This is a genomic window from Helicobacter pylori (assembly GCF_003636935.1).
Lineage (GTDB): Bacteria > Campylobacterota > Campylobacteria > Campylobacterales > Helicobacteraceae > Helicobacter > Helicobacter pylori_CH.
Genome location: NZ_MVVH01000002.1, coordinates 57,672 through 115,342, shown reverse-complemented (window position 1 = coordinate 115,342; position 57,671 = coordinate 57,672). Strand labels below are relative to the sequence as shown.

Annotated in this window: 56 protein-coding genes, 1 tRNA gene and 2 pseudogenes (2 of these 59 cut by a window edge); 31 read left to right on the top strand and 28 right to left on the bottom strand. The window is 38.5% G+C overall.

The features are described 5' to 3' along the window. From EAL87_RS02115 to EAL87_RS02105, 3 genes are all read left to right on the top strand, one after another. A protein-coding gene (locus EAL87_RS02115; protein WP_120912779.1) for a protein NO VEIN domain-containing protein crosses the window boundary here: on the top strand, window positions 1-314 show its 3' end. It extends 445 nt beyond the left edge of the window; the window shows 314 of its 759 coding nt (coding positions 446-759); its start codon lies beyond the left edge, outside the window; it ends in the stop codon at window positions 312-314. A 363-nt stretch (window positions 315-677) separates the two neighbouring features. After that, window positions 678-2,876 carry an AAA family ATPase gene (locus tag EAL87_RS02110; protein WP_120912778.1) on the top strand — a complete coding sequence of 733 codons (2,199 nt, stop codon included), beginning with the start codon at window positions 678-680 and terminating at the stop codon, window positions 2,874-2,876. 36 nt (window positions 2,877-2,912) lie between these two features. Further along, entirely contained in the window at window positions 2,913-3,050 is a 138-nt protein-coding gene (locus EAL87_RS02105) for a hypothetical protein (protein WP_205584682.1), read from the top strand. Window positions 3,051-3,346: 296 nt separating this feature from the next. On the opposite strand, the gene EAL87_RS02095 is transcribed toward EAL87_RS02105, so the two are convergent. Beyond that, complete coding sequence (locus EAL87_RS02095) at window positions 3,347-4,156, bottom strand: flagellar hook-basal body protein (protein ID WP_120912777.1); 810 nt, start codon at window positions 4,154-4,156, stop codon at window positions 3,347-3,349. Window positions 4,157-4,209: 53 nt separating this feature from the next. After that, window positions 4,210-5,496 carry an MFS transporter gene (locus EAL87_RS02090; protein ID WP_120912776.1) on the bottom strand — a complete coding sequence of 429 codons (1,287 nt, stop codon included), beginning with the start codon at window positions 5,494-5,496 and terminating at the stop codon, window positions 4,210-4,212. Between the two features lie 102 nt (window positions 5,497-5,598). Here EAL87_RS02090 and EAL87_RS08200 point away from each other — a divergent pair, with 102 nt between their 5' ends. Then, window positions 5,599-5,790, top strand: a complete 192-nt coding sequence (locus EAL87_RS08200) for a hypothetical protein (RefSeq protein WP_120912775.1) — start codon at window positions 5,599-5,601, stop codon at window positions 5,788-5,790. Here EAL87_RS08200 and EAL87_RS02080 read toward each other — a convergent pair. Genes EAL87_RS02080 through EAL87_RS02055 form a run of 6 tightly spaced genes read right to left on the bottom strand, consistent with a single transcriptional unit; the run spans window position 5,756 to window position 14,658 of the window. Next, entirely contained in the window at window positions 5,756-8,326 is a 2,571-nt protein-coding gene (locus EAL87_RS02080) for a DNA translocase FtsK (RefSeq protein ID WP_162972532.1), read from the bottom strand. The genes EAL87_RS08200 and EAL87_RS02080 overlap by 35 nt on opposite strands. Then, entirely contained in the window at window positions 8,323-10,659 is a 2,337-nt protein-coding gene (gene addB, locus EAL87_RS02075) for an ATP-dependent deoxyribonuclease AddB (protein WP_120912774.1), read from the bottom strand. The genes EAL87_RS02080 and addB overlap by 4 nt, the downstream gene beginning before the upstream one ends. Beyond that, on the bottom strand, window positions 10,656-12,581 hold the full coding sequence (tkt, locus tag EAL87_RS02070; RefSeq protein WP_120912773.1) for a transketolase: 1,926 nt from the start codon (window positions 12,579-12,581) through the stop codon (window positions 10,656-10,658). The genes addB and tkt overlap by 4 nt, the downstream gene beginning before the upstream one ends. A gap of 46 nt (window positions 12,582-12,627) precedes the next feature. Beyond that, entirely contained in the window at window positions 12,628-13,470 is an 843-nt protein-coding gene (locus tag EAL87_RS02065) for a bifunctional riboflavin kinase/FAD synthetase (RefSeq protein WP_120912772.1), read from the bottom strand. Next, window positions 13,436-14,143: a 23S rRNA (cytidine-2'-O)-methyltransferase TlyA gene (gene tlyA, locus EAL87_RS02060; protein WP_120912771.1), complete on the bottom strand. Its 708-nt coding sequence runs from the start codon at window positions 14,141-14,143 to the stop codon at window positions 13,436-13,438. Before tlyA ends, EAL87_RS02065 begins: the two co-directional genes overlap by 35 nt. Next, on the bottom strand, window positions 14,143-14,658 hold the full coding sequence (locus tag EAL87_RS02055) for a hypothetical protein (protein WP_045005447.1): 516 nt from the start codon (window positions 14,656-14,658) through the stop codon (window positions 14,143-14,145). Before EAL87_RS02055 ends, tlyA begins: the two co-directional genes overlap by 1 nt. A 66-nt stretch (window positions 14,659-14,724) precedes the next feature. Between EAL87_RS02055 and pyrB the strand changes: the two genes are divergently transcribed. From pyrB to EAL87_RS02025, 6 genes are all read left to right on the top strand, one after another. Continuing rightward, window positions 14,725-15,648, top strand: coding sequence for an aspartate carbamoyltransferase (pyrB, locus tag EAL87_RS02050; RefSeq protein ID WP_120912770.1), 924 nt, complete (start codon window positions 14,725-14,727; stop codon window positions 15,646-15,648). A 293-nt stretch (window positions 15,649-15,941) separates the two neighbouring features. Next, the gene (gene hofB, locus EAL87_RS02045; RefSeq protein ID WP_120912769.1) at window positions 15,942-17,381 is read left to right on the top strand and encodes an outer membrane beta-barrel protein HofB; all 1,440 of its coding nucleotides are present in this window, start codon (window positions 15,942-15,944) and stop codon (window positions 17,379-17,381) included. Between the two features lie 90 nt (window positions 17,382-17,471). Continuing rightward, window positions 17,472-19,127 (top strand): ABC transporter ATP-binding protein, encoded by a 1,656-nt coding sequence (locus EAL87_RS02040; RefSeq protein WP_120912768.1) that lies wholly within the window; start codon window positions 17,472-17,474, stop codon window positions 19,125-19,127. Then, window positions 19,121-19,744 carry a neuraminyllactose-binding hemagglutinin family protein gene (locus EAL87_RS02035; RefSeq protein ID WP_120912767.1) on the top strand — a complete coding sequence of 208 codons (624 nt, stop codon included), beginning with the start codon at window positions 19,121-19,123 and terminating at the stop codon, window positions 19,742-19,744. Before EAL87_RS02040 ends, EAL87_RS02035 begins: the two co-directional genes overlap by 7 nt. Before the next feature lie 3 nt (window positions 19,745-19,747). Next, window positions 19,748-20,317: a restriction endonuclease gene (locus EAL87_RS02030; RefSeq protein ID WP_120912766.1), complete on the top strand. Its 570-nt coding sequence runs from the start codon at window positions 19,748-19,750 to the stop codon at window positions 20,315-20,317. 125 nt (window positions 20,318-20,442) lie between these two features. Then, the gene (locus tag EAL87_RS02025; protein ID WP_120912765.1) at window positions 20,443-21,438 is read left to right on the top strand and encodes a HoxN/HupN/NixA family nickel/cobalt transporter; all 996 of its coding nucleotides are present in this window, start codon (window positions 20,443-20,445) and stop codon (window positions 21,436-21,438) included. Window positions 21,439-21,441: 3 nt separating this feature from the next. Here EAL87_RS02025 and EAL87_RS02020 read toward each other — a convergent pair whose 3' ends face one another. Then, the gene (locus EAL87_RS02020; protein ID WP_120912764.1) at window positions 21,442-21,957 is read right to left on the bottom strand and encodes a flagellar FLiS export co-chaperone; all 516 of its coding nucleotides are present in this window, start codon (window positions 21,955-21,957) and stop codon (window positions 21,442-21,444) included. A gap of 148 nt (window positions 21,958-22,105) precedes the next feature. Between EAL87_RS02020 and csd4 the strand changes: the two genes are divergently transcribed. Next, complete coding sequence (gene csd4 / locus EAL87_RS02015) at window positions 22,106-23,422, top strand: DL-carboxypeptidase Csd4 (RefSeq protein ID WP_120912763.1); 1,317 nt, start codon at window positions 22,106-22,108, stop codon at window positions 23,420-23,422. A 22-nt stretch (window positions 23,423-23,444) separates the two neighbouring features. Here the strand turns inward: csd4 and EAL87_RS02010 are convergent. The 8 genes and pseudogenes from EAL87_RS02010 to EAL87_RS01975 form a co-directional block, all read right to left on the bottom strand. Next, window positions 23,445-24,262 (bottom strand): annotated as a pseudogene (locus EAL87_RS02010) (hypothetical protein). A gap of 175 nt (window positions 24,263-24,437) precedes the next feature. Further along, on the bottom strand, window positions 24,438-24,638 hold the full coding sequence (gene copP, locus EAL87_RS02005; RefSeq protein ID WP_120871704.1) for a copper-binding metallochaperone CopP: 201 nt from the start codon (window positions 24,636-24,638) through the stop codon (window positions 24,438-24,440). Next, window positions 24,639-26,864: a copper-translocating P-type ATPase CopA gene (copA, locus tag EAL87_RS02000; RefSeq protein WP_120912762.1), complete on the bottom strand. Its 2,226-nt coding sequence runs from the start codon at window positions 26,862-26,864 to the stop codon at window positions 24,639-24,641. It abuts the gene before it with no gap. Next, window positions 26,861-27,574, bottom strand: a complete 714-nt coding sequence (gene pssA / locus EAL87_RS01995; protein ID WP_001122192.1) for a CDP-diacylglycerol--serine O-phosphatidyltransferase — start codon at window positions 27,572-27,574, stop codon at window positions 26,861-26,863. The genes copA and pssA overlap by 4 nt, the downstream gene beginning before the upstream one ends. After that, on the bottom strand, window positions 27,564-27,818 hold the full coding sequence (locus tag EAL87_RS01990) for a hypothetical protein (RefSeq protein WP_120912761.1): 255 nt from the start codon (window positions 27,816-27,818) through the stop codon (window positions 27,564-27,566). The genes pssA and EAL87_RS01990 overlap by 11 nt, the downstream gene beginning before the upstream one ends. 14 nt (window positions 27,819-27,832) lie before the next feature. Continuing rightward, window positions 27,833-29,719 carry an ATP-dependent zinc metalloprotease FtsH gene (gene ftsH, locus EAL87_RS01985; protein WP_120912760.1) on the bottom strand — a complete coding sequence of 629 codons (1,887 nt, stop codon included), beginning with the start codon at window positions 29,717-29,719 and terminating at the stop codon, window positions 27,833-27,835. A gap of 8 nt (window positions 29,720-29,727) precedes the next feature. Then, a complete protein-coding gene (prmA, locus tag EAL87_RS01980) occupies window positions 29,728-30,729 on the bottom strand; it encodes a 50S ribosomal protein L11 methyltransferase (protein WP_120912759.1) in 1,002 nt (333 codons plus the stop codon). Next, window positions 30,730-31,104, bottom strand: a complete 375-nt coding sequence (locus EAL87_RS01975; RefSeq protein ID WP_000772151.1) for a chemotaxis response regulator CheY — start codon at window positions 31,102-31,104, stop codon at window positions 30,730-30,732. Window positions 31,105-31,394: 290 nt separating this feature from the next. Here EAL87_RS01975 and EAL87_RS01970 point away from each other — a divergent pair, with 290 nt between their 5' ends. Then, complete coding sequence (locus EAL87_RS01970; protein ID WP_120912758.1) at window positions 31,395-31,997, top strand: outer membrane protein; 603 nt, start codon at window positions 31,395-31,397, stop codon at window positions 31,995-31,997. 1 nt (window position 31,998) lies between these two features. Here the strand turns inward: EAL87_RS01970 and EAL87_RS01965 are convergent. The 9 genes from EAL87_RS01965 to panB all read right to left on the bottom strand — a co-directional run bounded on the left by EAL87_RS01965 (window position 31,999) and on the right by panB (window position 37,446). Beyond that, window positions 31,999-32,086 (bottom strand) — tRNA-Ser (locus EAL87_RS01965). Between the two features lie 42 nt (window positions 32,087-32,128). Beyond that, window positions 32,129-32,536, bottom strand: a complete 408-nt coding sequence (locus tag EAL87_RS01960) for a hypothetical protein (protein ID WP_120912757.1) — start codon at window positions 32,534-32,536, stop codon at window positions 32,129-32,131. A 2-nt stretch (window positions 32,537-32,538) separates the two neighbouring features. Then, complete coding sequence (locus tag EAL87_RS01955) at window positions 32,539-32,781, bottom strand: PP0621 family protein (protein WP_162972530.1); 243 nt, start codon at window positions 32,779-32,781, stop codon at window positions 32,539-32,541. Then, the gene (gene rsmG, locus EAL87_RS01950) at window positions 32,775-33,311 is read right to left on the bottom strand and encodes a 16S rRNA (guanine(527)-N(7))-methyltransferase RsmG (protein ID WP_120912755.1); all 537 of its coding nucleotides are present in this window, start codon (window positions 33,309-33,311) and stop codon (window positions 32,775-32,777) included. The genes EAL87_RS01955 and rsmG overlap by 7 nt, the downstream gene beginning before the upstream one ends. Then, window positions 33,308-34,345: a tRNA preQ1(34) S-adenosylmethionine ribosyltransferase-isomerase QueA gene (gene queA / locus EAL87_RS01945; RefSeq protein WP_120912754.1), complete on the bottom strand. Its 1,038-nt coding sequence runs from the start codon at window positions 34,343-34,345 to the stop codon at window positions 33,308-33,310. The genes rsmG and queA overlap by 4 nt, the downstream gene beginning before the upstream one ends. Further along, window positions 34,346-35,080 carry a twin-arginine translocase subunit TatC gene (gene tatC / locus EAL87_RS01940; RefSeq protein WP_120912753.1) on the bottom strand — a complete coding sequence of 245 codons (735 nt, stop codon included), beginning with the start codon at window positions 35,078-35,080 and terminating at the stop codon, window positions 34,346-34,348. Beyond that, window positions 35,073-35,555 (bottom strand): Sec-independent protein translocase protein TatB, encoded by a 483-nt coding sequence (gene tatB / locus EAL87_RS01935; protein WP_120912752.1) that lies wholly within the window; start codon window positions 35,553-35,555, stop codon window positions 35,073-35,075. Before tatB ends, tatC begins: the two co-directional genes overlap by 8 nt. Window positions 35,556-35,622: 67 nt before the next feature. Continuing rightward, a complete protein-coding gene (gene ruvB / locus EAL87_RS01930; RefSeq protein WP_000664487.1) occupies window positions 35,623-36,633 on the bottom strand; it encodes a Holliday junction branch migration DNA helicase RuvB in 1,011 nt (336 codons plus the stop codon). Continuing rightward, a complete protein-coding gene (panB, locus tag EAL87_RS01925) occupies window positions 36,634-37,446 on the bottom strand; it encodes a 3-methyl-2-oxobutanoate hydroxymethyltransferase (RefSeq protein ID WP_120912751.1) in 813 nt (270 codons plus the stop codon). It lies immediately after the preceding gene. 147 nt (window positions 37,447-37,593) lie between these two features. On the opposite strand from panB, the gene EAL87_RS01920 reads away from it, so the two are divergent. The 14 genes from EAL87_RS01920 (at window position 37,594) to hsrA (ending at window position 50,453) form a co-directional block, all read left to right on the top strand. After that, window positions 37,594-38,316 carry a hypothetical protein gene (locus EAL87_RS01920; protein ID WP_000523331.1) on the top strand — a complete coding sequence of 241 codons (723 nt, stop codon included), beginning with the start codon at window positions 37,594-37,596 and terminating at the stop codon, window positions 38,314-38,316. Continuing rightward, complete coding sequence (locus EAL87_RS01915) at window positions 38,306-39,166, top strand: outer membrane beta-barrel protein (RefSeq protein WP_120912750.1); 861 nt, start codon at window positions 38,306-38,308, stop codon at window positions 39,164-39,166. Before EAL87_RS01920 ends, EAL87_RS01915 begins: the two co-directional genes overlap by 11 nt. A gap of 8 nt (window positions 39,167-39,174) precedes the next feature. Next, window positions 39,175-40,116 carry an outer membrane beta-barrel protein gene (locus tag EAL87_RS01910; RefSeq protein ID WP_120912749.1) on the top strand — a complete coding sequence of 314 codons (942 nt, stop codon included), beginning with the start codon at window positions 39,175-39,177 and terminating at the stop codon, window positions 40,114-40,116. 9 nt (window positions 40,117-40,125) lie between these two features. After that, on the top strand, window positions 40,126-41,448 hold the full coding sequence (locus EAL87_RS01905; protein ID WP_162972529.1) for a M23 family metallopeptidase: 1,323 nt from the start codon (window positions 40,126-40,128) through the stop codon (window positions 41,446-41,448). Between the two features lie 2 nt (window positions 41,449-41,450). Beyond that, window positions 41,451-42,038, top strand: coding sequence for a septum site-determining protein MinC (minC, locus tag EAL87_RS01900; protein WP_162972528.1), 588 nt, complete (start codon window positions 41,451-41,453; stop codon window positions 42,036-42,038). Beyond that, entirely contained in the window at window positions 42,035-42,922 is an 888-nt protein-coding gene (lpxC, locus tag EAL87_RS01895; protein WP_120912747.1) for a UDP-3-O-acyl-N-acetylglucosamine deacetylase, read from the top strand. The genes minC and lpxC overlap by 4 nt, the downstream gene beginning before the upstream one ends. A 22-nt stretch (window positions 42,923-42,944) precedes the next feature. Further along, window positions 42,945-43,418: a tRNA (adenosine(37)-N6)-threonylcarbamoyltransferase complex dimerization subunit type 1 TsaB gene (locus EAL87_RS01890; RefSeq protein ID WP_162972547.1), complete on the top strand. Its 474-nt coding sequence runs from the start codon at window positions 42,945-42,947 to the stop codon at window positions 43,416-43,418. A gap of 53 nt (window positions 43,419-43,471) precedes the next feature. Then, complete coding sequence (thrB, locus tag EAL87_RS01885) at window positions 43,472-44,353, top strand: homoserine kinase (protein WP_120912746.1); 882 nt, start codon at window positions 43,472-43,474, stop codon at window positions 44,351-44,353. Continuing rightward, window positions 44,340-44,594: a DUF448 domain-containing protein gene (locus EAL87_RS01880; RefSeq protein ID WP_181370003.1), complete on the top strand. Its 255-nt coding sequence runs from the start codon at window positions 44,340-44,342 to the stop codon at window positions 44,592-44,594. The genes thrB and EAL87_RS01880 overlap by 14 nt, the downstream gene beginning before the upstream one ends. Next, window positions 44,591-47,422: a translation initiation factor IF-2 gene (gene infB / locus EAL87_RS01875; protein WP_120912745.1), complete on the top strand. Its 2,832-nt coding sequence runs from the start codon at window positions 44,591-44,593 to the stop codon at window positions 47,420-47,422. Before EAL87_RS01880 ends, infB begins: the two co-directional genes overlap by 4 nt. Next, entirely contained in the window at window positions 47,422-47,757 is a 336-nt protein-coding gene (gene rbfA / locus EAL87_RS01870) for a 30S ribosome-binding factor RbfA (RefSeq protein WP_120912744.1), read from the top strand. The genes infB and rbfA overlap by 1 nt, the downstream gene beginning before the upstream one ends. Further along, the gene (rimP, locus tag EAL87_RS01865) at window positions 47,750-48,190 is read left to right on the top strand and encodes a ribosome maturation factor RimP (protein WP_120912743.1); all 441 of its coding nucleotides are present in this window, start codon (window positions 47,750-47,752) and stop codon (window positions 48,188-48,190) included. Before rbfA ends, rimP begins: the two co-directional genes overlap by 8 nt. 154 nt (window positions 48,191-48,344) lie before the next feature. Beyond that, on the top strand, window positions 48,345-49,457 hold the full coding sequence (locus tag EAL87_RS01860; protein ID WP_120912742.1) for a metallophosphoesterase: 1,113 nt from the start codon (window positions 48,345-48,347) through the stop codon (window positions 49,455-49,457). 324 nt (window positions 49,458-49,781) lie between these two features. Beyond that, window positions 49,782-50,453, top strand: a complete 672-nt coding sequence (hsrA, locus tag EAL87_RS01855; RefSeq protein ID WP_001264984.1) for a response regulator-like transcription factor HsrA — start codon at window positions 49,782-49,784, stop codon at window positions 50,451-50,453. Window positions 50,454-50,930: 477 nt separating this feature from the next. Here hsrA and EAL87_RS01850 read toward each other — a convergent pair whose 3' ends face one another. Then, entirely contained in the window at window positions 50,931-51,974 is a 1,044-nt protein-coding gene (locus EAL87_RS01850) for a 3',5'-cyclic-nucleotide phosphodiesterase (protein ID WP_162972526.1), read from the bottom strand. 30 nt (window positions 51,975-52,004) lie between these two features. Next, the gene (flhA, locus tag EAL87_RS01845; protein WP_120912740.1) at window positions 52,005-54,206 is read right to left on the bottom strand and encodes a flagellar biosynthesis protein FlhA; all 2,202 of its coding nucleotides are present in this window, start codon (window positions 54,204-54,206) and stop codon (window positions 52,005-52,007) included. A 142-nt stretch (window positions 54,207-54,348) separates the two neighbouring features. Here flhA and rpsO point away from each other — a divergent pair, with 142 nt between their 5' ends. The 5 genes and pseudogenes from rpsO to folK all read left to right on the top strand — a co-directional run. After that, complete coding sequence (rpsO, locus tag EAL87_RS01840) at window positions 54,349-54,621, top strand: 30S ribosomal protein S15 (protein WP_001207130.1); 273 nt, start codon at window positions 54,349-54,351, stop codon at window positions 54,619-54,621. Between the two features lie 29 nt (window positions 54,622-54,650). Further along, a pseudogene (locus EAL87_RS01835) lies at window positions 54,651-55,941 on the top strand (O-antigen ligase family protein). A gap of 130 nt (window positions 55,942-56,071) precedes the next feature. After that, window positions 56,072-56,575, top strand: coding sequence for a type II 3-dehydroquinate dehydratase (aroQ, locus tag EAL87_RS01830; RefSeq protein WP_000699284.1), 504 nt, complete (start codon window positions 56,072-56,074; stop codon window positions 56,573-56,575). A gap of 13 nt (window positions 56,576-56,588) precedes the next feature. Continuing rightward, entirely contained in the window at window positions 56,589-57,662 is a 1,074-nt protein-coding gene (locus EAL87_RS01825; protein ID WP_120912738.1) for an aminopeptidase, read from the top strand. Next, window positions 57,662-57,671 carry the 5' end (the start) of a 2-amino-4-hydroxy-6-hydroxymethyldihydropteridine diphosphokinase gene (folK, locus tag EAL87_RS01820; protein WP_162968241.1) on the top strand. It continues 479 nt past the right edge of the window, so only the first 10 of its 489 coding nucleotides appear in the window; its start codon is at window positions 57,662-57,664; the stop codon falls past the right edge of the window. Before EAL87_RS01825 ends, folK begins: the two co-directional genes overlap by 1 nt.

The following is a 57,671-nucleotide window of genomic DNA, read 5'->3' as shown; positions in this document are numbered from 1 at the left end:
TCTCTTGTGGGCATTTAAAAGACATGCGTCTTTTTGGCGATGGGTATGACTTCTATATTCAAACCAACAAGCAGGCGTTTTTAGTGGAAGTTAAGGGGATTAGAGAAAAGCAAGGGGCATTGAGATTGACCCAAAAAGAATACGATCAAGCGCAAGCGTATAGCCATGATTATGTGCTTGTAGTGGTATTGAATTTGAGTGAAAAACCCTATCTTTTATCTATCGCTAACCCCTTAAAGCATTTAGAATTTAAGGCATGCGAGAGGAAGCAAAAAAGTATTTTAGAATACCACTTAATAGGGCAAATAAAATAAAATAACTATATTAAAGGTGGGGTTCATTTAATCTAATTAGTAGTAATGGTTGGAAATTTAGATATAATGAAGAGTTTTAACCAAGCTTGAGAGACGGATGAGAAAATCCGCTTGAATTATCTTAAAAACGAGCCAAGAAAGGAAAAATCCACATGAGCAATCATTATAACAACAAAAAAGAAGAGAATACAAACAAGGTGCAAGCTACCCCCCCCCAATAATAGTAACGATGGGGTTACAGAGCCTTTAAAGGTAACCACGCGCTATTTAGAGGTTAAGAATTATAAAAATATTGGCTTAGAGAAAAACATTTTTATTGAAGAATTTGATAGTTTTGATCTAGATAATAAGCCTAAGCAACAAATTGAGTTTAAAGCGTTCAAACTTTTTTTAAACCACACTTTCACAGATAAGTTAGGGGGATTGATCATCATTATTGGTGAGAATAATACCGGTAAAAGCAATTTATTGAAAGCTTTAGGGTGTTTTAGCGAGCATGTAAATGAATTTAAGAAAAACTGCACCCCTAATTATGTGGGTTATGAAGAATCGATAAGTTCTTTAAAATTAAGCACCCTTAAAGATAAAATACTCCAAAATGAAATGACTTTAACCATAGATAGTTCTTCAAAAATCACTTTTGATGAGAGTATTGCAAAGGTTGATTTGCTTGAAGGTGTTTGCTATAAAGCCCTTAACAATGATTTGTTAAGCGAAGAAGACAAGTTGTCTTATGAAAAGGCTATTGAAGAGTGCCGAAGTTTATACCCACACCGAAATGATCTCATAGGTGATCCCATAAAGGAAAAGGAGAGAAGATTGTTAGACCTATACAATAGGTATAATAAAACCATCTCTTGCATCCCTAATAACATTCAAAATGAATTGCCTTCTCAAGTCATCTCTAACATGAGAGATTTATGCGAGGCGTTGTGGGAAGAAAATGTGCAAAATTTTAGGAGTGATTTTTGCGATAATCTTAAAACTAAGTTTAAAAGCACTTGGTTAGAAAAAATGATTCAAGATTTAACTGCAAAGACAACCCTAGAAGATAAAAATGAAATCCTTAAAAATTTCAAAGAAAAATTGCTCCCAATCGCTCAAGAGCGGCTTGAAAATGACGACTACAACTGCAGAAGTTTGTCTGATTTAGAACTTTCTCAAATCACTATCTGGCGTTTTGTCAACGATAATGATTTTCTCAAAATAGAATCTGATGAACCCACCAATGAATTAGAACAAGTTTCTAATAACCAACCTGCAATTTACACAAGCGTAGATGATTTATTGAATAGCGAACCCATAGATGTGTCTAAAATCTCTCGCTTCCCTCAAGTGATTTACTACGATAACAAAAAGCGTTTCAAACATAAGGATTTGATTGTCAAGCCAGAAGAATTGGAAAAAAGTGTCTTTTTTAGGGCGTTTTTTAAAGCTATTGGTGTGAATTTATCAAGCGTTAAGAAAAGTTATTCAAAGGCGAGCGGAAACATTGGTTATTTGACACAATTGCAAGATGAGATCAAAGAAAAAGTTATTTCTAAAATTACCAATAGATTTAACAGGCTTTATTTTCAAAAAGATCAAAACCGAAAATGGTCGTATTTATTTGATTTTAGATTGGACTTACACAATATTTCTCTATCGCTTTTTAAAAAAGATTCCAACAAACAAAAAGAAGTGTTGCATTTAGACGATCAAAGCGATGGGTTTAAATGGTTTTTCAATTTGTTTTTTGGTCTTTTATTTGGTAATTCCTTAAAAAAAGATGCCATTGTTTTGATGGATGAAATGGGTTCAAACCTTTCTGTGCCAACTCGCAAAGAGTGTAGGAAATTTTTAAAAGAGTTTGGGCAAAGAGTGGGAGTTACTTTTGTTTTGGTAACCCATGATCCCTTTTTAGTGGATATGAATCATTTAAATGAATTGAGAGTCTTACGCCATAATGAAGAGTCTTTGCAAAGCGTTAGCATTCGTCATTTTTCATCTGTGGATTTGGGCGATAATGGGGCATTGAAAACCATTAAAAAATCTTTAGGCGTGAGCCATAAGATTCTCAATGAAAACGATCGCCTTTTGTTTGTAGAAGGCATTAGCGATTACAATTATTTGAGCGCGTTTAAATTGCTCTATGAACAAGAAAAAAAGACCTCCTTAGACATGGTGTTTTTACCCGTTAACGGACTAGGGAATGATGATTTAAAAGAATCAAAAAAGCCACAAATGAAACAAATTTTAGAAACCTTGGCTGAAGAAGAGCCAAACGCTACGCTATTAGTGGATGGGGATACAAGGGGTAAGGCATGCGAAGAGTTGAATAAGGAATTAAAGAATAAGCTCAACATTCTAAAACTCAATGATTGCGATGATAGTTTTAAAAATTTCAAAAACATTGAAGATTGTTTCAGCCAAAAGGATAAAATCAAATTGGACTTAAAAAATAAAAGCTCTCGCTCACACACCGCCTATACCAACGCTTTAAAGAATGACTTGCTCTTAAACCCTAGTTTGGTGGAAGCAGAAAGAAAATTTTTACAAGCTTTTGGAATGGCTCTATCTTAAAATAAATGCTGATAATCAAGCGGATAATCAAAAAGCTTGATTGGGACGATAAAAACATTAAGGGAATTAAAGACCAAGTCGACACCCTCTAACCATTACAGAGACGGCTATAGCGTCTCAAGCCTTAATGGGAACAATCCTACCACAAACGAGTTTAAGACACAAGAACCATAACAAGAAAAATGGGGGCGTTTGCTTACAGAATACCACAATAAAGAGCGTTTTAAACAACAAGCGAAATAATTAAAAATTGAATTATCGTTGAGTAGTCAGCGGCTATAAACTACGAAATAAAGAGAAGCTTGCGTTACCGTCTACTTTGCAAGCGATTACAAAAGAAAAGGCATTTAATTCTTTAAACTCTTTTGGCTAATCCTATACAAAAAAGATTAACAGGGCTTTTAAAAAAGCGTTATTAGAGAGTTAGGGTATCGTAAAAACCCTCCTATGGATTTTAAAATCGCCAAAACTTAAGCTTTTGTAGCGAGTTTGTTGATCGCTTCAGCGTTCATGTCGTCTTGGTGGGTTTTTAGCACTTTGGAATACATGTCCAAAAAGCGGTTGATTTCAATCAACGCGCTCATCTCGCGCACCGCATTGACATTGCTTTTTTCTAGCATGTATTGCCTTAATGCGCCAGAGTCAGAGACTTGATGGACGCCTTCGCCTTGATAAATATAAAGGTTTTGCCCTATTTTTTTAAGATTTTTAGGTTCGCTAAAACTCACTAAAGCTAACGCGCCCGCTTGAATTTGGGCTTCATTATCCCTAAAAGTGATTCCGCCATTTTGATTAACTTCAATTTCAGCGTCAGGCATGAGCATGATCCCTCCTTTTTCGTTCAAGCCAGAGCGTGAAAGCACCCTAAAGCCATTAAGAGTTACTAAAAAGCCGTCTTTATCCACGCTAAAATGCCCGTCTCTGGTATAAGCGACTCCCTCATTAGTTTGTATCGCAAAATAGAGGTTAGGGCTTGTTAGGGCAAAATCTAGGGGGTTATGCGTTCCTTCAAACGCGCCAAGGCTTTTATCCGTATAGATTTCTGATAGAATAGGCACACGATTGAGATTGCGGTTCAAATACTTCGCGCTCGCTTTGGTTTGATCTTCTAAAGGCAGTTGCTCTCGGTATTGTTGGTAAAGCCTTAAAAAATCGCCTGTAATCGCATCGTCTCTTTTAAAGCCGTTGGTGTTTAAATTAGCTAAATTATTAGAGGTTAAATCCAAGCGGTTAAATTGTGTCGCCATAGCGCCTGTGGCCGCATAATACCCATTTTGCATGCAATCATCCTTTTAAAAGGAAAAATTATAGCAAAAATTAAATAAAAACAGATTCATTCCAAATAGGTTTTTTTAGGGAATAGGATAACCATAACCATAAAGATAATAATGCTCAACATGACATAGCCCACAAACCCCGCTTCAAAACCATGTTGTTTGAACTCTAACGCTACATAACTCGCGCTCCCTCCAAAAAGTGCATTCGCAATCGCATAGGCCAAACCCACGCCAAGCGCTCGCACATGTTCAGGGAACAATTCCGCTTTAATGACCCCAGCAATGCAAGTGTAAAAACTCATGCTGCTCAATGCGAGCATTTCATAGAATAGGGCTTCAAACACGCTAGTGGCATGCTTGATACCATAAAAGACAACAGGCGTTACAATAAGCCCTGTGATAGCAAAAACCATCAGCATTTGGGTGCGTTTGATTTTATCAGCCAGCATCCCACATAAGGGTTGTAAGAAGATGAAATAAGAGAGCGCTAAAAGCATGATAAAACTGCTTTCTTTAGGGCTGAATGATGAGCTGTTGGTTAAAAAGATTTTTAAATACACCGTAAAAGTATAAAAACACAAACTCCCTCCCATAGTTAGCCCAAAGACTATCATTAAGGCTTTTTTATGGTGGAGTAATTCCTTTAGGCTGCCTCTTTGGGTTTCTTCTTTAATAGTGGTTTTGGAAGTTGTTTTACTATCCATAGTTTCTTCCATGATATTTCTTAAAAAAAGAGAGAGTAGGGCTAATATACCCCCTAAAGCGAATAAATAACGCCAAGCGAACGCGCTGATTTGCTCATGCGTGTAAATATTTTCAACGATAAAGAGCGAAAAAATAGCTAAGAGTTGCCCTCCAACTAAAGTTACGTATTGAAAAGAGCCATAAAAACCTTTTTTGCCATTCTTGCCCAATTCAGAGAGATAAGTAGCGACCACGCCATATTCGCCTCCCACGCTAAAGCCCTGTAAAAGCCTGGCCAATAATAAAAACAAGAACGCCCATTCCCCTACGATTTCTTTAGTGGGGAGCAATGCGAGCATGAAAGAGCCTAGCGCCATAAGGATAATGGAATACACCATAGAAGTTTTACGCCCCTTTTTATCCCCCAATTTACCAAAAAACAAACTCCCCAAAGGGCGCATGAAAAACCCTAGCATAAAAACCAAAAAAGCTGAGATTAGCGCTAAAGTGGGGTCATTAGTGTGGGTAAATTCCTTAGCGAAATAAGGCGCTAAGAACGCATAAGCGTAAAAGTCATACCATTCCACTAAATTACCTGAACTAGCGGCTAAAAGGGATTTTAAGGGTTTTTTGGTGGCGGGTTGGATTTGGGGGTTCATGGCTATCCTTGAATATGAAATTTTTAGGTGATTTTACTAAGAGTTAGGGAATACACCAATAACATTTGATGAATCGATGAAAGGATTATGGCGTTTGTATCATTGAGAAAAGTTTTTGTTTTTAATAAAGGATTGGTGATAAAATCTAAAAAATGCGCAAAGGCATTTTTAAAATCAATCATAAAGAGTTTGCGAAAAGCAAGCGGTAATTTTTTAAAAATTAAAAATAATGTTTGCCAATACCCAATGAAAACAAAGCCTAAAAGTTTTGCAAAATCTCTCTGTTGCCTTTAGCGTTTCTTGGGGATAAAAAGCCTTGAGCTTCTAATTCGTCAGTAATGGTAGCGGCTTGGTTGTAGCCGATTTTTAATTGGCGTTGTAAAAAACTCGTAGAAGTGATCTTTTTTTCTAAAATCACCGCTTTAGCCCTTTCTAGAATGTCATCGCCTTGATAGTTAGGGGTGTCTAAAGGCATGCGCGATTCTTCTAAAAGGAAATCTTTATCGTATTCCACCTCTTTTTGGGCTTTAATAAAATCCACGATCTTTTTGATTTCATCTTCAGTGGCAAAGGGGGCATGCAAGCGCACTAACCCGTTTGATCCTGGGGGGGTAAAGAGCATATCGCCCCTTCCTAACAAGCTTTGCGCCCCATCGGTGTCTAAAATCACTTTAGAATCAATCTTAGTGCCTACCCTAAAACTCACCCTTGAAGGCAAATTGGTTTTAATCAAGCCGGTTACGACATCCACGCTTGGGCGTTGGGTCGCTACAATGAGGTGCAAGCCGCTCGCTCGCCCCATTTGAGCGATTCTAGCGATAGGAACTTCCGCTTCTTTGCCCCCTGTCATCATCAAATCCGCTAATTCATCAATCACCACAATCAAATAGGGGAACGCTTCAACGCCATTGTTTGGGGCTTGTTCATTATAAGAATCAATGGTTTTAACCTTGTATTCGCTCATTAAAGAATACCGTCGCTCCATTTCTTTAGCCACGCTTTGTAAAGCCCCAATAGCTTTTTTAGGGTCGGTGATAATGGGCGTGAGCAAATGAGGGATGTCTGCATAAATGCTAAATTCTACCATTTTAGGATCGATCATCACTAATTTGAGCTGATCAGGGGGGTTTTTATAGAGTAAGGATAAAATCATTGCATTCACGCCCACGCTCTTACCGCTTCCTGTCGTGCCAGCGATGAGCAAATGGGGGAGCTTTTTTAAATCCGTGATGAAAGGGTTACCCACAATGTCTTTGCCTAAAGCTAGAGTTAGAGGCGAGCTGGATTTTTGAAACAATTCGCTTTCTAAAATCTCTCTTAAATAAATAATTTGGCTTTGGCTGTTAGGGATTTCAATGCCAACGACATCTTTACCCTTGATAGGGGCTTGAATACGGATGGATTCAGCGCATAAAGTCATCGCTAAATCATCGCTCAAGCCTAAAATGCGGCTCACCTTAACGCTAGGGGCTGGACGGAATTCAAAAGTGGTTACAATAGGGCCTGAATAGGTGCGGATAATATCGCCATCAATTTTAAAAGTGCGCAGTTTGCTCAATAAATCCTGGATTTTTTGATCAATCTCGTTTTCGTCTAAAGAAGTGTCCTTCAAACAAACCGCATTCAATAATTGCGTGGTGGGAAGCTCGTAATTGTTGGGTTTTTCTACTTCGCCATAATCCAACCCGTCTAATATCTCTTTATTTTCGCTCAATTCTTTAACCATAACGGGTTTTTTAGCGCTGGTGGGGGTTACTGGGCTAAAACCTGGAGCGTCTTGTGCCTCTTTTTCTTCTTCTTTGATATTTTCTTTTATCGTTTCTTCTATCATTTCTTCTTGCGCGTTTTCTTGTGGGCTTTCTTCTTTTTTAGGGTGGTTGGGGGTGTTGTGGTTTTGTGTTTTGTTGTCATTTTCTGTGTTGGGTGCAGATGCGGGCATGACGGGTGCTGACATGATAGGTTTGAGTGTGGTGGGCGTAAGAGTTTCTTTTTGGGGTGTGGGTTCTCTTTCTTTAGTTTCTTGCTTAGGTTCTTTTAAAGGGGGGTTAGTGGGGTTAGTCAAATCATCAAATCGGTTTCTTTTAGGGTAAATGGTGTAATGGGTAGGGGGGTGAGGGGAAATTTGAACCAAGCCTTCTTGCGGCTCTGAATCATTTAAAGTCGTGTTATAGGGGGTAGGGATCGCTAAAAACGATTCTTCGTTAGGGGTTTTGTGGCTTTCATCAATAGGGTTTTCTTTGCGGTTTTCTTTATCTTTGTCGTTTTGGGTTTCTTTTTTTTGAAGATCTGGCGAGGCGTTTTCAAAACCCTCTTTTTTTAGGGTAAAATCAAGGTTAAAAGCCTGTAAGCATTGTTGATAAACCTCTTTTAAAAGGCTTTGTGTTTTGTTCATATAAGGATAAAAAACGCTTTTAGGGGGCAGTTTGAATAAAATCAAATAAGAAATAATTACCATAAGCATTATAAGCGCATAAAGCCCAAAGTCCCCTATAAAAGGGCGTAAAAACGAACGCACGCTGTTGCCGATTTCCCCTTGATTCAACAGGCTAGATTGCAAAAAGAGCAAAGATAAAATGCCTAATAGATGCCCTAAAGTTTTTTCTAAAACGATTTCTGTAAAAGGGTTTTTAGTCTTGTATAAAAGGAATAAAACCCACGCTAAATAGGGTAAATTAATCAATGAAAGATACCCAAAATATTTTTTATTGATTGCGGCAAACCACACCCCAAAACGCCCCACTAAACCGCTATTACCCAGCCATGAAGATAGGGTTAAAAACGCTAATAAAACCCCTATGATTAAAGCCAAATAAAGTTTTTTAGATTTCATCGGTTGCACATGTCTTTGAAAGAGCAATATTCACAATCTTTAGCCTCTAAAGTTTTTTCAAAACCAATTTCTTGCTTGAGCTTGGGGATAAGAGAAAATTCTAAATGATTCATTTTAGCCTGTAAAGTAAGCTCGTCTTCTTCTAGTAACTCGCTCTTTCTCAAATCATAAAAAAAGGCTTTTATAGGCTCTTTGTAACCCAGATTTTTAAGGGCAAACGCATAGATGGCCATTTGGTAATCGGTGCTGATTTGAGCGATTTCTATGGGGCTTAAGCCTTCTCTTTGTGTTTTGCTCATGTTGTCTAATTTCAAATCGTTTTTGAATTTGTAATCCAATAAAATAATCTCATTGTCAGCCGTTTTGTCAATCCTGTCTATACGCCCCTTAAAAACAACGCCTTGAATAATCGTTTCAAAGCTTTTTTCAAGATCAAGGATTTTGATTTTTGCATTAAAGCGTTCTTTTTCTTTAAGATAAAAAGCCTGGATTTTTTTGAGCACTACAAGAGCGTCTAAACGCTCTTTAGGGGTAATGTTTTCTTTTTTTTCTAATAACTGAATGAGCCTTTCTTCTAACGCATAGGGGTTTTTGTCTTTTTCATAAGCTTCTTTCAATAACTCATGGAGCAAACTGCCCACAGCGCTATTGCTTTTATCTTTAGGGCTTTCTTTGAATCGCTTCATGTAGTGGTAGTAAAAACGGCGCTTGCAAGTTAAAAAAGCGTTTAATGAGCTAGCGCTAAAGCTAAAATCTTTAGGGATAGCGGCTTTGATTTCTTCTTCTTGGTAGTCTTTTAAGGGGGTTGGTGCAAAAAGCGTGTAAGCGTCTTTGATAGGCGCTATATGCAAATCCAATTCCAAAAGCATGTTAGAAACTTTTGAAGTTTCGCTCTCTACATAAGAAAGTGCTATTTCTTTAGAGTTTTTAAAGAGCTGGTAGTAATAGTGTTTTTGCAAATTTTTCTTATCCAATAAAGTGGGGAGGTTAAGCGATTTCCTTAAAGCAGAGTTTAAAAACAAATCGCAATCTTTAAGGCTTGGCACACAAGTTTCATTAAAATCTACAATAACGATTTTATCAAATTGCATGCCCCTTGTCTCTAAAGTGTCCATGACTCGTATTTTGCCCCCACTAGAATCGTCTAAGCGGAAATTGGCTTCAAACTCTTGCAAATACAAATGCAATAAATCTTTAAGGCTGTAGTTTTGAAGCGTGTCTTTTAAAAGATGATACTGGTGCATGATTTGAGAATGCACTTCTTTCAAGGGCGCTTTTTCTTTAGAGCTTTGTTGTTCTAAAAGCGCAAGGGTGAGATTTTCTAAATCCAATAACGCAGACTCGCTTAAATTACAATCGCTTGTTTGTAAATCTTCTAAGATTTTTACAAGCTCTGTATAATAAGGGCTGTTTTTAGCCCCTAATCCCATAGCGAAATTCAAATTGTTGTTTTGGTCTAAGAGTTTTAAAAAAGGCAAAAAATCCGCATTGGGCGTGATGATCGCCATTTTATTAGGGTCGTTATCTTTTTGCAAATATTCTTCTATGGTTTGTAAAACTAAAGCGCTTTGTTTCAAATAACTGGAGTTGGCATAAAGCTTTGGCTCTATTTTTTGATCATTAAAAGTTTGAGAAAAGATCTTTTGGGTTTTAAAATCAATGGAATAATCGCAATCTGTTTCTAATTTGAGATTGAGAAATTCCAAGAATTTTTGGTTGTATTTGTCGCAAGATAAGTGTAAAGTGATAGGCACTAATTCGGCCACTTCTAATAGGCATTGCCTTTCAAAAACGCTCATAAAGCCGTCTAAATGCCATTCAATGGAGGAAAAATGCTCAAAAAATTCTTTTAAAATGGCGGGCTTTTCTTGCATGATTTTGTCATAAAAGCCTAATTTTTCTAGCTTTTTAATGTAGCGATCATAAATCATTTCTAAGACTTCTAAATGCTTTTCATAATCCAAGTAAATGTCTTTAGAAGAAAGTTCATTGAGCTTGATACAAGCAGAACTCAATTCATCAAACAAATCAAACAAAAAAGAAGTGCTTTCCAAATACCCTAAAAAGCTGTTTTCAAAAAGCAAAAGCCCTTCAAGAATGGATTTTTTTTCTTTAGCGATGGCTTTAATGGTGTCTATCATTAGAATTTGGCGCACGCTGTTAGGGATTTTCTTTTTATTGGGGATGTAAAAAGCCTGTTCAAAAAAACTCCCCATGCTCATCGCGCTAGGCAAAAACCCTTCGCCTTGCTCTAAATAGAAATGCTTTAAACGCCTGGTGGAGCTAAAAACAAATAGGGGGGTTTTTTCTAAAAAAAGTTTTTCTAAATTCATGCGTTGAGCAACCCTTTAGCTTGAGCGGTAACATTTTCAACGCTAAAGCCAAATTCTTCAAAGAGTTTATCGCCCTTTGCTGAGCTCCCAAAAGAATCCATGCCAATGATTTTATCCGCAAAACGATACCACTCTATCGCGCGGCTCGCTTCAATCACTAAGACTTTACCCTTAAAGAGTTCTTTAAGATAGCTTTCATCTTGCTCTATCAACAAATCAAAGCAAGGCGCGCTCACCACTTGAGTGGGGATATTTTCTCGCTCTAAAATTTTAGCGCTCTCTAAAGCCAAAGAGACTTCGCTCCCGCTCGCAACGAGCGTGATAATGGGATCTTTAGCATCATATTTAACATACGCCCCTTTTAAAACCTGCTCTTTAGAAACCTCATCTAGCACGGGTAAATTCTGGCGCGATAAAATAAAAGCGCTAGGAGCGTTCAAATTTAACGCTATTTGCATGCAAGCCGTATTTTCAAAAGCATCGCTAGGCCTGAAAGCATAGAAGTTGGGCAAAGCGCGTAAATGGCTCAATTGCTCTATGGGCTGGTGCGTCGCCCCGTCTTCGCCCACACCAATGCTGTCATGCGTAAAAATGAAAAGGGCTTTCAGTTTCATTAAAGCGCTCAAACGAATGCTGGGCATTAAATAATCGCTAAACACAAAAAAGGTCGCGCAAAAAGGCACCAACAAACCATACGCCGCTAAAGCGTTAGTGATAGCCCCCATGGCATGCTCTCTGATCCCAAAATGCAAGTTTTGCCCTAAAGGGAAATCGCCAGAGTATTTTAACTGCGTGTTATTAGAGGGGGCTAAATCCGCGCTCCCCCCTAAAAAGCCTTCGCATTCTTTAGCGATAGCGTTTAAAATCATGCCGTTACTCACTCTCGTGGCTAGAGATTCGCCTTTTTTAAAGGTGGGGTAATGGATGGCGTTAAAATCAAAATTCTTTAACGCATGGATCTTTTCTTTTATTTTAGGGCTTAGGGATTTTTCCCATAAGGCTTCTAAACTAACGCCCCTAACTTTCACTTCTTCAAAATGCATTTTGTTTTTTGGGCTAATGATAAAGCTTTCATCAGGATTGATTTGAGCGTTTTCTTTGGATTGTTTTAACACTTCTTTATTTAAAGGCGAGCCATGCGTTTTTTCACTCCCCTCTAAGCCAATAGCCCCTTTACCAATAATCGTATGAGCGATTAAAAGCGTGGGTTTGGTGGATTTTTTGGCTTCTTCTAAAGCGTTATTAATGGCTTGATAGTCATGCCCATCGCATTCTAGCACTTCCCAATTTTGCGCTAAAAAACGCGTTTTAACCTGTTCGCTAAAACTAATATCAATAGCGCCTTCAATGCTGATCTGGTTGCTGTCATAAATCACGATGAGGTTATCAAGGCGAAGATGCCCGGCTAAAGAAGCGCTCTCATAACTAATGCCTTCTTGCAAATCCCCATCCCCACACAAGCAATAGACTTTATGAGAAATGGCTTCTTTATCCAAAAGGTTTTGAGCGTATTGGCTCGCCATGCTAAAACCCACAGCGTTAGCAAAACCTTGCCCTAAAGGGCCTGTGGTGATCTCAATGCCTTCGGTGTGGTGCAATTCGGGGTGTCCTGGGGTTTTAGAGTGTAATTGCCTGAAACGCTTTAAATCTTCTAAACTCAAATCAAAGCCCCACAAATGCAACAAACTATACGCTAACGCGCTCGCATGCCCTCCGCTAAAAACCAATCTGTCCCTATTGAGCCATTTAGGGTTGGTGGGATTTAGGTTAAGGTGCAAGCTTAAAACCACCATCACATCAGCTAGCCCCAAGCACACGCCCGGATGCCCGCTATTAGCCTTATCTATCATGTCCGCACACAAAAAGCGAAGCGCATTCGCCATGCTTTTTAATCGTTCTAAGTCAGCGTTACTCAATCGCATCAAATTTTTCCATTTTTAAGGTTTTTAAAAGCCATTTTAACACAAATTATCTCAAAATCTCTTTGGCCATTAAGATGTCTTGTTGGATCTGATTTTTAAGCTCTTTTAACGAAGAAAAACGCATGTTGTCTCGTATTTTTTGAACCCAACGCAAAGCGATTTCTTTGGGCGGGTTTTCTATGATCGTATCAAGAACATGGCATTCTATGGCGAAATTTTGATCCGCGCTCAAGCGATTGCCTATAAAACTCACGCTTTTTTGATAAATCTGATCCTTTATTTTCACTAAACTCGCATACACCCCAAAACTAGGGAGGATAAAATCTTTAGTTTTGATATTTAAAGTAGGAACTAATTCTTTATGCCCTAAGCCTTGATCGCTAATGACTTCCCCGCGCACTTCATAAGGCCTGCCTAAGAGCTTGTTAGCTAAAGATAAGTCGCCATGGCTTAGGGCTAGTTTGATGGTTTTAGAATGCACGCTAATCTCTTTTATTTTCACTTCAGGCACAATAATGGTTTTTTCAAAACGCTCTTTTAAAAACAAAGCGTCGTTTTGCCTCTCATGCCCAAACCTGAAATCATAGCCCACGACCAGGCGTTCTAAATGGGGGAATTTCTTTTTTAAAAGCTCTAAAAATTCTAAAGCGTTTAATTGCGAAATCTCTTCTAAATACACAAAAAATAAAGGCATGCCCACGAGTTTAGCGCGGTATTTTAGGGGGGTTAAATAGCCTTTAGTGTAATGTTTTTTTTCTATGATTAAAAGGGCTTTGGGATCTTTTAATTCCTTAAAAAGGGCTTGATGCCCTAAATGCAAGCCATCAAATTTACCGATAGCTAAGCTTTTAATCTCAGGCTCGCTTGAAATGGATAAAAAATTCAACATTCCCGTTTTTCCCTTTCACCAAGCTTTCTTGGATCTTTAAGATTTGAAAATCCTTTGTTTTTAAATGGTTTTTAAAGTTTTCTAAAGCGTTTAAAATAGCTTCTTTATCCATTACCACCCCCTTTTTATTGCGTTTTGTGGCTCTGCCCACTTCAAATTGCGGTTTGAAAAGCACTAAAAATTCACCGCTTAAAGGCAAAATCGCTTCTAAAATACAATATAAAGAAATAAAGCTCACATCACAAAGCACTAAATCAATTTTTTCTGGCGTTTTAAACCCTCTAATATCGCATTCTTCATAACATTCTATGTGCTTGTCTTGTTTCAAGCCCTCATCTAATTGCATTTTCCCCACATCCACGCAAAGCACCTTTTTAGCCCCTTTTAAAAGAGCCACTTCACTAAAGCCCCCCTTGCTCACTCCCACATCTAAAACCACCTTTCCCTTAAAATCCACGAAATGGGTTTCTAAAAAAGCCCCTAATTTTTCCCCAGCCCTGCTAACGAATGGATTTGCAGCGATGAGTTCAATTTTATCCCCCTCTTTAACGATAAAAGAGGGTTTAGAAACCACCATTTGATTGACTAAAACCTGATTTTTTAAAACCAGTGCTTTAGCTTTTTCTCTGCTACTCACTAAATGCTGGTTGAATAAAGCGTAATCTAGGCGCATTAAAATTGAGGTAAGGGGACTTGATAAGCGAAATTAAAAACAATCTTGCCTAAACTATAGGCATCAAGCTCTAGTTTGGCTTCTTGCACCGCTAAATAATCCAATTTGTTAAAAGCGAGCAAAAAAGCTCGACTCCACCTGTTCGTGGTTTCTAAAATGCCATCAAATTCATCTTTTGTGATTTCTCGCACCCATAAAGGCTCTGAGCCTGTAGGTTTTGTGCCAAAAAGTTCATAAGAGATATAGCCATCATCTATCCAGTCGTTATTTTGCGTGAAAATCTCCACTAAAAAATACTCATGGTCATAGTAAGTGCCGCTATCCACATCGTTTAAATGCGTAGCGATAGCCGTGATGATAGGCACATTATCTTTGGTGATTTCGCCTTTCCTACTGGCTTGGATTTTTTTTTCTAACACTAAGTCTAGCGTGTAAGTGTCTTCATTAAAATTGCTCACACACCCTAAACAAAAGAATAAAAACACCAGAAGTGTTGAGAGATTTTTCAAGCCCATTCCTTGCTAAAACCCATGCCATTTTTAGCTAAAATAAAATCTGTATTATAACTAAAAGGGGGTTTTATGCCAAAAAAATGCCGACACTTGCTCCAAACCAGCGATTTGAGCCTAGATGAAATCAAGCTTCTATTAGAAAAAGCGAGCGTTTATGCGAACGATTTTAACGCCGTATCTTTAGAAACAAAAGAAAAAATGCACAATAAAATCATCGTGGCTTTATTTTTTGAAAATTCCACCAGAACGGTGTCTAGTTTTGAAATCGCAAGCCTAAGGTTGGGGGCAAAAATAGTGAAATTAAACATGCAAACAAGCTCCACTTCAAAGGGTGAAACTTTGATAGACACTTTTAAAAATATCCATGCCATGCAGCCTGACGCTATCATCACACGGCATGCTTTTTCAAGCGCGCCTTTTAAATTAGCCGAATTTTCACAATGCCCCTTGATTAATGCAGGAAGCGGCGTGAGCACTCATCCTACCCAAGCGTTATTAGACTTGCTCACCCTTTATCGGCATTTTGGCGGTTTAGAAAATTTAAAAGGGAAGAAAATCGCTTTTATAGGCGATGTGAAAAATTCCAGAGTGGCTAATAGCAACATTAAATTGCTCCAAAGACTAGGGCTTGAGATCATGCTGTGCGCTCCAAGCTCCATGCTCCCTAGCACTTCTTTAAAAACGACGCACAACATTGAAGAAGCGATAGAATTTGCAGACATTTTAATGAGTTTGAGAACCCAAACCGAACGCCACAACGCGCCCATTTTTGCGAGCTTGAAAGATTATGGCAACGCTTATTGCATCACCCAACAACGCCTAGAGACTCACGCTAAAAATAAAGAGGTCATTATTTTACACCCAGGCCCAGTGCATAGGGATATTGATATAGAAAGCGCGGTGTTAGAAGACAAGCGATCCAAAGTTTTAGAGCAAGTCAAAAATGGCGTGGCAATGCGCATGGCGGTGTTGGAATTTTTGCTACTAGATTGATCATCAAACTTAAAAAATGCTTTTTAGTATTTTTTAAAATCAATACAAGAACTTTCATATTAAAAAATGGGTTTGGTGATAAAACGGCACAAAAACCCCACTTTGATTAAGTTTTGATTTACTTTATCTCATTTTATGATGAAACTAAAAAAATTTCGTTATAATCTAAAATAGTTGAGTTAATTAAAAGTAAATAAATAGCTTGATTATGTTTCTTTGTTTTTAGATCAGTTAAGAATTGTAGTCTTTAAGTCATAACCTTATAAGATGTATTGGCTATTAAAAGGAAAAAAATGAAAAATAGCACGCCTTTAAAGAATCAAGTTTTTTGTGGGTTATATGTTTTAAGTTTAAGCGCTTCTTTGCAAGCGTTTGATTATAAAATTGAAGTTTTAGCGGAGTCCTTTTCTAAAGTTGGCTTTAATAAAAAAAAGATTGACATAGCTAGGGGGATTTATCCTACAGAGACTTTTGTAACCGCTGTAGGGCAGGGCAATATTTATGCGGATTTTTTATCCAAAGGCCTTAAAGATCAAGGGCATGTTTTAGAGGGAAAAGTCGGTGGCACGCTAGGAGGGATCGCTTATGATAGCACGAAATTCAATCAAGGCGGATCGGTTATTTATAACTACATCGGTTATTGGGATGGCTATTTAGGGGGTAAAAGAGCCTTGCTTGATGGCACGAGTATCCATGAGTGCACGCTTGGCTCTGATGGGAAAGTGATTGATTCTATAGCGTGCGGGAACGCTAGGGCCAATAAAATCCGCCGTAATTACTTGATGAATAACGCTTTTTTAGAATACCGCTATAAAGATATTTTTTTAGCTAAAGGAGGGCGTTATCAATCCAATGCTCCTTATATGAGCGGTTACACGCAAGGCTTTGAAATCAGTGCTAAAGTCAAGGATAAAAATGAAGGAAGCCATAAATTATGGTGGTTTAGCTCATGGGGTAGGGCGTTCGCTTATGGGGAGTGGATTTATGATTTTTATTCTCCAAGAACCGTGGTTAAGAACGGGCGCACTTTGAATTATGGTATCCATTTAGTGAATTACACTTATGAAAGAAAAGGAATTAGCGTCAGCCCTTTTTTCCAATTTTCGCCCGGGACTTATTATAGCCCTGGGGTGGCTATAGGCTATGATAGTAACCCTAATTTTGATGGCGTGGGCTTTAGATCCGAAACAAAAGCTTATATTTTACTCCCTGTCCATGCCCCCTTAAAAAGGGATACTTATCGTTACGCTGTGAAAGCGGGTACCGCCGGGCAAAGCTTGCTCATTAGGCAACGATTTGATTACAATGAATTTAATTTTGGTGGAGCGTTTTATAAAGTGTGGAAAAACGCAAACGCTTACATAGGCACGACAGGAAACCCTTTAGGCATTGATTTTTGGACCAATAGCGTTTATGATATAGGGCAAGCCTTAAGCCATGTGGTAACCGCTGATGCCGTCTCTGGTTGGGTTTTTGGTGGGGGCGTGCATAAAAAATGGCTGTGGGGGACTTTATGGCGTTGGACTAGCGGCACTTTAGCCAATGAAGCGAGCGCGGCTGTTAATGTGGGCTATAAAATCAGTAAGAGTTTGACAGCGAGCGTGAAATTAGAATATTTGGGCGTGATGACGCATGCAGGCTTTACGGTAGGGAGCTACAGGCCCACACCCGGCTCTAAAGCGCTTTATTCAGACAGAAGCCATTTGATGACAACCCTTAGCGCTAAATTTTAATAGATAGCCTTAAGCTGTTTATTAAAGCGTTAAAAATCCCCTAATAAAAACACTATAATACGAGTTTAATCAAATCCAAAGGTTAAGCATTTGAAACTCTTTTTCAGGCGTTATTCTCAATATCTTAAAGAGCATTATAAAAGTTTTATAGTGGTTTTATTTTCTTCTTTAGTGGTGGCTTTAAGCACGGCTTGGGGGACTTATTTAGTCAAGCCCACTTTAGATGAAATTTTTATCAATAAAGACACTCACATGCTCAAAATCCTGCCTTTTTTAGTGATTTTGGCGTATTTGGGTAAGAGTGGGGGCATGTATTTAGGCACTTATTTCACTAACTTTATTGGGCTTGATATTGTCAAAAAAATACGCAATACTATGTTAGAAAGCCTTCTCAAAATGGAAATGGATTTTTTTAACAGGACTAAAAAGGGCGAATTGATCGCAAGAATCACCAATGATATAGGATTGATCAGAGCGAGTTTATCCAATTACCTTTCAGAGAGTATAAGAGAGGGGTTAACGATTGTTGGGTTAGTGGGGGTGGTGATCTATCAAAGCCCTAAATTGGCGTTAGTGGGGCTAGTGATCATGCCGCTAGCTGCTATTCCTATCAGTAAAATCATTCGTAAGGTTAAAAAACTCGCTAAATCCCATCAAGAGAGTAACGCCAAAATCACCGCTCGTTTGAGTGAAGTCTTTAACAATGTGGAAGCGATTAAAATTTCTAATGGCGAAAAATTAGAGCATAAGGCTTTTGTGAAAGAAAATGAAGCGTTTTTTAAAATCGGTATCAAAAACATCGCCGTGGCTGAAATTTCTTCGCCTTTAATGGAGTTTTTAGGCTCGATTGCGATAGCGTTAGTGATTTATTTAGGGGGGAATGAAGTGATTAGGGGTCATATTAGCGTGGGGGCGTTTTTTTCTTTCATCACAGCCCTTTTTATGCTTTATACGCCGATTAAACGCTTGACTAGGATTGTTTCTAATTTTCAAGAAGCCTTAGTCGCTAGCGACAGGATCCATGAGATTTTAGAAAGAGAGCCGGCTATTGTTGATGGGGAATTGACGCTAAATAACGCCATACACACCATTGAATTTAAAAAGGTATGGTTGGCTTATGCGCTAGACAATCAAGAGCGTTATGTTTTAAGCGATATTAGTTTGAAATTCCAACAAAATGAAATCATCGCTCTAAAAGGCGAAAGCGGGAGCGGTAAAAGCTCATTAGTGAATCTGATCTTACGCCTTTATGAGCCAAGTAGGGGCGAAATTTTCATCAATGATCAAAAAATAGAGAGCATCACTCAAAAATCCTTGAGGGAAAAGATTAGCGTTGTCACTCAAAGGGTGTTTATTTTTAACGGGAGCGTGGCTGAAAATGTGGCTTATGGTTTAGAAATGGATGAGGTAAAAATCAAAGAATGCTTAAAAAAGGCTCAAGCCTTAGATTTTGTGGAAAAAATGCCTCATGGGATAGAGAGCGTTTTAGATGAATTTGGCGCTAATCTTAGCGGCGGGCAGCGCCAAAGAATCGCCATTGCAAGAGCTTTGTATAAAGACGCTCAAGTTTTAATCTTTGATGAAGCCACTTCCGCTTTAGACAATAACACAGAAGAGAGCATCAAACAAAGCATTTTAGAATTGAAACAAAACCGCTTGATCATTCTCATCTCGCACAACCCAAGCACGCTAAAATTAGCCACTAAGCATGTGAAATTAGAGCATGGGCGTTTGACAGAATGCTAAGGGTTTTAAGCGTTGGTGTTGCTTTTATTTTACTAGGGTGTCAGTTTTTCAACAAAACGACGCTCCATTTAAAATATAAAGATTACCCTAAAAATAGTGCTTTAAAAACCGCATTCACTTTAACCCCCCCTAAAATCTTTTTTAACGCTCATTTTGTGCCGCCCTTTTACCAAAAAGAATTTAAAAAAGCGCTCACCCAGCAAATCGCTTATTTTTTAAAAGATAAAAAGGGTTTCACTCTCAATGTTTCAGGCAATGTTTTTTTTTCTTTTGAAGAGAGTCCTAAAGATTTAAAAGCCATTAAGGAAAGGCTTAAAAAGACGATTGAGCCTAACGCTGACCCAAAAGCCGTCATGCGTTTTTTAAACCTTCAAGCGAGCTTGATTTTAGAATGCGTCCCGCAAACCACTTGCCCGTTTGACACCCTTTTAATCCCCACCGCTTTCAGCGTGCCTGTTTATTACGCTAATCGTTTGGGCGATAACCCCTCTCTTTTTTCCCAAGAAGACAAAACCTATCATAACGCTTTAATCAAAGCCCTTAACAAAGCTTATTACTCTCTTATGGAGGGTTTAGAAAAGCGTTTGAATGCTACAGAAAATTCAACATGGCTTTAAAGCATGAAAAAGATTTTATTCTTTATTTTTGTCATTTTGTTTTCGGTAGGGATTTATTTAATTTGGCATGTTTTATTGGAAAAAGCCCTAGAATTGAAATTAGCTGTCTCGGCTAATGATTTGCTTTTAAAATTGTTCGCGCTTCTTGGCGCTTTTTCCATATTAGTGCTTTTTCAAGGCGTTATTTCTTCGTATAAGAAGCGCCAACTCAAACGCATTTTACAAAAAATAGACGCCATGAACGGCTTTGAATTTGAAGAATATTCTAAAATCTTTTTCACTTCAAAGGGTTTTGAAGTGAGCATCACGCAAAAAAGCGGCGATTATGGAGCGGATTTGATTATGGAAAAAGACGGCGTCAAATGGGCGGTTCAAGCCAAACGCTACTCGCATAAAGTTTCGCCCAAAGCCATTCAAGAGGTGGTCTCTTCTAAAGCTTACTACGCTTGCGAAAAAGCTTGCGTGATCACCAACAGCCACTTCACGCACGCCGCTCAAAAACTGGCTCAAGCTAACGGAGTGCTTTTGATTGACAGAGACGAATGGGTCAAATTTTTGGGTGGGAAAAAATAATCCCCTTAAAAATTTTTTAGAAAAATCTACAGAAAATAATCAAAAAACAAATCCTAAAATGTTCTAAATTTAACAAAATATATTACAATTATCTAAAAAATATTATTTTTACAAAAAGGCGCGTTGTGAAATTGTGGTTTCCTTATTTTTTAGCGATTGTGTTCTTGCATGCATTGGGTTTAGCGTTGCTCTTTATGGCTAATAACACTTCATTTTATGCGGCGGCGTCTATGGCTTACATGCTAGGGGCAAAGCATGCGTTTGATGCGGATCACATCGCTTGCATAGACAACACCATAAGAAAGCTCACCCAACAAGGCAAAAACGCCTATGGCGTGGGGTTTTACTTTTCTATGGGGCATTCAAGCGTGGTGATTTTAATGACTATCATCAGCGCGTTTGCGATCGCTTGGGCTAAAGAGCATACGCCGATGCTAGAAGAAATAGGGGGGGTAGTGGGGACTTTAGTTTCTGGGCTTTTTTTGCTCATTATAGGGCTATTGAATGCGATTATTTTAGTGGATTTATTAAAAATATTCAAAAAATCGCACTCTAACGAAAGCTTGAGCCAGCAACAAAATGAAGAGATTGAACGGCTTTTAACGAGTAGGGGCTTACTCAATCGCTTTTTTAAGCCCTTGTTTAATTTCGTTTCCAAGTCGTGGCATATTTATCCTGTGGGTTTTCTTTTTGGGTTAGGCTTTGATACCGCTAGTGAAATTGCGCTTTTGGCCCTTTCTAGCAGCGCGATTAAAGTGAGTGTGGTGGGCATGCTTTCTTTACCCATTCTTTTTGCCGCTGGCATGAGTTTGTTTGACACTTTAGATGGGGCGTTCATGCTCAAGGCGTATGACTGGGCGTTCAAAACCCCTTTAAGAAAAATCTACTACAACATCTCCATTACAGCCTTAAGCGTGTTTATCGCGCTTTTTATTGGGTTGATTGAGCTTTTTCAAGTCGTTAGCGAGAAACTCCATTTAAAATTTGAAAACCGCCTTTTAAACACCTTACAAAGCCTGGAATTTACAGACTTGGGCTATTACTTGGTGGGCTTATTCGTAATAGCGTTTTTAGGCTCGTTCTTTTTATGGAAAATCAAATTTTCTAAATTAGAGAGCTAGATTTTAAGCCCTCAAGTTATCGCTCAACAAATCTTTAAGGCTTTTATTTGAAAAACTTGGCGTAAAGGCTTTAGGGTTTGAAAGGCTTTCGCTCAAATAGCCTAATAATTCCTTAATTTCGTTTAATTTTTCTTCCAAATAAGCTTGAAACCCGCCAACATTTTCCAATAAATTCAAAGGATTAGCCACAATCATGGAAAAAACTTCATCGTTAATGGCAATGTTGAGCTGGGTGTCAAACAAAGGGGAGGCTAAAAACTGGCAATTTTCTACAATTTCTCGTAATTCCTGTTTGATGATAGAAGCTTGCAAAGCGTCTTTATCTTCTAAACCCATGCTCTTATTGAAAAGCTTTTTGCAAGCGATTTGCAAGACTTGTAACGCTCCAACGCTCTCGTTTATATTTTTCATGTCCCTACTGAATTTAGCGATTTGTTGGGATTTTTCTATCGCATTGGTTTTAAAATCGCTTGTTTCAACACCGCCCAAATGCTTTTGAAGAGTTTTTAAAATATCCATAAAAAACCTTTTAAATAGAATTAAACGATCACAAGCATTTTTCGTTCCTTTTTTATGGAAATATTAAATAAGCCCCCAATAAGCTCAATTAAAAAAAGGTTTTAGGTATAATTAGCGATCTTTTAGTTTCAAATAGTAGAGAGATTGGATGAAAAAAATATGGTTTTTAGTGTGGGGCTTGTGTTCTTGGGTGTTTTCGCATGCGATAGAAACGATAGAAAAAGCCCCTACAGATTTAGAGGATAGAGACAAAGCCCCCCATTTGTTGCTTTTAGCAGGGATTCAAGGCGATGAGCCTGGAGGGTTTAATGCAACTAATTTGTTTTTAATGCATTATAGCGTTTTAAAAGGCTTGGTTGAAGTGGTTCCGGTATTAAACAAGCCTTCTATGTTAAGAAATCATAGGGGCTTGTATGGGGATATGAACCGCAAATTTGCCGCTTTAGACAAGAATGACCCTGAATACCCCACTATCCAAGAAATCAAATCCTTGATTGCAAAACCCAGCGTGGATGCCGTCTTGCATTTGCATGATGGCGGTGGGTATTACCGCCCTAATTATATTGATGCGATGCTCAATCCTAAGCGCTGGGGGAATTGCTTTATTATTGATCAAGATGAAGTTAAGGGGGCGAAATTCCCTAATTTGCTTATTTTTGCAAACAATACGATTGAGAGCATCAACGCCCATTTATTGCACCCTATTGAAAAATACCATTTAAAAAACACGCGCACCGCACAAGGCGATACAGAAATGCAAAAAGCCCTGACTTTTTATGCGATCAACCAAAAAAAGAGCGCTTTTGCCAATGAAGCCAGTAAAGAACTCCCTTTAGCATCAAGGGTGTTTTACCATTTGCAAGCCATTGAGGGCCTACTCAATCAGCTCAATATCCCTTTTGAGCGCGATTTTGAGCTTAACCCTAGCAGCGTGCATGCTTTAATCAATGATAAAAGTTTGTGGGCAAAAATCAGCTCTCTACCCCAAATGCCCCTTTTTAACTTACGCCCTAAACTCAACCATTTCCCTTTACCCCACAACACTAAAATCCCGCAAATCCCCATAGAGAGCAACGCTTACATTGTAGGACTAGTCAAAAACAAACAAGAAGTGTTTTTAAAATACGGCAACAAGCTCATGACACGATTATCGCCCTTTTACATAGAGTTTGATCATTCTTTAGAAGAAGTGAAAATGCAAATTGACAATAAGGATCAAATGGTTAAGATAGGGAGCATGGTTGAAGTGAAAGAGAGTTTTTATATCCATGACATGGATAATATCCGCGCGAATGTGATTGGCTTTAGCGTTTCTAATGAAAATAAACCTAATGAAGCGGGCTATACGATTAGATTTAAAGATTTTCAAAAACGCTTTTCACTGGACAAGCAAGAAAGGATCTATCGCATAGAATTTTACAAAAACAACGCGTTTAGCGGGATGATCTTAGTGAAATTTGTGTAGGAATGATAAAACTCATTGTCTTTTAATATTCAAGGGTTTTGGCATTTTTCGCTTTAAGCAAATAGGTGTTTTTAGCTTGATTTATTTCTAGCGTGTTGTCTTTGATTTTCAAATTAAAATTAGAATTTTTAATTAGGTCAAAAAGCGGTTTTTGATAATAGAGGGTGGTGGTGTAGGTTTTATCATCAAGCGTTAGCCCAATAATATCGCTTGCATGGTTATAGTTTGCGATTAAGGCGTATTTTCGCCCTCTTTTATCCGTTATTCTATGGATAGGGTTTCGGTGAAAAGATCCTTTTTAATAAAGCGTTTGATGGTTTCTTTTTTCAACCATTTAAAAACAACGACATGTTTTGTTTTTAAGCGTAGGGTGATTTGAAAGGGGTAAATTTTAGTTTTAAAATCATTTGCTTTGATCAATCTAAAAGCGTCTTTAGCCGCTAATAACCTTTCTTGAAAATTTTCATGCTCGGTTTTAGCGGTATAGGTATTTCTTTTTGTTTTCAAAAATATCAAATCATCTTGCAACTCAAACACAAACCTCTTTTTGAATTTCGTGCCATTTTCTAAAGATTCGTTTTCTGTTTTATCTCTTTGGATTTCATCGCTTAGATCCATCGCTTTGCTCACTTTGTCCGTGAGTTTTTCTCTCAAGTAGTTGTTTTGCTCCGTGAAAACAAACCGATAAAACTCGGGTTTGTTGTTAAAAAACAAATCTTCCACTTTCTCGCTCGTCTTATCCACCATGTGCTTAATAAAATCTTGCTCCAAACTCGCTTCCGCTTGTGCGATCTCTCGCTTTAAGGTTTCAAGCTCAATTTCTTTTTCTTTGATACCCATGCTTATCCTTTAGGTGTTTGACAACTTCTTTTTGATGTTGGATTACGAGTGTTTTTGCCTAAAACTCCTCTTTTTTCTAGCGGTTGCAAAAACACCCAAACAAAGCATTAAAAGACCAACAACCTTTTTGAATGTTGCGTTTTTTAACCCGATACTTCTATATCACACACCTTTATTATATTACTTCTTGCCCCGCATCTAATAAAGCTTCCTTGATCAAATCCTGTGTCGCTGGAGCTTCAAATTCCACAACCACGCTCTTTTTTTCCACGCTCACATCAATAAAATTCACGCCTTCAATTTCGCCCACAAATTTTTCAATTTTATCCACGCAATGGCTGCAAGTAATGCTTGGCACTTGAAAAGTTGCTTTCATTCAATGATCCTTAATTTTAAAATTCCTTAGCCTTTGGGCGTTTAAGACCACACTCACAGAGCTTAAGCTCATCGCTAAACCCGCAATCGCCGGGCTTAACATGATATTAGCCTTATAAAGAACCCCACAAGCTAAAGGGATAAACACGCTATTATAACAAAAAGCCCAAAACAAATTTTCTTTGATATTTTTAATGGTCGCCTGGCTTAATTTAATCGCGCTATAAACCGATTTAATATCGTTGTTAAAACTCACAATATCCGCTGCTTGCACGCTCACATCGCTCCCTTTAGCCATCACTACCGCCACATCGCTCATGGCAAGGCTAGGAGCGTCATTCAAGCCATCGCCCACCATCATTACGATCTGCCCTTTTTCTTTAAGCTCTTTAATCTTGTTGAGCTTGTCTTGTGGTTTAGCGTTGCTGATATAACCATCTATCCCTAATTCAAGTGCGCATTTTTGGACATTCTCTCTATTGTCCCCGCTTAAAAGAAAGGTGTTAATGCCTAATTTTTTGATTTGAGCGATATGCTCTTTCACGCCTTTTTTGGGTAAATCTTCTAAAACAAACACCCCTAAAAGCTCGTCTTCTTTTTCATTGATCACTTTACCCACAAACACTAAAATCCCCTTTTCTTGAATTTCTAGCGTGTTAATAGGGTTAAAAAACTCGCTATTGCCTACTTTGATAATCTCTTTAGCGCCTTGATAATCTGTTTTAGCGCTGATGCCAAAACCCGTTTTCACTTTAACTTCACTCATTTCTTTTAAGGGAACGTTATGCTCTTTGGCGTATTCTACAATCCCTTTAGCAATGACATGTTCGCTGCTCTTTTCAATGCTGCTCGCTAAACTCAATAGCTCTAATAATTCTATCTTAGAATGAACGCTCTTAACGACAGGTTTGCCGTTAGTGAGCGTGCCGGTTTTATCAAAAACGATCGTATTAACTAGCCTTGCTTTTTCTAAACTTTTAGCGTCTTTAAAAAATAAACCTAAAGAACTCGCTTTTTGGTTCGCTACTAAAATACTCATAGGCGTAGCCAACCCCAAAGCGCAAGGGCAAGAAATCACTAAAACCGATACAAACACTTCTAAAGCGATCCCAAAATTCCACCAAAAATCAGGTTTAGGCGCGATGATGAGCCACACCACAAACGCTAAAATAGCGATAGCGATCACGCTTGGCACAAACACGCTTGAAACCTTATCCGCTAAGCGAGAAATCTCTGCCTTTGAGCTTTGAGCGTTATGGATCATTTCTATAATTTGAGACAAGGTGCTGTTTTTGTTATTTTGTGTGGCTTTCATTAAAAAACTCGTGTGGCTATTGAATGTCCCTGAAAAGACTTTATCGCCGACTTTTTTATAAACCGGTAACGCTTCTCCGCTTAACATGCTCTCATCTAATTCCCCTTCGCCCTCTATGATTTCGCCATCCACCGCAATCGCGCTTCCAGGGAGAACTTTCAAAATATCCCCCACCACAATGCTATCCACTAAAACCTCAATCTGTTGGTTATTTTGCATTTTAAGGGCGGTTTTTGGGGCATTTTTCATCAAGGCTTGCATAGCATCTAAAGCTTTGTCTTTAGAAACATTTTCAATGCGTTTGCCCACCATCACAAACATTAAAATCACGCACACGCTTTCAAAATAATAATGCCCATAAGACCACTGGCTTGTATAAACGAAATACAATTGCCACAGGCTTGAGATTAAGGCAGCGCTTGTGCCTATGGCGATAAGGCTACTCATGTTAGGCTGTCTGTGCCATAAAGCTTTAAACCCTTGAATGTAAAAATCCCTCCCCAAATGCATGACAATGAGAGTGCCTATAAACTGTAAGCAAGCGTTTAAAAAATTACTATGATTGTTAATCGTAAGCAAGCTTTCAGGTAAAAGACTAGGGCTAAGCATCGCTCCCATAGAAAGATACACCACAAAAAGCGTGAAAATAACCGCCAACGCTAATTTAACATTAGGGCTAAAAAATTCTTTTTTTTCTTCCGCTAGAGTTTTTTTAGGGCTATAACCCAGTTTTTCAATGAGTTTAAAAATCTCGTCTAAATTGGTTTCGTTTTCATTAAATTCAATGTTAGCGCTCTTATTTAAAAGACTCACTTCTATTTTTTTCACAAAACTTTTACGCCCTAAAGAGCGTTCAATCCCGCTAGAACACGCCGTGCAAGTCATTCCCTCTATGTAAAAAGATTCTTTCATGCGCTTTTATTTTTATTAAAAATAATTTTTACCATTAAAAAGAGCCACCGAATGATGCCATAAATCAAATACAACCCCATAAACACGCTTAAAGCCTCTAAAGGGCGCACAAACACTAACGATAAAAAAATCAACACTAAGATGAAAAGCTTGAGATTCCATTTGACTTTTTTAAAATTAGGGTAGCGGATATTGCTCACCATAAGCACCCCTAATAAGACAATAAAGCTTAAAAATAACTTTTCGGTATTCCCTTCTAAAAAATGGTATTTGTTATCCAATAACACACAAAGCACCACCAATACCGCCGCAGCAGGAATAGGGATACCGATGAAAGAATAGGGGTCGCTTGTGTTCGTGCTGATATTGAATCGCGCCAATCGTATCGCTCCAAAAATCACAAACAACGCACTCACCGCCATGCCTATGCGCCCAAAGTTATACCCCACATAAAAGTAAGTGATTAAGCTTGGGGCTACTCCAAAAGCGATTACATCAGCTAAGGAGTCAAATTCTATACCAAACTTGCTAGTGGTGTTGGTAAGCCTTGCGACACGCCCATCAAGCCCGTCTAAAATAAGACTCGCTACCACTAACCAGCATGCCATGACAAATTGGTAACTGGAAGCGTAAAAAATACTCATCATGCCTAAAAAAATACTGCTAGCGGTGAAAAGATTGGGGAAAAGATAGAGAGGGTTAATAGGCATTAGAGATTCTTTTTAACTTGGCTTTTAGAATAGGAATAAAAACGATTTTAAAATCCATTATGGGAATTAAAACTTTACAAGCGTTAAAAAACTTACAAGAAAAGAGCGTTAAAGCAAACGCTTTATAACGCTGTTGATAAGTGCTGGTTTTTAGAAAACAAAATCTAAAAAAAAGCTTTACACAAACAGAATGTTTATCATAAGGCTTTAAACCCTTATCAAAAATCTGTTTATAAGCTCGCACTTTTAACTCGCTTGCTATTCTAAAGGGATCAAACGGCTTTCTAAATTGTTGGCAGCCTCGTATTCGCTGATGATTTCACGCACCCTTTCGCCTGTAATGACTTCTTTGTCAAACAACTCCTTGACCATGATTTCAATCGCTTCTCTGTAGTCGCTTAAGGTTTGTTTGACATGCTCATAGCGTTCTTCTAGCAGGTTTTTAATGAATAGATCCATCTCCTCTGCGGTTTTTTCGCTAAATTCCCTACTGCTTCCATAACCACCTCCCAAAAAGGCGTTCCGTTGCTTTTCTAACACCATAAGCCCGCTGACACTGCTCATGCCGTAGTAACTCACCATGCCTTTAATAATATCAGTCGCTCTTTCTAAATCGTTGCTCGCACCGGTAGAAATTTCTTCCAAAAAGACATCTTCAGCCGCTCTGCCGCCTAAAAGCACATCAATTTCAGCGATGAGTTCGTGTTTTTGCATCAAGTATTTGTTTTCTTCAGGCGTGTTAAGGGTGTAGCCTAAAGCCGCCATGCCCCTTGGGATGATAGAGACTTTATTCACCCTAGCGCTCCCTTTAGTCATTTCAGAAATCACGGCATGCCCGCTTTCATGGTAGGCGACGATTTTCTTTTCTTTAGGACTGATGCGTCGGCTTTTCTTTTCTAACCCCGCAATCCCTCTTTCAATGGCTTCTTTTAGATGCTGTTGTTTGACTTCTTTGTGGTTGTTTCGTCCTGCTAAAAGTGCGGCCTCATTGATGATATTCGCTAAATCCGCTCCCGCAAGCCCTGCGGTGAGTTTGGCGACTTCTTGCAAATTCACATCATTAGCGAGTTTCACACCTTTAATATGCACTTTTAAAATCTCCACTCTGCCGTTAAAATCAGGCTTATCCACTAAAACTTGCCTGTCAAAGCGCCCTGGACGCATTAAGGCTGGATCCAAGATTTCAGGGCGGTTCGTTGCCGCTAAGACAATCACAGGTGCGTTTTCGCTCCCAAAGCCATCCATTTCGGCTAAGAGCTGGTTTAGGGTTTGCTCTCTTTCATCATTCCCGCTCACCACGCCTCCAGCCGCTCTGCTTTTACCTATGGCATCAATTTCATCAATAAAAATGATGCTAGGGGCTTGTTTTTTAGCGGTTTCAAATAAATCCCTAACCCTGCTTGCCCCTAAGCCCACAAACATTTCAATAAAACTGCTCCCTCCCATAGAGAAAAACGGCACATGCGCTTCGCCGGCCACTGCTTTTGCCAAAAGGGTTTTACCGGTTCCTGGAGGCCCTACTAATAACACGCCTTTAGGGATTTTAGCCCCTAAATTGGCGTAGCGATCAGGGTATTTTAAGAAATCTACGATTTCTACCACTTCTTCTTTGGCTTCTTCATTGCCTGCCATGTCATTAAAACGCACATTAGGTTTTTCAGCGTTAATGAGTTTTTTCGTGCTCCCCATGCCAAAAATACCCCCACCCATGTTTTTTTGCATGCGGTTCGCCATAAACATCCATAGCCCTAAAATCACTAAAATAGGCATAAGCCACCCTAACATGTCCGTAAAAAAGTTAGACTCGCTAAAACCAGAATAATTGATTTTTTTCTCGTCTAACAAAGGCACTAAAGTTAAATCAGGCACTCGTTTAGCGATATAAATCACACGATTGTTGCCCTCTTTATGGCTGGCTTTGATCAAAGTTTGACCGATACTCACATTTTCCACTTCATTATTGCTGATGAGTTGCTTGATTTCATGGTAGCTCACATTTTTAGTGCTAGAAGCTAAGAAGTTGTCCGAAAAACTGCCATCAGAATTGAAAGAGCGTAGAAAAAAGATGAGTAAAATCCCTCCAAGAACCGCAAGGATAATAGGACTTTGAAAAAAAGGTTTTTTAGGTTCGTTCGTTGGTTTCATTATAATCCTTAATTTATTGATTGTTTTTTAAGCAATTTTAGAGCAACCCATTCGTTACGCTGTCGTTGTTCTAAAACCTCAAATCCATTATAATAGATCTGTAAAACAGAGTTTAAATGGGTTTCTAAAATCCCTGATAAAATAAGAGTGTGGTTACAAAGCCGCACAAATTCACTATACAAACTCTTAATCACATCAGCGACAATGTTCGCCACAATAATATCAAAACGCCCTTCAATTTTTTGCGTAGAGCCATGAATGACTCTATCTTGCGTTAATAGGGGTATTTGATTCAAGCTAAAATTTTTTAGGGTTTCTTCAACGGCTAAACTATCTGTATCGCAAGCGATCAATGCACTAACGCCTTGTTTTTTTAAAGCGATGCTTAAAATCCCGCTCCCACAGCCCACATCTAAAGCGTTTTTATGCCTTGAATCAAGGTTAGAAAGCAATTCCAAGCACATAGAAGTGCTTTCATGATGGCCTGATCCAAAGGCCAAAGCCGGATCAATCATTATGCTATCATTTGTAGCGATATGGCTTGGTTTTTGATGCCAGCTAGGGTGTATGTAAAATTTGGCGCATTGCACCGGTAAAATAGCTTGTTTGTAGGCTTCTAGCCAGTCTTTTGAAGCCAGATTGCGTGAAAGATAAAAAAAATCAAACTCGTTTTGCAAGTTTTGTTTTAAACTCAAGCAAAACGCTTCTAATGCTGGAATGAGCGAGTTATTCAAATCCTTTTGAGAGCGTAAAATAACGAAATGATCAAAGTGTGGGGGTTTTTCCTTTAAATTTTCTTTCAAATCTTCCTTCAGGGGGTCATGAGTAGCGAAATAATGCCAATTGGATTGGCTTATAAACTCAATGGTTTCTTTATCATTAAACGCTTTTAAATCCTCTAAGCTTGATTCTTCTAAGGCTAGATGCGTGGCGTCTAAAAGAAAGCTCTCAAAAAGCTCTCGCTCCTTAGGGAAGATAAAGAAAAACTCATAATACATTGGCTTTAACACTCAATCGTTCGTCCCTAAAACAACCTCTAATTTTTCTTTCAAAACTTGGGGGGTAAAAGGCTTCACAATGTAGTTGTTCACGCCCGCTTTCAAAGCCGTAATGACCTCAGCCTTACCGCCCTCTGTGGTGATCATAATAATAGGGATTTCTTTAAAACGGCTATCAGAGCGCACCTTTTTAACGAGATCCAAGCCGTTCATTTCAGGCATGTTCCAATCTGTAATCAGCACCTTAGTGTCCGCATTAGCGTCTAGTTTCTCCCAAGCTTCCACCCCATGCTCAGCTTCTAAAACATCTTCATAGCCTAAGCGTGAAAGTGTGTTTTTAATAATTCTCCTCATAGTTGAGCTATCATCTACTACCAGTAGTTTCAAAGCGCTTCTCCTTTTAAGATTGCATTTAAATCAGGCTCTTTTTAAACAGCCAAAGCGTCCTAAACGCCTTATAATAATAAATCGTTCCAAATAATAGCATGTTTTGATTAAAATTACCTTGACCGACAATAATCATTGGCTAAATGGAGCGTTCAACAAGCGTTCTCATTTGTAAAAAAATTCAGTTTGTTTGCTATGATAATCGTTTAAAAGTAATAAAATAACTCTTTGAGTGCGATAAAGGGTCATTGGATGGTTTGAAAAAAGAAAGACAAGGATTTTACAAGTAAGTGCATTATTTAAGAATTTTAATACTGAGTATAAGTTTTTTAAATATTTTAAATGCTGAAAATTTGAGTTACATGTCTTCTTCTTATCAAATAGGCACGGTGTTTATGCGCCCTTTAAACACCAACAAGCTTTTACAAGGGGCTTCAATCCTTCAAGGCTATGAAGTGAATCCTAAAAACGATTGGGCTTATTCTAGGTATTATTTCTTTATAGATTATGGTAATGTGCTTTTCAATGAGGACTCCACTTTGCAAGCGAACATGTTCACTTATGGGGTGGGAGGGGATTTCATGGTCGCCTACGCTAAAAACCCTATCAACCGCTGGGCTTTTTTCTTTGGCTTGCAACTAGCCGCTAACACATGGATACTCAACAATAAAGTCAAAGATTTGGTGGTGAACACTTGGGATTCATTAAAAGATTTCAATTTTCGTAACACTTATTTTAGGGCTATCGGGAAATTTGGGGTGCAGTTTCGCACGATCGTTTTATATCATAAGGTGGATGTGGAAATTGGCATGAAAATCTTTCTAACCCCTGAAAGGCGCAGCTTGTTTGAAAGGAGTTTTTTGTTTTTTATTTCGCATTCGTGGCATTTTTAAATGGCGGAGAGAGAGGGATTCGAACCCTCGAAGGCTTGCACCTTACACGCGTTCCAGGCGTGCTCCTTCAACCACTCGGACATCTCCCCTTAAAAAGGGCTTATTATAACTAAGATTTGTTTAAAAAGGGCTTATTCTAAAAGGAGTGAGTCTTTAGAAATAACGCCATCAATCTGATTTTTAGCGCAAATTTCCCATGATTCTGTATCGTTTAAATCCATAGAAAACAAGATTTTGCTATCTAATAAGTAATTAGTGGCGTGTTGTTGGGCGAGTATGGCTTGCTTAATATCTTTAAAAATACAATAGAGCGGTTTGAAAGCGTTGAATAAAAAAAAGGCGTCCGTCTCTATCTTGTGCGATGAAAAGATCACGCTAAAATTGACGCCATTTTCACAGCAATACTTAGCTAATTCCAAATTTTTTGGGTGCGCTTCAAAACACACTATATCGTTATTAGTGCTAGAATGAATGCCATCGGTGTTTTTAATGAAAATAAAACGAACGCTAGGGATTAAAGGGTGTCCTAAAATAAGCATTTTTACCTCTTATTCTTCAAACAAGTTTCACTGCAATACGCCACTGCTCCGCTATAAATAGCGTCTTTGCTAGAGACATAGGTTTGGCATTTAGAGCATACAATCATGTGATCTTCTAATTCTTTGGGGGTTTGTTGCGTGTAAGAGTGGTTGTCTTTGGGGTCGTCTTTGTGGGGTTTTTGCCTCAAAAACAAACGCCATAAAATCCATACAATAATGAGTAAGGGGATTAAAATTCTTAACATAAACTTTCCTTTGATTTGTAAAAATAAATGCGCTTTTTGCACATAAAGCATTCAGTGTCTTTACAAGCGATTTCATCTTTTAACTGCTCGCCTTTATAGAATAAAAAATACCCCTTATCTTTTAGGAAGCGTCGGCTTTTTTCTATCAAAAAAGAAGAGCTAGCGACCGCTCTAGAAGTGATTAAATCCACTTGTAAAAGATTTTGATAATCTTCTAAACGCTTTTTAACAATTTCAATATTGTTTAAAGGCAAAACGCTTTTAAGGTAGTTTAAAAAAGCCGCTCTTTTCATTCTTGGCTCTAAAAGAATGAATTGCGTTTCCGGTTTTTCAAGGGCTAAAGGGATAGCCGGAAGTCCCGCCCCGCTCCCAATATCCAAGCAACTTTTAAAATCTTTGACAAATTCTAAGGGTTTTAGAGCGTCTGTGATCTGGGGTTCTAACTCGCTTAAACGTTTCGCGCCGCTCAAGTTGTGCGTTTGATTCCATTCTAAAAGGATGCGTGCATAGTCTTGCAATAAGGGATTCATAAAATCAGCATCCCATCGCCATAAGAATAAAAACGATACTTCTTTTCTATGGCTATTTTGTAGATTTCTTTGGTTTTTTCTAAGCCTATCATCGCGCTCACAAGCATTAAAAGGCTAGATTTAGGCAAATGGAAATTAGTGAGCAAGTGATTAGCATGCTGGATCGGATTAGCAAGATGCAAGAATATATCGCATTCAAACGCCTCTTGATTAGGGGTTTTTAAACGCTTGAAATATTCCACGCTCCTTAAAGCGGTCGTGCCGATGCATAAAATCTCTTGGGATTCTCGCAAAATTTCTTGGCTCTTTTTAGGAATATGCAAAACTTCTGTATGGATTTGATGCTCTCTAATATCTTTAGTTTCTACGCCAAGAAAAGTTCCAGCCCCCACATGCAAGGTTAAAAAAGCGTGTTTAAAGTCTTTCAATAAATTTTCTAAAGTATTTTGAGAAAAATGCAATGACGCTGTAGGGGCAGCCACTGCACCGATGTGTTTAGCGAACACGCTCTGGTATTCATGCACATCCAAACTTTCATCCGCTCTTTTAATGTAGGGGGGCAAAGGCATATGCCCGTATTGTTCTAAAAGCTTTAAGATATTCGCTTGATTTAAAGGAGTTTTATGGTCATAAAAAGCGATCAAGCGCTGGCCGTTATGAAGCAATTCCAAAACTTCAGCGTAATGATTTTCATCAAAAAAGATTTTGTCCCCCACTTTGATCTTGCCCTTGATTTGAGTTAAAGCGCTATTGTCTTTAAAAAAGCGGTGGAAAAACACTTCGGTCGTTTTTGATGGCAAAAAGGCATGTTTAGATCCAAAAAGCCTAGCTTTCATCACTTTAGTGTCGTTCAACACCACAAGGGCGTTTTTAGGGAAAAAATCTAAAACATGTTCAAAAGTGGTGTGCGTGATTGTTTGCGAACGCCTTTCATATACGAGTAATTTAGCCTTTTCTTTGGGCAAAATGGGATAGCTTGCGATCAATTCTTTAGGCAAATGGTAATCATAGCTTTCTAAATCAAATTCTTTCAACTACAGCTCGCTCTTTGTATTCTCTTTGGTGTCTTCTTCGTCTTTGGGAGCCGGATTGACTATTTTAGCGATTAAAATAGAAAGCCCATAAAGCCCCACTAAGGGCAACGCCATAAAGATTTGACTCACCACATCAGGGGGAGTGATAATGGCTGCTACAATAAAAATCACTACAATAGCGTATTTGAAATACGCTTTCAAGCTCGCATCGGTAATCAAGCCCACTTTAGCTAAAAAATACGCCAAAACAGGCAGTTCAAACGCCACGCCAAAGCCTAAAATCAAGCGCGTGAAAAAGCTCACGTAACTGGACGCAGAAATATTAGCCGCAAACACATCGCTCCCAAAAGTGGCTAAGTATTCAATGATGAAAGGAAACACCACATAATAAGAAAACGCCGCCCCAATTAAAAACATGCCGCTCCCAAAAAACACAAAAGGCAAAATCACTTTTTTTTCATTCTTATAAAGCCCTGGAGCGATAAAAAGCCACAATTGCCAAAAAATAATGGGCATGGAAATGACGATAGCGGCTGAAAAACTGATTTTAACCGCTACCATGACCCCTTCAATAGGGGAGAGCTGAATGAGCGTGCCTTTATAAGAATTTTTAACAAATTCAAAAATATTTTTCCAAAAATGAAAGCACCCCAAAAACGCCACTAAAATCGTTCCTACAGAAACCATCAAACGCTTTCTTAATTCCTGTAAATGCGGTTTTAAATCTTCAAACATGCTCTTTTTCTTTGTCGTGTTCTTTGGCGTTGTTATCGGTTGCTAATTGGACTTCTTTAAGAGATTCATCGTTTGAAATTTCTTCATTTAAGGCTTCTTCATTGGAAACTTCTTTATTGGAATGGTTAGGGGGTGCGTTGTTTTCTAGGCTTTGTTGGTAATCTTGCATCAAATCCTGAATGCTTTTAATCTCCTTTTCTGCAGTTATTTTAGCGTCTTCTAATTCTTCAATCTTAACGCCTTTAAGACTCTCCACTTTATTTTCAAAGAGTTTTTGATACTCTAGAGTTTCTTTTTTGATTTCTTCAATATTGATTTCTTTATCTAAAGTGTCCTTAGCGTCATTGAGCGTTTTTTTAACCGCACGAAAAAATTTCACCATATCCACGACAGCCTGGGGGAATTTTTCTGGCCCTAAAAAAATAATCGCCACAACCAACACCACAAGGATTTCAAAAAAGCCCATGCCAAACATAATGATCTACTTTTACACCCTTTAAAATTTTATCGTTATTGTAGTGTAATTTTCTTTCTAAACAAGATTAAAATAAAGTTTGGGGGTTTAAAGTGGGGATTTTTAAAAGCGCGTGGGTTTTAGGCGTGGCGATTCGGCCTTTAGCGGTGCGCTCTAAATAACCATTAGCGAGTAAAAAAGGCTCAATCACGTCTTCAATCGTGCCTTCATCTTCTCTCATAGACGCTGCAATCGTGTTCAAACCCACCGGCTTTCCTTGAGCGTTAGCCAACAAAGATAAATACGCCAAATCCGCTTCATCAAAGCCCAATTCATTCACGCCTAATTCATTCAAAGCATGCAAAGTGATGTTTAAATCCATCAAGCTTGAATTTTTAACGAGTGCAAAATCGCGCACCCTTTTTAAAAGCCTTAAAGCGATCCTTGGCGTGCCTCTACTCCTTTTAGCGATTTCATCAGCGCTTTCTTCTTTGATGTCTTGGTTGAGTTTAACGGCGGCTTTTTTGATGATGAGGGCTAGTTCGCTAGGGCTATAAAATTGCATTCTAAAACTCATGCCAAATCTGTCTCTTAAGGGGTTAGAGAGCATTCCAGCTCTAGTGGTAGCGCCGATGAGGGTGAAAGGGGGTAAATCAATTTTAATGGTTTGAGCGGCCGGGCCTGAGCCTATGATAATATCCAGTCTAAAATCTTCCATAGCCGGGTATAAAACCTCTTCAATCGCCGGGCTAAGCCGGTGGATTTCATCAATAAAAAGAATGTCTTTAGCTTGCAAATTAGTCAAAATGGCGGCTAAATCACCGCTTTTTTCTATCATGGGAGCGGCGGTGATTTTGATATTGGTTTCCATTTCTTTAGCGATGATATGGCTGATTGAAGTTTTACCCAAACCGGGCGGGCCAAAAAAGAGCATGTGATCCAAACTTTCTTGGCGTTTTTTAGCCGCACAAATAGAAATTTGCAAGTTGCTTTTAATCTTTTCTTGACCGATAAAATCTTCCCAAAGATTAGGGCGCAAACTCACTTCTTGAGAAGTTTCAAAATCCAAGGTTTCTAAATTGACTATCCGTTCTTTCATTTAATGATAACTTTCTAATTCGTTAGGGAAGTTTCCCTTTTTCACATCATCAGCGTATTGTTTGATAGCGTTTTGAATCAATTCTTTCCCCTTAAGGTATTCTCGCACGAATTTAGGTTTAAAGCTATCAAAAAAGCCTAACATGTCGCTCCACACTAAAATCTGCCCGTCGCAATCCTTGCCGCTCCCTATGCCGATCGTGGGGATTTTGATTTTTTGCGTGATTGTTTGAGCGATAGGGGTGGTTATACCCTCTAAAACCAACAAACCCACCCCGGCTTCTTCTAAACTCAAGGCGTCTTCTAAAAGCTTTTTTTGTTGCTCTTCATTTTTGCCCTTAATCTTATAACCTCCATCAAGACGCACGAATTGGGGCATTAAGCCGATGTGCCCTACCACAATAACGCCCTCATTAGTGAGCGTTTTAATGAGCTTTGCTTTTTCTTTTCCGCCTTCTAGTTTGATCGCGCTCGCTTGGGTTTCTCTATAAACTCTGATGGCGTTTTTTAGGGCTGTTTTTTCATCTTTATAACTTCCAAAGGGCATGTCCGTGATGATAAAAGGAATCTTAGCGCCCGCACAAACCGCTTTAGTGTGATAGAGCATCATTTCCACACTCGCGCTTAAAGTGTCGTTTTGATTGAAAAAACTCATATTCAAACTATCGCCCACTAAAATCACATCCACTAGCGGATCAAATATTTGAGCGAACAGCGCGTCATAAGCGGTAATGGCAATGATTTTTTCGTGATTTTTTTTAGCTTGGAGATGGTTGAGAGTGATTTTTTTGGTTTGGGCGGTTTGCATGCTCATTGGAAAATCCTATGGTTTAAATATGGTGGCATTGTAGCATGATTTTAAGGGTGGGTGAAAATTTTACCCCATTTTAACTGAGTATTTTGATTATTTTAGTATAATTGAAAGAAACTTTTAACAAACAATTCAAGGGATTTGGCGATTTTGGGTCTTAAGAAGCGAGCTATTTTATGGTCTTTAATGGGGTTTTATGCAGGATTGAATGCGCTTGATTATGACACCCTAGACCCAAAGTATTACAAATATATCAAGTATTATAAAGCCTATGAAGATAAAGAAGTTGAAGAATTGATCAGAGACTTAAAAAGGGCGAACGCTAAAAGCGGGCTTATTTTAGGGATCAATACCGGGTTTTTTTATAACCATGAGATTATGGTTAGAACTAATAGCTCTAGCATTACCGGGAATATTTTAAATTATTTGTTCGCTTATGGCTTGCGTTTTGGCTATCAAACTTTCAGGCCGTCGTTTTTTGCACGCTTGGTCAAGCCCAATATCATTGGCAGGCGCATTTATATCCAATATTATGGAGGGGCCCCTAAAAAAGCGGGCTTTGGGAGCGTGGGGTTTCAATCGGTTATGCTGAATGGGGATTTTTTATTGGACATTCCCTTACCCTTCGTGGGAAAATACCTTTATATGGGGGGTTATATGGGTTTAGGTTTAGGGGTTGTAGCGCATGGGGTGAATTACACGGCGGAATGGGGGATGTCTTTTAATGCGGGTTTGGCTCTAACGGTATTAGAAAAAAACCGCATTGAATTTGAATTTAAAATTTTAAATAATTTCCCTTTTTTGCAATCTAATTCTTCAAAAGAGACTTGGTGGGGAGCTATAGCAAGCATTGGGTATCAATATGTGTTCTAAAAAAATAAGAAATCTTATTTTATGTTTAAGCTTGGCATTAAGCTTGCACGCTGAAGAAAATACGGCTCAAGAGAATACGACTGAAGAAAACATGATTGAAGAAAATACCCCTAAAGACGCTCCCATTCTTTTGGAAGAAAAACGCACCCAAACGCTAGAGCTTAATGAAGAAAAAAAAGAAGTTGCAAAGAGTGTTGATGAAAAAAGCCTGCTTGAAGAAATCCATAAGAAAAAACGCCAACTTTACATGCTCAAAGGGGAATTGCATGAAAAGAATGAATCCATCTTATTCCAACGAATGGCTAAAAATAAGAGCGGTTTTTTTATAGGCGTAATCCTTGGCGATATAGGGATTAACGCTCATCCTTATGAGAAGTTTGAGTTTTTAAGCGGCATCCAAGCTTCTCCTTTGTTGTATGGTTTAAGGAGCGGGTATCAAAAGTATTTTGCTAACGGGATTAGCGCCTTACGCTTTTATGGGGAATATTTAGGGGGGGCGATGAAAGGGTTTAAAAGCGATTCTTTAGCCTCTTATCAAACCGCAAGCTTGAATATTGATTTGTTGATGGATAAGCCTATTGACAAAGAAAAAAGGTTTGCGTTAGGGATATTTGGAGGCGTTGGAGTGGGGTGGAATGGGATGTATCAAAATTTAAAAGAGATTAAAGGGTATTCACAGCCTAACGCCTTTGGACTGGTGTTAAATTTAGGGGTGAGCATGACGCTTAATCTCAAACACCGCTTTGAATTAGCCTTAAAAATGCCTCCCTTAAAAGAAACCTCGCAAACCTTTTTATATTATTTTAAAAGCACTAATATTTATTATATTAGTTACAACTATTTATTGTAAAGGCTAAAATGTTGAAATTTAAATATTGTTTGATTTATATCGTGCTCATATTGGGACTTCAAGCGACAGATTATGACAATTTAGAAGAAGAAAACCAACAATTAGACGAAAAAATAAACCATTTAAAGCAACAGCTCACCGAAAAAGGGGTTTCGCCCAAAGAGATGGATAAGGATAAGTTTGAAGAGGAATATTTGGAGCGGACTTATCCTAAAATTTCCTCCAAGAAAAAAGAGAAATTACTCAAATCTTTTTCCATAGCCGATGATAAGAGTGGGGTTTTTTTAGGGGGTGGGTATGCTTATGGGGAACTTAACTTGTCTTATCAAGGGGAAATGTTAGACAGATATGGCGCGAATGCCCCTAGCGCGTTTAAAAACAATATTGAGATTAACGCTCCTGTTTCTATGATTAGCGCTAAATTTGGGTATCAAAAATACTTTGTGCCTTATTTTGGGACACGATTTTATGGGGATTTATTGCTTGGGGGAGGGGTGTTAAAAGAGAATGCACTCAAGCAACCTGTAGGTTCGTTTATTTATGTTTTAGGGGCTGTCAATACCGATTTGTTGTTTGATATGCCTTTAGATTTTAGAACTAAAAAGCATTTTTTAGGCGTTTATGCGGGTTTTGGGATAGGGCTTATGCTTTATCAAGACAAGCCTAATCAAAACGGGAGGAATTTGGTAGTGGGGGGTTATTCAAGCCCTAATTTTTTGTGGAAATCCTTGATTGAAGTGGATTACACTTTTAATGTGGGCTTGAGTTTAACGCTTTATAGGAAACACCGCTTAGAGATTGGCACTAAATTACCGATTAGCTATTTGAGAATGGGAGTGGAAGAGGGAGCGATTTATCAAAATAAAGAAGATGAGCGTTTGTTGATTTCGGCTAACAACCAATTCAAACGCTCCAGTTTTTTATTAGTGAATTATGCGTTCATTTTTTAAGGCTTGATCTTGGAGTTAAGATTTAAAATTCTAGCGTTAGTCGTTTTGATTTTAGGGGGTTATTTGATTTTTAACGCTTTAATCACAAAAACCAAAGCTTTAAGTTTTAGCTTAAGCAGCAAAGAGGATGCACTCAATGACAATAATGAAACGCTTTTTTGGGATTTAAAAAAACCCATTAAGATTAAAATAACAGCCCCAAAGGGCATCAAACGCTACGCACTAAAAGTAACCACACAAGATAATTTGATTCTATATGAAAAAGAAAATCTGGTATTGGATAAACCCAAGTCTTTAGAAGTGCCTTTAATTAGGCCTGAAATCATGGGGCTAGAAGACAAGTGTCTTTCGTATGAAATTAAAGCTAATGATTGGAGTTATGCTAATTTTTTCAATGGCAATAAGGCGTCTTTCAAACAAGAAGTGTGTGTGGATACGATAAAACCTTCCATTAAAGTTTTATCCCATTCCCCAAGTATCGCTTATGAAGGGAGCGCGGTAGTTGTCTTTGAAGCTTTGGATAAGAATTTGTCTCAGGCGTTTGTTCGCGTCAAAAAAAAGGATTTTAAAGCTTTCAGGCTTTTAGAATTCAAACAGCGTAATGTCTTTATCGCTCTAGTGCCTTGGTCTTATGAGAATAAGGATTTTAAGGCGTTCATTATCGCTAAAGATAAAGCCTATAACTCTAATACCACCCCTCTATTACTCAAGCGAAAAACCCATCGTTTGAGGGAAAAAGATATAGACTTAAGCGCCTTAAAAGACAAGATTGCACAGCAAGAAAAATTTCAAAATGATACTGAGCAAACTTTATTAGAAATATTTTCCAACGCGCGCTTAAAAGATTTAGAAAAAATCCAAAAAATCGCTTTAGAGCAAGGGGATTTTTATAAGGATTTTTCTTATTTTCAAGCGCTAAAACCCTTGAATGGGCCTTTTAAAATGGTAAGCAATTTTTTAGAGAGAAGGCGTTTTTTAAAAGATGATCAGGTGTTGTTCCAATTTTCGCATTTAGGGGTGGATTTGATACCCAGTAAGGATTTATCTTTAGCGTTTGATCCGTCTGTGAAAAGGGTTTTTAAGGGGGAGTTGGATTTTTATGGTAATAGTTTAATCAATTGTTATGGATTGGGTTTGTGCGTTTTTTTAGCGCATTTAAAAGACGATGAAAGCGTGGGGAGTAGTGGTTTGAAATTAGGGAGCGGGTTGCATTTAGGGATGCTTTTGCAAGGGGTTTTTGTCCGGCCTAATGAATGGCTTAATGAGCAATGGATAAAAACCAATATCATCACCCCCATAGAGCAAGCCAAACGGCTTTTAATGAAAGGATAGTCATGTTAAAAACGAATCAAAAAAACGTGCATGCGTTTGAAATTGAAAAGCAAGAGCCTGAAGCGGTCATGGAATTTTTAGAAAAAAACCATGCCCTTTTGCAATATTTTCTTATTATTTTTAAATATGATATTGAACCAGAAGTCAAAGCCATTTTGCGCAAACACCAGCTTTTGTTTTTAGAAACGAGTCGCGCTTTAAACGGACGCCATATCAAAACCATGCCTTTAAAAGAAGAAACCAATCATTCAAAACCCAATCATTCTAAAACAGAACCTAAAACAACGATTTATGAGCGCCATATCAGGAGTGGGGAAGAGATTTATAGCACTAATCATCTTATTTTTTTGGGTAATATCCATAACGGAGCGAAGATTATTTCAGAGGGCTGTGTGTCGGTTTATGGGGTGTGCGAAGGGGCGATTGTGTGCTTTGGAGAATGCTTGATTTTGAAAGAAGTCAAGAGCGCTCAAATCGTTTTTCAAAATAAAATTTTATCTCTAAAAGAGATTGAACGGCTTTTGGTAAATAAAAATATTAAAATAATCACTAAAAATGACGATATACTAGACATAAAGGAAGTATTATGAAACAAACAACCATTAACCACTCTGTGGAATTAGTAGGGATAGGCTTGCACAAGGGCGTTCCTGTGAAGCTTGTTTTAGAACCTTTAGGAGAAAATCAAGGCATTGTTTTTTACCGCTCTGATTTGGGCGTGAAGCTCCCCTTAAAACCTGAAAACATCGTGGATACCAAAATGGCAACCGTGTTGGGTAAGGATAATGCTAGAATTTCTACGATTGAACATTTGCTTTCAGCTGTCCATGCGTATGGTATTGACAATCTTAAAATCTCTGTGGATAACGAAGAAATCCCTATCATGGATGGGAGTGCTTTGACTTATTGCATGCTTTTAGATGAAGCAGGGATTAAAGAATTGGACGCTCCTAAAAAGGTGATGGAAATCAAGCAAGTCGTTGAGGTGAGAGAGGGCGATAAATTTGTTAAAATTGAGCCAGACAGCCAGCTTTCTTTGAATTTCACGATTGATTTTAACCATCCGGTTATCGCTAAGCAAGCCCATCATTTCGTCTTTAGTAAAACCGCTTACAAAGAGCAAGTCGCTAAAGCCCGCACCTTTGGGTTTTTGCAAGAGGTGAATTATTTGCGATCCATTGGTTTGGCGAAAGGGGGAAGCTTGAATAATTGTATCGTGTTGGATGAAAACAGCATTTTGAATAAAGAGGGTTTGAGATGCGAAAAGGAATTCGTGTGCCACAAGATTTTAGACGCTATGGGGGATCTAATGGTTTTAGGCATGCCTGTGATGGGCAAATACACTTCTTTTTCAGGGAGTCATAAGCTCAATTCCATGTTGGTCAAAGCCATTTTAGCGGACGCTAAAAATTACGAAGTTTTGATCGCTACAGATCCAATTAAAGAATTTGCGTTGCAAAAGGCTTTCGCTTAATCCTGAATTAGGGTTTATTTTTTTGGAATTGGATTTAGCGCTTATCTCTTTAGGAGAGGGGGTTCTGCTTGGGGTGTATCAAAACAATTTTTTATGCACTTCTTACACTTCCAAATCAAAAACAAGCGAAGCTTTAGTGGAAGTTTTTTCGCAATTATTCAAAGATTTTAAAAACCCTACTTTACCGGTGATTAAGGGGGTTTATTACGCTAAAGGACCAGGGAGTTTCACTAGCTTAAAACTCACGCACATTTTCCTACACACTTTGGCTTTAATCCATGGCTTTGAACTCTATTCAACCACAGGCTTTGATTTTAACGACAACACGCCCATTTTGGCGTATGCCAATAAATACTTTGTTTCAAAAGAAATGGAAAGCTTGAGCGATTTTAAAGATTTGAAAATTGCACCAAAAGATTTCATGCTGCCCTCTTTTTTAGAGAAAGACAAATTCACCCAATTGAACACGCCGTTTTACATTTTGTCTCCTATTTAGTGTATAATGCTAGTTTTAAAAATGAAAGGGTATCAACAATAGGGGTTTAAAATTTGGTAGTGAGTGTTCCTGCAACAAGTGCGAATTTAGGCCCCGGTTTTGATTGCTTGGGTTTGAGCTTGAATTTACGCAATCGTTTTTTTATTGAGCCTAGTAATTTTCATGCGGTGAAATTGGTTGGGGAGGGTGAAGGGATCCCTAAATTTTTAACCAACAATATTTTCACTAAAGTGTTTTATGAGATTTTAAAAAAGCATGGGAATGACGGCTCGTTTAAATTTTTATTGCATAATAAAGTCCCTATTACAAGGGGCATGGGGTCTAGCTCGGCGATGATTGTGGGTGCAGTCGCTTCGGCGTTTGCGTTTTTAGGGTTTCCTTTTGACAGAGAAAATATTGTCAATACCGCCTTAATTTATGAAAACCACCCGGATAATATCACCCCGGCGGTGTTTGGGGGGTATAATGCAGCGTTTGTGGAAAAAAAGAAAGTGGTAAGTTTAAAAACCAAAATCCCTTCTTTTTTAAAAGCGGTGATGGTGATCCCTAATAGGGCCATTTCCACCAAGCAATCGCGCCATCTCTTGCCCAAGCGTTACAGCGTGCAAGAAAGCGTGTTTAACCTTTCGCATGCGAGTTTGATGACGATGGCGATTGTGCAAGGGAAGTGGGATTTATTGCGTTGTTGCTCTAAAGACAGGATGCATCAATATAAGCGCATGCAAACTTATCCCGTGTTGTTTGCGATCCAAAAGCTCGCTTTAGAAAATAACGCTCTAATGAGTACGCTTTCAGGGAGTGGTTCGTCGTTTTTTAACATGTGTTATGAAGAAGACGCTCCTAAATTGAAACAGGTTTTGAGCAAGAAATTCCCTAAATTCAGGGTAGCGGTTTTAGATTTTGATAATGATGGAGTCCTTATTGAGAAAGACTGAAATTAAAATCCGCATGTGCGTGGCGTGCAGAATGCGCCAACCTCAAAAGGATTTGTTGCGTTTGAAAAGCTTTGAAAATCAAATCATGGAATTTGATGGCAAAGGCCGTAGTTTTTATGTGTGTGGAAATTGTTTGAAGAATGGAGAAAAAAAGTTGTTGAAAGCGGTTTCAAAAATAAAGAACGCCCCAAAAGATACCAAAAATATCATTAATTGGATTAAGGAGAGAAGCATAGCATGAGCGAGATGGTTGATTTAAAAAAATTTGTAACTGAGCTAGGTAAGACACAAAAAGAACTTAAAAATGTGATCGAGCAAGCCAAAGATATTGGTTTGGAGCTTAAAACAAATTCTAAAATGACCCCAGAGCAAGCAGCCAAGCTGTACAATTACATTGTGGAAGGCATTAAAGAACAGGTGCAAGCTAATAAACCCGCTAAAAATCTTGAACAAGACAATAAAGAGAATGGGGTTGCAACGCCTAAAACGCCCAGTAAAAAGGTTTCTAAAACGCCTAAAAAAGAAGAGACAAAAAGCCAGCCAAAGCCCAAAAAAACTAAAGAAAAGAAAAAAGAAGCTCCCACGCCCATTATCAAAAAGAAAGGAATAGAGATTGTTGATACTTTTGAGAATAAAACGCCCCCTATAGAAAACACTCCTAAAGCACTAACCCCCTCTCAATCTCAAATAGAAAAAGCCAAGCAAAAACTCCAAGAAATCCAAAAAAGCCGAGAAGCCCTAAACAAGCTCACCCAAAGCAATACCAACAACGCTAACAACACTAATAACGCTAAAAAAGAAATCAGCGAAGTTAAAAAGCAAGAGCAAGAGATCAAACGCCATGAAAACATTAAAAGACGCACCGGTTTTAGAGTTATTAAACGCAACGATGAAACAGAAAATGAAACGCAAAACAGCGTAACAGAAAGCAAAAAACCCACTCAAAGCGCGGCGGCTATTTTTGAAGACATTAAAAAAGAATGGCAAGAAAAAGACAAACAAGAGGCTAAAAAAGCCAAAAAACCCAGTAAGCCCAAAGCCACCCCCACAGCCAAAAACAACAAATCCCATAAAATTGATTTTAGCGATGCGAGGGATTTTAAGGGCAATGATATTTATGATGATGAAACCGATGAAATCTTATTGTTTGATTTGCATGAACAAGATAATCTCAATAAGGAAGAAGAAGAAAAAGAAATCCGCCAAAATATCAACGACAGGGTGCGCGTCCAAAGGAAAAACCCTTGGATGAATGAAAGCGGGATCAAACGACAATCCAAGAAAAAGTGCGCATTCCGTAACGATAACAGCCAAAAAGTGATCCAAAGCGCGATTGCAATCCCTGAAGAAGTGCGCGTCTATGAATTCGCGCAAAAAGCGAATTTGAATCTGGCTGATGTGATTAAAACGCTTTTTAATTTAGGGCTTATGGTAACTAAAAACGACTTTTTGGATAAGGATAGCATAGAAATTTTAGCCGAAGAGTTCCATTTAGAAATTTCTGTTCAAAACACATTAGAGGAATTTGAAGTAGAAGAAGTGCTAGAGGGGGTGAAAAAAGAACGCCCGCCTGTGGTTACCATCATGGGGCATGTGGATCATGGTAAAACTTCACTATTAGATAAAATCCGTGATAAAAGAGTCGCTCACACGGAAGCCGGGGGGATCACTCAGCACATTGGCGCTTACATGGTAGAAAAAAATGGCAAATGGGTGTCTTTCATTGACACCCCAGGGCATGAAGCCTTTAGCCAGATGCGTAATCGTGGGGCTCAAGTTACAGATATTGCAGTGATCGTGATAGCGGCTGATGATGGGGTGAAGCAACAGACTATTGAAGCTTTAGAGCATGCAAAAGCGGCTAATGTGCCTGTGATTTTTGCGATGAATAAAATGGATAAGCCTAATGTCAATCCGGACAAACTCAAAGCTGAATGCGCTGAGCTTGGCTATAACCCTGTGGATTGGGGCGGAGAGTATGAGTTTATCCCTGTTTCGGCTAAAACGGGCGATGGCATTGACAATTTATTAGAAACCATTCTTATCCAAGCGGATATTATGGAATTAAAAGCCATAGAAGAGGGCAGCGCTAGAGCGGTTGTTTTAGAAGGGAGCGTGGAAAAAGGGCGTGGGGCAGTAGCCACTGTGATTGTCCAAAGCGGGACTTTGAGCGTGGGGGATAGTTTTTTTGCTGAAACGGCGTTTGGTAAAGTAAGAACGATGACTGATGATCAAGGCAAGAGCATTCAAAGTTTAAAACCCTCTATGGTGGCTCTCATCACAGGCTTGAGCGAAGTGCCGCCTGCGGGATCTGTTTTAATAGGGGTAGAAAACGATTCTATCGCGCGCTTGCAAGCTCAAAAGAGGGCGACTTATTTGCGCCAAAAAGCGTTGAGTAAAAGCACTAAAGTGTCTTTTGATGAGCTTTCAGAAATGGTCGCTAATAAGGAATTAAAAAACATTCCTGTAGTCATTAAGGCGGATACGCAAGGAAGCTTAGAAGCCATTAAAAACAGCTTGTTAGAGCTTAATAACGAAGAAGTAGCGATTCAAGTGATCCACTCAGGGGTGGGGGGCATTACTGAGAATGATTTGAGCTTGGTTTCTAGCAGTGAGCATGCGGTGATTCTAGGCTTTAATATCCGCCCCACCGGTAACGTGAAAAATAAGGCTAAAGAATACAACGTGAGCATTAAAACTTACACGGTGATTTATGCCTTGATTGAAGAAATGCGATCGTTATTGTTAGGCTTGATGAGTCCTATCATTGAAGAAGAGCATACCGGGCAAGCGGAAGTGAGAGAGACCTTTAATATCCCTAAAGTGGGCACGATAGCCGGGTGTGTGGTGAGCGATGGGGTGATCGCTCGTGGCATTAAGGCGCGTTTGATTAGGGATGGCGTGGTGGTTCATACCGGCGAAATCCTTTCTTTGAAACGCTTTAAAGACGATGTGAAAGAAGTTTCTAAGGGCTATGAGTGTGGGATCATGTTAGAAAATTATAATGAAATTAAAGTGGGCGATGTGTTTGAAACCTATAAAGAAATCCATAAAAAAAGAACCCTCTAATGAACGCTCATAAAGAACGCTTAGAGTCCAATCTTTTAGAATTATTGCAAGAGGCTTTAGCGAGCTTGAACGACAGCGAGTTGAATTCTTTAAGCGTTACTAAGGTGGAATGCTCTAAGGGGAAGCACCATGCTTATGTGTTTGTGCTTTCATCAGATCATAAAATCCTTTCTAAATTGAAAAAAGCTGAGGGTTTGATTAGGCAGTTTGTTTTGCAAACAAGCGGGTGGTTTAAATGCCCAAAACTCAGTTTTGTTTTGGACAATAGCTTAGAAAAGCAACTCCGCCTAGACGCCATATTCAATGAAATCGCTAAAGGGAAAGATCATGACTAAAAAAATAGAAGAGAAAATAGAAGGCGTGATTGAAAGCTTGGGTTACTTGCTTTATGATGTGAGTTTGGTTAAAGAAAATGAACACAATATTTTAAGGGTGAGCCTTAAAAACCCTAATGGGGCGGTTAGCTTGGATATTTGCCAACAGGTGAGCGAGATGATTTCGCCCTTATTAGATGTGTGCGATTTTATTCAAGACGCTTATATTTTGGAAGTGAGCTCTATGGGGTTAGAAAGAACGCTTAAAACCCCCAAACACTTCAAGCTTTCTTTAGGCGAAAAAGTGGGAGTCAAACTCATAAATAAAGAAAGCTTTCAAGCTGTCCTTAAAGACGCTAACGATTGGAGCGCGGATTTTGAATTAGAGGATCACACCATTAAAAGCGTGGAGTATAAAGACTTAAAGAAAGTTAAAACGCTTTTTGAGTGGTGAAATGGGGTTTTTGAATGTTAAAAATGGTTTTAGTTATAACGCTTAAGAATGATTTGGATTATAAGATAAGGCATTAAAAGGATATTAGCTCTAAAGGGGATGTTAGCGTTAACATGCTAATATAGTGGAACATTATGACTACAAAAAGGGTGGTATGCTGATCTCCATAGCGTTTTTATTGGTTTTGTGTCTTTTGAATTATAGTTCTTTTAGGATGTTAAAATCGTTTTTAACCTTAAAGAAAATCTCCCAATACGCTTATTTGGGGTTTTTTGTCCTTTTGAGCACGGGCGAGACGGCTTTTGCTTTTTACAGAAATGTTATGCCTAGCCATTTGTTTGTTTTGACTTCGGCGTGTTCGTTTGTAACTTTTATTATTTTTATCCTTTCTTTAAGTTTTTACGGGTTTTCTTACTCTGTAGAAAAAATAGATTTTTTGCATTCAAGGCGTAAAAGTTTAAAAAACTTTTTAAAATTAGGGTTTTATCTGGCGTTATTAGGGTATTTTTGGCGCGGATTTTATGAAGGGTTGGCCCGCCCTAAAATCAAAGAAACCCCTATTTATTTAGACAAGCTGGATAAAGAATTAAAGATTATTTTACTCACAGACATGCATGTGGGGAGTTTGTTGCAAAAAGATTTTGTTGATTACATTGTAGAAGAAGTCAATCAAAAAGAAGTGGATATGGTGCTGATTGGGGGGGATTTAGTGGATGAAAGCATTGAAAAAGTCAAATCTTTTTTACTGCCCTTAAACAACCTTAAAAGCACGCATGGCACTTTTTATGTGCCAGGAAATCATGAATATTATCATGGCATAGAGCCGATTTTATCGTTTCTTGAAACTTTAAATTTGACGATTTTGGGGAATGAGTGCGTGCATTTAGGGGGGATCAATTTGTGCGGTGTGTATGATTATTTCGCAAGAAAGCATCAAAATTTTGCCCCTGATATTGACAAAGCTTTAAAAAAGCGCAATGAGAGTAAGCCCACGATTCTTTTAGCCCACCAGCCCAAACAAATTAGAAGCCTCAAAGAAAGCCACTCTGTAGATTTAGTCCTTTCAGGGCATACCCATGCAGGGCAAATCTTTCCCTTTAGCCTTTTAGTCAAGTTGGCACAAACCTATTTGTATGGTTTATACAAGCACAGCGGCACCACTCAAATTTATGTGAGCAGTGGGGCAGGGTATTGGGGCGTTCCTTTAAGGTTTTTAGCCCCTAGCGAGATCGCATACCTTAGGCTTTTACCTAAAAATCAAGCTTAGTCAAACAAAATCTTAAAATCGTAATCAAGCGGTTAAAAACAGGGATTAAAACAAGGAGTTAAAAAACAACCGCCAAGATAAAGGGAAAGGAGGGGGAGGTGACCCTTCAATCTTAGCGGCTTTGTAATTATACAATAAAATGGTGATTTTTAGCAAATGATTTTAAAAATTATCCATAAAAACGCTCAAAGGCATTTTTTACAATCCAAATTTAAGAACTTACACCCAGCAAACGATAACTTTTATTAATATTTTCTTAAACTAATTTAAAATTATGATATAATCAGTGTTTGAATTACTCTTAAATGCAGGAGTCCATACACCATGCGCGTTCTACTGATTGAAAAAAATTCTGTTTTGGGTGGAGAAATTGAAAAGGGCTTAAATGTTAAAGGCTTTATGGCTGATGTAACAGAGAGTTTAGAGGATGGGGAATATCTTATGGATATTAGGAATTACGACTTAGTTATGGTAAGCGATAAAAACGCTTTAAGTTTTGTTTCTAGAATCAAGGAAAAGCATTCTTCTATTGTTGTTTTAGTTTCTTCTGATAACCCTACAAGCGAGGAAGAAGTCCATGCGTTTGAGCAAGGTGCGGACGATTACATCGCTAAGCCTTACCGCAGTATTAAGGCTTTAGTCGCAAGGATTGAGGCTCGTTTGAGGTTTTGGGGATCTAATGTGATTGAAATTGGGGATTTGACCATTAGCCCTGATGAAGAAAAGATTATTTACAAGGGGCGTGAAGTTGAAGTTAAGGGCAAACCTTTTGAAGTGCTCACCCATCTTGCCAGACATAGGGATCAAATCGTTTCCAAAGAACAGCTTTTAGACGCTATTTGGGAAGAGCCTGAAATGGTTACCCCTAATGTGATTGAAGTGGCTATCAATCAAATCCGCCAAAAAATGGATAAACCTTTGGGGATTTCCACGGTTGAAACTGTAAGGCGCAGAGGCTATCGTTTTTGCTACCCCAAACCGGCGTGTGAAGAATAAGCTTCATGGCTTTTTTGTAAAAAATACTATTGATGATAATGGGGGTATGGAGTGGGTAAGTTATTGACAATATTTTAATAACATTTAATAATATCGTATTATGTTATGCCACCCTTAGTTGGGGGTTTTACCTGTAGCTTTATGGGTAAGGTATTTTGATTAAAAAATACTAAAGTTCATGCTGATCTTAGTATCCATCAAAACACAAAAATACAAACTCTAGCTCTATCACAAATATTGACCATAAAACTTAAAGAATGCTAAAAACATTTTTTACAATCAAATAATAAAAGATCTTGTAAAAAGCAAGCGATAACTTCTTAAAAAAGCGATCTTTGAGAGTAGGGGGATTTTAAGAGAAAATGAGTTTTAAAAATAGAGTAACCAAAACCCCATTTTTTAAAAATTAAAGAGTTTTTATTACCCACGCTTTTTAAAAAAATGGGGTCAACCTTAAACTTTGAAAGTTTGAGTGTTTTAAGCGTTATTGAAAATTTCTTCTACTTGTTCTTTAATGTCTCTGTAGTTAAAACTTTCTCTAAAGCCATCAATCTTGCCTCCGCTCGCATTCCTATGCCCGCCCCCATTAAAACACATTTGACTGAGTTCGCACACATCGCAATTCCCATTCGCTCTTAAGCTCACATTCCCTTTAGCGTTCACATCCATATAAAAATCAAAATCCGGATTTTGCGTTAAAAAAAGGTTAGCCAACACGCTAATGCCCCCCATAGAATAACTTAAAAACCCTTTTTTATCCTGGTAATAAACGCTGCAATCATGCTTTTTTAAAGAGAGCAAATGCGTTTGCGCGTTTGAAGAAATATTGTCCATCGTTTCTGTATCAGGGTCGCCCCCTAAAGCGATTTTCTTAAGCTTGAACAAATCATTATCATAGGCTACAGGGGCATTTTCTAAAAACAAATAGTTTTTAACTTCTTCTAAAAGCTTTAATTTATAGTTGCGGTTCTCTTCGTCAAACATGAAACGGTTCAATTCAGAGCTTTGGTTAATCATGCGCATGCACACTTTGCCTAATTCAAAGCCATAACCTTGCGTGTCCCAAATATCCACAGAATTGACCATTTCCACCAAAGGCTCTAGCCATGTTGTGTTTTTTGGCTCTAAAAGAGCGTAATGCTTTTTCAAAAACTCATACACGATTTTAGTCGCGCAGCGGTTAATGTCTAAAAAATACCAATGGAAACTCTCAGCCACTTCCTTACCGCTGATATGGTGATCCAAGAGTTGGATTTGAATGTTTTTATTTTGCAAGCGGTGTTCTTGGATTTTATCTTGCAAATACTGCGCTTCATTCAAATTCAGATTCAAATCGCTGATCAAAATAAGGAATTTACTTTCTTTAGATTGAGCGATCGCGTTTAGAATTTCATAAATTCTCGATGAGACTTCACGCCCATAGTTGGCGTTATAGCATTGGACATTCTTAAAAAAATGTTTTGAAACAAGCTGGCATGCATAGCCGTCTAAATCAATGTGTGAAAGGTGGTAAACTTGCATCATTCTCCTTTTTTATCAATTATTTATCCATTAAAAGTTAATATGGATCGTGCCTAAGGCTTCAAAATTAGAATTGGGGTCTAATTCCGCATGGCTTAGCACGACCACATCAATTCTGGCCTGCTCCATTTGAATGGAAAGGGCTTTTCTTAAATTAGGCTCTACGATCAAAATCACCGGAGCGATCCCTTTTTGCAAGACTTTCATAGCCTCTTCAGAGACCACTTCAATGAGTTTTTGCAATTCGCCCACATTGAGTAACAGGCTTTTAGAAGCGCCATTTTCTCGCAATTTATTCAGCAAAAATTGTTCGCTATCGGTAGAAAAGGTTAAAAATTTCAAACGCCCGTCTTCAGATTTAAAAGCGTTAGTGATCACCCTAGAAAGCCTTGCCCTCACTTGTTCGGTTAAGATATTCACATCGTTTTGAACCAATGGGGCAATATCAGTAATCGTTTCTAAAATAGTGAGCATGTCTTTAATAGGGATTTTTTCATGCAATAAGGCTTGCAAGACTGAGCGGATCGCACCGGTGGGGACTTTTTTACTCTCTTCTACAATCGTAGGATAGTCTTTAGCCAAGCGCTCTAAAAGGGATTTCACTTCATCTTTAGTGATAAAATCTTCAGCGTATTTTTTCACTAATTCGCTGGTGTGCGTCGCGATAACGGTGCTTGGATCAATAATGGTATAGCCTTGAATAATGGCTTCTTCTTTATTCTTGGTTTCAATCCATAAAGCGTCCATTCCAAAAGCCGGCTCTTTAGTGGGAATGCCTTCAATTTCTTTATTCACAAAACCGGTATTCATGGCTAAAAACTTATCTGGCATCACCATGCCTTCACCAATCACAATGCCCTTAAGCTTGATTTCATAATGCGTTGGGGGGAGCTGTAAATTATCCCTGATCCTAATTTGAGGCATCAAAAAACCATAATCGCTCGCTATCTTTTTTCTAATACCCCTAATCCTTTCTAACAGATCGCCCCCTTGTTTCATGTCCGCTAAACTAATGAGCTGATAGCCTAAAGCCAATTCTAAAAATTCAATTTTTAGCACTTCATCAATCGCCTGTTCTTCTTCTCTTTTAAGTTCTTCTTGGGTTTTAGCCCTTGTGGTTGGGGTGTGGGGTTTGATTTTGGAGCTGTGGGGTTTTTCGCTCAAATCCAAGCCGAATTTTTGACTCAAATAATTTTCTAATTTAGTGAGTAATCCGTCTTTTCCCTCTCTGCTAATCAGCCATGCGATGAATAAAAAGAGAGTCCCTACAAACGCTAAAGAAAAGGTAGGGAGTCCAGGAATGGTTGCAAAAAGCAATAGAATCGCCCCCACAATCACTAAAGTTTTGCTTTTATTGGTGAGCTGTGTGATGAGTTTAGAAGCAAAATCTTCTTCTTCATTTTGCGTGGTGCGAGTGGCGACAATACCGGTCGCTGTCGCAATGATTAAAGCAGGGATTTGCCCTACAAGCCCATCGCCAATAGTTAGGATAGTGAAAGTGCTAGCGCTAAAGCTTAGGCTCATATCCCTTTGAAACACGCCCACTAAAAAACCTCCAATGATATTGATAAGCGTGATAATAATAGAAGCGATCGCATCGCCTTTGACGAATTTAGACGCACCATCCATCGCACCATAAAAATCCGCTTCTTGGCTTAGAGCGGTGCGGCGTTTTTTAGCTTCCTTATCATCAATCAGACCTGAATTCAAGTCCGCATCAATCGCCATTTGCTTTCCTGGCATAGCGTCTAGGGCAAATCGCGCCCTCACTTCAGTAACCCTAGTAGAGCCATTAGTAACCACTAATAGATTCACCAGCACTAAAATACTAAAGATAATAGCCCCAATCACATAATTCCCGCTCACGCTAAATTCCCCAAACGCTGTGATAATATCGCTCACCGCACTGGGCCCTTTATAGCCTTGGGTTAAAATCATTCTAGTGGTGGCGACATTTAAAGCCAAGCGGTACAAGGTTACAATGAGCAATAAAGTGGGGAAAGCGCTAAAATCAGTAGGCTTGTCAATATAAAGCCCGATTAAAATAATCAACACCGACAGCGCAATAGAAATCGTGAGTAAAAAATCCAACACAAAAGGCGGTAACGGCACGATAATGATCGCTAAAATCGCTATCACAAAGACCACAAGGGCTAAGTCTTTGGATTGCAAGAAGCGTTTAAAGACAGGGAAGGTCTTTTTAAAAGCTAATTTGGAGCGTTCGTTTGCCATAATCTAAAATCAATGCCTTAATTTTGGTAGGTGTGTTTGTCTTCTTAGGTTTATTATAATATAAAGTTTAAGAGTATGACACAAAAAAGCTTATTTTACGCTATAATGCGATCTTTATTAAATTACCAATTAGGAGGTCGTTATGGCTTTGAATCTGGAGAAAAAACAAGAAATCATTAAGGCGTTTGCCACTAAGGAAAACGATACGGGTTCTTGTGAAGTGCAAGTGGCGTTGTTGAATGAAAGGATCAGGCTTTTAACCGAGCATTTAAAGGCTAACCCCAAAGATCATTCCAGTCGTTTAGGACTTTTGAAATTAGTCGCTCAAAGACGCAACTTGTTGAAATACATCAAACGCACCAACCATGCGCGTTATGTGGTTTTGATTGAAAAGTTAGGCATTAAAGACAGATAGTTTTATCGGTTTTAGGGTATGGCGAGTTTGTGTTGAAAGAGCGTTTGAAAGCCTTTTTCAGTGCGGACTCTGTCTTCACTTTCATTTTTGCCCTTTTTTTTCTCACTTCGTTTAAAAAACCTTTAACTCAAGTCTTGTTGATTGTTTTAATGGTTTTTTTGTTTCTTAGGTGTTATTTCCAAGCGTCTTTGAAAGAAACTTTCACGATTAATCATTTAAAAACCATGCCCTTTAAATGGCTCACTCTGGCTTTTTTGGGCGTGTTTTTAAGCATCTTCCCTAACATGTTTAACATGTATGATAGCCAAACCTTCCGCTACAATTTATTCGCTCTAAACATGTCCTTAACTTACGCTTGCGGGGCGTTATGCTTGCTTTTTGCGAGCCGTTTAAGAATCAAATTAAACCAAAAAATCCTTTTTTACAGCATGGCTGTTGCGAATTTCATCAACGGCTTGCTTTCATTGGTGCAAAAAATCTATTTTAACATGCCCAGAGCGCAAGGGTTTAGCACGGTTAAGGAGTATGTGGTTTTAGTGAGCGTGTCCATTTTAGGCTGTTATATTTATGCGCTCTATTCGCAAAATCAAAAAGAGAAACTTTTTTTCACCCTTTCTGTTTTTGTGGGGTTTTTAGTCGTTATTTTAAGCGCCACAAGGAGCGCGACAATCGCTTTTATAGCTACTTTTTTAATCCTTTCTTGCTTTATTTTATACGCCAAAAAATCGCTCAAACCATTGGGTTATATGGTGGTTGTGAGTCTTATTTTGAGTGCTTTGTATATGGGGAGTAACGCTTTAGAAAAAAGGGGGGCAATAGAGCAATCTAGGGTTCAAAATCAAACCTTTGAAGAAGATCTGAAACGCTACGCTAAAAAGGACGCTGATAGCAGTATCGGGTGGCGTTTGGAGCGCTGGAAAGAAGCCCTAACGGTTTTGCGTTTAAGGCCCTTTTTTGGTATGGCCGCTAGCGAGAAATGCCAGAGGTTAGAAGAGATTTTATCCTTATCAAAGTCTTATAGGGCAAAAGATTTAATTCTTTGTTATGAAAGGTATGACAATCAAATCATTCATGTTCTAGCCACTAGGGGGATCATAGGCTTTTTAATCTGGCTCTTTTTTTTATTAGTTATTGTAAAGATTTTTTGGAGCGGGATAAAGCAAAACTCTTTAATATCATTCTTTATATTAACAGCATTCACTTTTTACCTCATTTTTGGCATCGGGTTTGACCCCTTTGATTTCTTCATTACGGGAAGTTTTTTTGTAGGAATGGTCATGATGGCTGTTTTTTTAAAAAAAGGATAAAAGCGCTTTTTAGCATCAAAAAATTTAACGCTAGTCAAGCGGCAGTTTCTTGACAATGCGCTCTTAGGGGGATTTAAGGGGTAAGATAAAAACTTATGCTATAATGCGGTTTCATTCCATATTCAACAAGGAGAAATAAATTAATGAAAATTTTAGTGATTCAAGGGCCTAATTTAAACATGTTAGGACACAGAGACCCAAGACTTTATGGCATGGTAACCTTAGACCAAATCCATGAAATCATGCAAACTTTCGTGAAGCAAGGCAATTTAGATGTGGAATTAGAGTTTTTTCAAACCAATTTTGAGGGTGAAATCATTGATAAAATCCAAGAGAGCGTGGGCAGCGATTATGAAGGGATTATCATTAACCCTGGAGCGTTTTCGCACACTTCTATTGCGATTGCAGATGCGATCATGCTAGCGGGCAAACCCGTTATTGAAGTGCATCTCACTAACATTCAAGCCAGAGAGGAATTCAGGAAAAATTCTTACACTGGAGCAGCTTGTGGAGGCGTCATCATGGGATTTGGCCCGCTTGGCTACAACATGGCTTTAATGGCGATGGTCAATATTTTAGCCGAAATGAAAGCGTTCCAAGAAGCCCAAAAAAACAACCCTAATAACCCCATTAACAATCAAAAATAAAAGGGGGCTACTGATGAGAGGATTAGAAAGAGACTCCCATTTCACGCTTGATGAAAACGCAATGTTTTTTGAGTGCGCTTATAGTTGCGATAACGCTTTGTTTTTACAATTAGACGATCGCTCGTTTTTTATCACTGATTCTCGCTACACTCAAGAAGCTAAAGAAAGCATTCAGCCTAAAAATGGCGTTTTAGCGGAAGTAATAGAATCTAGCGATTTAGTCCAAAGCGCGATTGATTTGATCGCAAAGAGTTCGGTTAAAAAGCTCTTTTTTGACCCCAATCAAGTGAATTTGCAAACCTACAAGCGTTTGGATTCAGCAGTTGGGAATAAGGTTATTTTAGAGAGTGTGCCTAGTTACCACCGCCAAAAACGCATCATTAAAAACGATCATGAGATCCAACTCCTCAAAAAATCTCAAGCGTTGAATGTTGAAGCTTTTGAAAATTTTGCCGAGTATGTGAAAAAAATTTTTGATGAAAAAGAGTCCTTGAGCGAGCGGTATTTGCAGCATAAGGTTAAGGACTTTTTGACTAAAGAGGGGGTTTATGATCTGAGTTTTGAGCCTATTTTAGCCTTGAATGCGAACGCGAGCAAACCCCATGCTTTGCCTAGCGCGAAGGATTTTTTAAAAGCGGAGCATAGCATTCTTTTGGATATGGGGATCAAATACGAACGCTATTGCTCTGATAGGACTCGCACGGCTTTTTTTGACCCTAAAGATTTTGTCTTCAAAAGAGAGCAGAGTTTCAAGGATAAAGAGCGTCAAAAGATTTATGACATTGTGAAAGAAGCGCAAGAAAAGGCTATTTCAGGCATTAGAGCGGGCATGACCGGTAAAGAAGCAGACAGCTTGGCTAGGGGAGTGATTAGCGATTATGGTTATGGGCAGTATTTCACTCACAGCACCGGGCATGGCATTGGCTTAGACATCCATGAGCTTCCTTATATTTCATCGTGCAGTGGAACCATTTTAGAAGAGGGCATGGTGTTTTCTGTAGAGCCTGGGATTTATATCCCTGGATTTTTTGGGGTGCGCATTGAAGATTTAGTGGTGATTAAAAATTCTAGGGCTGAGCTTTTGTGATGCGAGAGA

Coding starts and splice junctions, on each gene's coding strand:
- hofB (WP_120912769.1), top strand. CDS start 15,942: ATGAAAAATAGCACGCCTTTAAAGAATCAAGTTTTTTGTGGGTTATAT.
- EAL87_RS01850 (WP_162972526.1), bottom strand. CDS start 51,974: ATGCAAGTTTACCACCTTTCACACATTGATTTAGACGGCTATGCATGC.
- ftsH (WP_120912760.1), bottom strand. CDS start 29,719: ATGAAACCAACGAACGAACCTAAAAAACCTTTTTTTCAAAGTCCTATT.
- EAL87_RS02020 (WP_120912764.1), bottom strand. CDS start 21,957: ATGGATATTTTAAAAACTCTTCAAAAGCATTTGGGCGGTGTTGAAACA.
- EAL87_RS02095 (WP_120912777.1), bottom strand. CDS start 4,156: ATGCAAAATGGGTATTATGCGGCCACAGGCGCTATGGCGACACAATTT.
- hsrA (WP_001264984.1), top strand. CDS start 49,782: ATGCGCGTTCTACTGATTGAAAAAAATTCTGTTTTGGGTGGAGAAATT.
- EAL87_RS02090 (WP_120912776.1), bottom strand. CDS start 5,496: ATGAACCCCCAAATCCAACCCGCCACCAAAAAACCCTTAAAATCCCTT.
- tatB (WP_120912752.1), bottom strand. CDS start 35,555: ATGTTTGGCATGGGCTTTTTTGAAATCCTTGTGGTGTTGGTTGTGGCG.
- EAL87_RS02080 (WP_162972532.1), bottom strand. CDS start 8,326: ATGAAATCTAAAAAACTTTATTTGGCTTTAATCATAGGGGTTTTATTA.
- flhA (WP_120912740.1), bottom strand. CDS start 54,206: ATGGCAAACGAACGCTCCAAATTAGCTTTTAAAAAGACCTTCCCTGTC.
- copP (WP_120871704.1), bottom strand. CDS start 24,638: ATGAAAGCAACTTTTCAAGTGCCAAGCATTACTTGCAGCCATTGCGTG.
- EAL87_RS01825 (WP_120912738.1), top strand. CDS start 56,589: ATGAGAGGATTAGAAAGAGACTCCCATTTCACGCTTGATGAAAACGCA.
- infB (WP_120912745.1), top strand. CDS start 44,591: ATGAGCGAGATGGTTGATTTAAAAAAATTTGTAACTGAGCTAGGTAAG.
- EAL87_RS01860 (WP_120912742.1), top strand. CDS start 48,345: ATGCTGATCTCCATAGCGTTTTTATTGGTTTTGTGTCTTTTGAATTAT.
- EAL87_RS01955 (WP_162972530.1), bottom strand. CDS start 32,781: ATGTTAAGAATTTTAATCCCCTTACTCATTATTGTATGGATTTTATGG.
- rpsO (WP_001207130.1), top strand. CDS start 54,349: ATGGCTTTGAATCTGGAGAAAAAACAAGAAATCATTAAGGCGTTTGCC.
- minC (WP_162972528.1), top strand. CDS start 41,451: ATGTTAAAAACGAATCAAAAAAACGTGCATGCGTTTGAAATTGAAAAG.
- EAL87_RS01960 (WP_120912757.1), bottom strand. CDS start 32,536: ATGCTTATTTTAGGACACCCTTTAATCCCTAGCGTTCGTTTTATTTTC.
- aroQ (WP_000699284.1), top strand. CDS start 56,072: ATGAAAATTTTAGTGATTCAAGGGCCTAATTTAAACATGTTAGGACAC.
- tatC (WP_120912753.1), bottom strand. CDS start 35,080: ATGTTTGAAGATTTAAAACCGCATTTACAGGAATTAAGAAAGCGTTTG.
- EAL87_RS02065 (WP_120912772.1), bottom strand. CDS start 13,470: ATGTTGAATTTTTTATCCATTTCAAGCGAGCCTGAGATTAAAAGCTTA.
- EAL87_RS01915 (WP_120912750.1), top strand. CDS start 38,306: ATGTGTTCTAAAAAAATAAGAAATCTTATTTTATGTTTAAGCTTGGCA.
- rbfA (WP_120912744.1), top strand. CDS start 47,422: ATGAACGCTCATAAAGAACGCTTAGAGTCCAATCTTTTAGAATTATTG.
- rimP (WP_120912743.1), top strand. CDS start 47,750: ATGACTAAAAAAATAGAAGAGAAAATAGAAGGCGTGATTGAAAGCTTG.
- pssA (WP_001122192.1), bottom strand. CDS start 27,574: ATGCCTATTAACCCTCTCTATCTTTTCCCCAATCTTTTCACCGCTAGC.
- tlyA (WP_120912771.1), bottom strand. CDS start 14,143: ATGCGCCTAGATTACGCTTTATTCAACCAGCATTTAGTGAGTAGCAGA.
- EAL87_RS01910 (WP_120912749.1), top strand. CDS start 39,175: ATGTTGAAATTTAAATATTGTTTGATTTATATCGTGCTCATATTGGGA.
- lpxC (WP_120912747.1), top strand. CDS start 42,035: ATGAAACAAACAACCATTAACCACTCTGTGGAATTAGTAGGGATAGGC.
- addB (WP_120912774.1), bottom strand. CDS start 10,659: ATGAATTTAGAAAAACTTTTTTTAGAAAAAACCCCCCTATTTGTTTTT.
- ruvB (WP_000664487.1), bottom strand. CDS start 36,633: ATGAAAGAACGGATAGTCAATTTAGAAACCTTGGATTTTGAAACTTCT.
- rsmG (WP_120912755.1), bottom strand. CDS start 33,311: ATGAATCCCTTATTGCAAGACTATGCACGCATCCTTTTAGAATGGAAT.
- EAL87_RS02030 (WP_120912766.1), top strand. CDS start 19,748: ATGAAAAAGATTTTATTCTTTATTTTTGTCATTTTGTTTTCGGTAGGG.
- EAL87_RS02055 (WP_045005447.1), bottom strand. CDS start 14,658: ATGGGCTTGAAAAATCTCTCAACACTTCTGGTGTTTTTATTCTTTTGT.
- tkt (WP_120912773.1), bottom strand. CDS start 12,581: ATGCGATTGAGTAACGCTGACTTAGAACGATTAAAAAGCATGGCGAAT.
- pyrB (WP_120912770.1), top strand. CDS start 14,725: ATGCCAAAAAAATGCCGACACTTGCTCCAAACCAGCGATTTGAGCCTA.
- copA (WP_120912762.1), bottom strand. CDS start 26,864: ATGAAAGAATCTTTTTACATAGAGGGAATGACTTGCACGGCGTGTTCT.
- panB (WP_120912751.1), bottom strand. CDS start 37,446: ATGAGCATGCAAACCGCCCAAACCAAAAAAATCACTCTCAACCATCTC.
- csd4 (WP_120912763.1), top strand. CDS start 22,106: ATGAAAAAAATATGGTTTTTAGTGTGGGGCTTGTGTTCTTGGGTGTTT.
- EAL87_RS02035 (WP_120912767.1), top strand. CDS start 19,121: ATGCTAAGGGTTTTAAGCGTTGGTGTTGCTTTTATTTTACTAGGGTGT.